Raw genomic sequence first — 54,513 nt, 5'->3', positions numbered from 1 at the left:
CATTAAGCAAATGAGGAATACATTCTGCCTGGATGGGAGAGGGCTTCTCATATCCCAGATCCGACAGTGCATTCAAAATAGGAGCGGACAGCCCCAGGTCAGCAAAAGAGGTTTCAAACTCTGCCATGTAAACGTGCCTCATAGTGAAATGGCGGCCAGTCTACACGTAACTTGTCGAGAAAATACTCAGTCATTTTCATTGAAAAGTGTGAACCGGCTCAAATTAGATTAAAAAAACGAACAAAAAAGCCCTCGCCCGTTAAGGCGTAGGAAACGCTGGTTCCCGGCTGATTACGTTCGTCAGCTATTGCTGGTCCGATCCTGATAGGTCGTCTTGCTCTTGGCCTAACAATGCCAATTCCAACAATGCATAGCGGTGCTCAACAAAGTTATGTACGTTGTTGGCGACCGTCAGCTTGAACAGCGCCATGGCGTTGTTCTTGTCCCCCAGACTTAGGTAGTGCTTACCTAAATAGAAGTCGGTTTCACTGAGATGCTCAGCGAGCGAAGTGTTATCCGTTGCTTCTGCCTTCAGGCGCTCCATAAGCACAGCTTCACTGATGTTGCCCAGGTAGAATTCGACAATATTCCATCCCCAAGGACCTCTTTCTGCACTGTCATAACGCTTCTTCAGAGCGGCCTTGGCAGCATTGGGATCTATCTCCCGCTCAGCCAAATACAGCCATAACGTACGGAAAGGATCGTTCGGATCGTCTCGATAAAACGCCAGCAGATCATGCTGCGCTAACAGGTAACGACCGCCATAATACAAGGCGATGCCCCGGTTCAAACGCGCATAATTGTAAGTTGGATCAAGCTCTAGTACAGAATCAAACGCTTCATAGGCAGCATCAAAATTGCCTGCCTGCGTTAAATAAATGCCGAGGTAGTTAAACACCTCCGGCATATCCGGACGGATTGATAGAGCTTGTGAAAAATCATTACGCGCTAACGCTCTCAGTCCGAGACTATCATACAGCACTCCGCGCTCATATAATAGCTGTGCGCGTTCGTCATCGGTTAACGCCCGACTGGCAAAAATTTGTTCCATGCGTGCCAAAATGACTTCCAGCTGTAAAGCAGACTGCACTGGAATTGCCAATACCGCGTTTTTACGCCAATCCGTGTTGCTGCATCCTGCCAGCATAAGTGCTGTCGCAACATAACACCAGCGTAAGAAAGGCTTCATTTCCCACTCCCGAAGACAAACATTGGATGAACATCCTGTCCCCGCACGCTCAATGTGAGGCTATCCGCGCCTCACAAATGCCCAACTCCCCGCCGTGGCAGGGAGTGGCAAAATAACAGCAAAACGGCTGTTATTCTTCCTCAGAAGGCGCTGTAGCAGCGGCATCCTGAGACTGAGCAGTTGCTTCCTTGATACTCAAACGTACACGGCCCTGACGGTCAACTTCCAGTACTTTAACCGGAACTTCCTGACCCATTTGCAGGTAGTCAGTGACTTTCTCAACGCGCTTGTCAGCAATTTGAGAAATGTGTACCAGACCTTCTTTGCCGCCGCCAATGGCAACGAACGCGCCGAAATCAACGATGCGCGTTACCTTACCCTGGTAGACACGACCGACTTCGATTTCTGCGGTGATCTCTTCGATACGACGAATAGCATGACGCACTTTCTCGCCGTCGGTGGCGGCGATTTTCACCGTACCGTCATCTTCGATCTCGATGGTAGTGCCGGTTTCTTCGGTCAGCGCACGGATCACAGAACCACCTTTACCGATAACGTCTTTGATCTTGTCGACGCTGATCTTGATGGTGTGGATACGCGGTGCAAACTGAGAAATATCACCACGCGGCGCGCCGATAGCCTGTTCCATCACACCCAGAATGTGCAGACGCGCACCCTTGGCCTGATTCAGTGCAACCTGCATGATTTCGCGGGTGATACCTTCAATTTTGATATCCATTTGCAGTGCGGTAACGCCTTCGCGGCTACCGGCCACTTTGAAGTCCATATCGCCCAGGTGATCTTCGTCACCCAGAATGTCGGACAGCACCACAAAGTTATCGCCTTCTTTAACCAGACCCATTGCGATACCCGCAACGGCGGCTTTGATCGGCACGCCAGCATCCATCAGCGCCAGAGAGGCACCGCAGACAGAAGCCATGGAAGAAGATCCGTTGGATTCTGTGATTTCAGATACCACACGCACCGTATACGGGAACTGAGCGGCAGTAGGCATCACAGCCAACACACCACGTTTCGCCAGACGACCGTGACCAATTTCACGACGCTTCGGCGAGCCAACCATACCGGTTTCACCCACAGAGTACGGAGGGAAGTTGTAGTGCAGCAGGAAGCGATCGGTGGTTTCACCGGTCAATCCATCAATATTCTGTGCATCACGCTCGGTGCCCAGCGTCGCCGTTACCAGCGCCTGAGTTTCACCGCGAGTGAACAGCGCAGAACCGTGGGTTCTCGGCAGCACGCCAGTACGCACATCCAGCGCACGGATCATGTCTTTTTCACGGCCGTCGATACGCGGTTCACCACGCAGTACGCGGCTGCGCACCACATTTTTCTCTATGCTGCCCAGAACGTCCTGAATCTCACCCGCATCCAGCGTGTCGTCCGCAGCCAACAATTGGGCTTCAACGTCAGCTTTGATGACGTTGATTTGTTCGTAACGTTCTTGCTTCTCGGTGATGCGATAAGCATCGCCCAAGCGCGCCTCAGACAGTGCCTGCACGCGTTCCAACAACGCAACGTTGACGGCCGGTGCCTGCCAATCCCAACGCGGTTTACCCGCTTCTTTCACCAGCTCATTGATGTTGTCGATAACCACCTGTTGCTGCTCGTGGCCAAACACCACCGCACCCAACATTTGATCTTCGCTCAGCAGATCCGCTTCGGATTCCACCATCAACACAGCACCTTCGGTACCGGCAACCACCAGATCCAGACGGCTCTGTTTCAGTTCATCAATGGTCGGGTTCAGTACAAACTGGTCGTTGATGTAACCAACGCGTGCGGCACCAATCGGCCCGTTAAACGGCAGACCGGACAGGCTCAACGCCGAAGACGCACCGATCATCGCTACGATATCTGGGTTGATCTGCGGATTTACAGAAACCACCGTTGCGATAACCTGCACTTCATTGACAAAGCCATCGGCAAACAGCGGACGGATCGGGCGGTCAATCAGACGCGAAATCAGGGTTTCGCCTTCGCTCGGACGGCCTTCACGACGGAAAAAACCGCCAGGGAAACGGCCCGCAGCATAAGTACGTTCTTGATAGTTAACGGTCAGTGGGAAAAAGTCCTGACCGGTTTTAGCCTTTTTCGCCCCGACAACGGTTACGAAAACAGCGGTGTCATCCATGCTGACCATAACGGCAGCAGTGGCCTGACGTGCCATCATGCCCGTTTCGAGCGTGACAGTATTCTGACCGTATTGAAACTTACGTACGATAGGATTTAGCAAAATAATATCCTTTACTCAGGGTTTATCATTCTCGGGTTTACCAGATGCCAGCCGATGTCGTTATGTTCGGCACAGCGTCTCCCCGTTGATTACAAACCATCTCACTACATCCTCGCGACTAATGACAACCCTCACGTCATGCGGGAACAAGTCCAAAAAGAGACATGAAGTTTCTCATTAGCCGCGCGAACCTCTGTAGCGAACGGCGACGACAAAGTCGGTAATACATTACTCTGTTTTGCAAGCACTTCCTAGAAGAAAGGGGCCCTATGAGGCCCCTTTCCACTGAAACTCGCCAGATTAGCGACGCAGACCCAGACGCTCGATCAGGGTAGCATAACGCGCTACATCTTTACGCTTCAGGTAGTCCAGCAGCTTACGGCGCTGAGAAACCATACGCAGAAGACCACGACGGCTGTGGTGATCCTTTTTGTGCTCGGAGAAGTGGCCTTGCAGATGGTTAATCTGCGCGGTCAACAGAGCAACCTGCACTTCGGTAGAACCACTGTCGTTAGTGCCACGACCGAAGTCTGCGACGATTTTTGCTTTAGCTTCAACGCTTAGAGACATTGTAATACTCCAAAACAGTATAGATAAAAAAACAGGTGCCGATCTCTAATTCAGCAACCTAAGTAACCTATTAAAAATAGGCCGCACCATTCTACTCTCAGCCATGGCCGATCGCAAGGCAGACACGGTAAGCCTTATTCCGAGAATTCGGCCACCAAACGCTTGGGTGCCACGCGTCCGGCATCATCGATAATCCCCATACCAATAAACGCACGGGCATCGCCTTCGGTGATACGAACCATCCCTTCAACAGGAGCGTTAGCCGCCGCAACAGCCTGCCCAAGTTTGAGATAACCTGCCACGGCTGGCGGCAGATTCACCTCAGGATAATTGCTGACGGGGCTGTCCATAGGCATCAGCAGCGGATCCAGCACCGCTTCAAGGGATTGCCCTTCCGTTTGCGCTTGCGCCAACAGGGCTTGCAATTGATCCAAGGTGACCATGCGCTCTGCCGGATAAGTGGCAACCTGCACGCGGCGCAGATAAGTCACATGGGCACCACAGCCGAGCATTTCACCGAGATCGTCGATGATGGTGCGAATGTAGGTGCCTTTGGAACAGTGAATTTCCAGTTCCAGCTCATCTGCATCGTGACGAATAAACAGCAGTTCGTACACGGTGATATCACGAGCTTCAAGTGGGACCGTGATCCCCTGGCGCGCATACTCGTACAATGGGCGGCCCTGGTGCTTCAGCGCGGAATACATCGATGGCACCTGCTGCGTGGTACCACGAAAGCGTTCCAGTGCCTCCGCCAACGCCTGCTCGGTAAAGGTCACCGCACGCGTTTCCACCACATTGCCATCGGCATCTGAGGTGTCAGTACGCTGGCCCAGACGAGCGATCACCCGGTAGCGTTTATCCGAATCCAGCAAATACTGGGAGAACTTGGTGGCTTCCCCCAGGCAGATCGGCAGCATTCCGGTCGCCAGCGGATCCAGTGCTCCGGTGTGTCCGGCCCGGTTGGCATTAAAAATGCGCTTTACCTTTTGCAGCACGTCGTTGGATGACGCACCTTGTGGTTTATCCAGCAATAACACGCCGTGGATATCACGGCCGCGACGACGAGGACGACTCATCAATCCTCCCGATCGTCGTCACCGTTGGCAGAACGCTTCTCGGCATCGCTGCGCAAGACGTTGGTCACCAGGTTGGACATCCGCATCCCTTCCACCAACGAGTTGTCGTAGGCGAAAGTCAATTCCGGCACCACGCGCAAACGCATGGCCTTACCTAGCAGCACACGAATAAAACCAGAAGCATCCTGCAATGCTTTGATGCCCGCTTTCACCTGCTCGGGTTCGTTATCGTTCAGAAACGTCACAAATACCTTGGCATACGCCAAATCACGTGACAGATCGACACCAGAAACCGTCGCCATGCCAATGCGCGGATCCTTCACTTCACGCTGAAGAATAATGGCGATCTCTTTCTGCATCTCTTGCGATACGCGCTGAGTGCGACTGAATTCTCTAGCCATAATCGAGTCCTCAAGGAAAAATCAGGGGGCACTAGGCCCCCTATAAGTCAATACGACGTGCAAACGTTGCGCGTCTCGCCATACCGTGACCGGTTAAGCGATAGTACGTTTGATCTCGATAATTTCGAACACTTCGATGTTATCGCCAACACGCACGTCGTTGTAGTTCTTCACGCCGATACCACATTCCATGCCGTTACGTACTTCGTTAACGTCATCTTTGAAGCGGCGCAGAGATTCCAACTCGCCTTCATAGATAACCACGTTGTCACGCAGCACACGGATAGGGTTGTGACGTTTCACGATACCTTCCGTCACCATACAGCCAGCGATCGCGCCAAACTTCGGTGATTTGAACACATCGCGAACTTCGGCCAAGCCGATGATCTCTTGCCTGTATTCCGGTGCCAGCATACCGCTCATCGCCTGCTTCACTTCGTCGATCAGATCATAGATAACGGAGTAGTAACGCAGATCCAGACTTTCTGCTTCGACAACGCGACGGGCAGACGCATCGGCACGAACGTTAAAGCCCAGAATGATAGCGTTGGATGCTGCGGCCAGCGTCGCGTCGGTTTCTGTGATCCCACCGACGCCGGAGCCAACAATCTTCACTTTCACTTCGTCGGTGGAGAGTTTCTGCAACGAATCGGCAATCGCTTCCACGGACCCCTGAACGTCGGCTTTCATCACGATGTTCAGTTCGGACACTTCGCCTTCGGTCATGTTGGCGAACATGTTTTCCAGTTTGGATTTCTGCTGACGCGCCAGTTTCACTTCGCGGAATTTACCTTGACGATAGAGCGCCACTTCACGGGCTTTCTTCTCGTCACGCACCACGGTGGCTTCATCACCAGCAGCCGGAACACCGGACATACCGAGGATTTCTACCGGAATGGACGGACCCGCTTCGGTAATTTCACGGCCCAGTTCATCACGCATGGCACGCACGCGGCCATATTCGAAACCGCACAGCACGATATCACCCTTGTTGAGGGTACCTTCACGCACCAGAACCGTAGCAACCGGGCCACGGCCTTTGTCCAAGAAGGATTCAATCACCACGCCGCTTGCCATGCCTTTGCGAACGGCCGTCAGTTCCAACACTTCTGCTTGCAGCAGAATGGCATTGAGCAAATCATCAATACCGGTACCGGCTTTGGATGACACAGGGACAAACTGGCAATCACCGCCCCACTCTTCAGGGATGATGCCGTATTGCGTCAGTTCATTTTTGACGCGATCCGGATCGGCTTCTGGCTTGTCAATTTTGTTGACCGCAACCACCACCGGCACCTTGGCCGCTTTGGCGTGTTGGACGGCTTCGATGGTCTGCGGCATCACACCGTCATCGGCAGCAACCACCAGCACCACGATATCCGTTGCCTGAGCACCACGTGCACGCATCGCGGTAAACGCGGCGTGGCCCGGGGTATCCAGGAAGGTGATCATGCCATTTTCAGTTTCAACGTGGTAGGCACCGATGTGCTGGGTGATCCCGCCCGCTTCGCCTGCAGCCACTTTGGTGGAGCGAATGTAGTCCAGCAGTGACGTTTTACCGTGGTCAACGTGACCCATGATGGTCACGACCGGTGCGCGCGACTCTGCCGCAACACCCATATCACGGTCGCTCATTACCGCTTCTTCAAGCTCGTTTTCGCGACGCAGGATAACCTTGTGGCCCATTTCTTCCGCCACTAACTGGGCCGTTTCCTGATCGATGACCTGGTTGATGGTCGCCATGGCACCCAGCTTCATCATGGTCTTAATGACCTGAGAGCCTTTCACCGCCATTTTGTTCGCCAATTCGGCAACCGTCACGGTTTCACCGATTATCACGTCGCGGTTAACTGCCTGAGCTGGCTTATTAAAGCTTTGCTGCAACGTGCTGGTCTTACGCTTGCCTTTACCACCACGGGTTGCGGCACGCGCTTCTTCACGGTCAGCTTTATTTTCAGACAGGCGGTTGCCTTTCTTCTGCTTGGGAGCTTTAGCTGTCCGGGTGCGGCTACGAGAATTACTTTCGACTTCGCGATCGTTTTCATCTTCAGCGACGCGGGCATGGTGCGACGTAGTGATGTGATAGTCAGTGCTATCCTCTTCTTCCCGCGGTGTCTCACTGGCCCATTTGGCGGCATTTTCTTCCGCCATACGGCGTGCTTCTTCTGCAACACGGCGCGCATCTTCTTCGACTTTGCTGCGAACAGCATCTTCAGATTTACGCTTCAGTTCAGCAGCCTCAGCTTCACGGCGGGCCTTATCTGTCGCAGGAACAGACTTTTTCGTACTATGATTATGTTGGTTGCTCACTTTTTCTTTTTCCGCTGTGTCACGCTTGGCTTTTTCAGCGGCCTCTCGCTTGGCTTGCTCTTCAGCTTCACGTTTCGCTTTTTCAGCCGCCTCACGCTGAGCTTTTGCTTCAGCTTCGCGTTGGGCCTGCTCTTCAGCTTCACGTTGAGCCAGTTCTTCCGCTTCCTGCCGTGCACGCTCTTCTTCTTCAGCCTGCTGACTGCTCAGCGGATCGCGCTGAACATACGTGCGTTTTTTGCGAACTTCAATCTGCACTGATTTACTTTTTCCGCCAGTGCTCGGAATATTCAAGGTACTGCGCGTTTTACGTTGTAGAGTCAACTTACCGGCCGCAGAACCGCGTTCGCGGTTCAAATGCGCCAGCAGCGTCTCCTTTTCCTGCTGAGACACGTTGTCCGATGCAGACTTAGTAATTCCCGCATCAGCAAACTGCTGTATCAGGCGGTCTACCGGAGTCTGAATCTCAACGGCCAGCGATTGTATGGTCACTTCTGTCATGCTGTTCCTTTCCTGCTACAGTGTCGTTATTCGTTTTCGTCGCCGAACCAGCAGATATTACGGGCGGCCATGATCAGCTCACCGGCCTTCTCATCGTTCAGCCCTTCAATATCTGTCAGATCGTCAACGCCCTGCTCAGCAAGATCTTCCAGCGTACATACTCCACGCGCGGCGAGAGTGAACGCCAACTCGCGCGGTAAACCCGGTAAACTGAGCAGATCTTCCGCCGGTTGGCCACTGCCACGGCTTTCTTCCTGCGCTAACGCCAACGTGGTCAATGCCGCTTTGGCACGTTCACGCAGTGCTTCGATGGTTTCCTCATCCAGACCATCGATCTCCTGAAGTTCCTTGATAGGCACATAGGCCAGTTCTTCAAGTGAGGAGAAACCTTCTTCAACCAGCACAGTAGCGAACTCTTCGTCGATATCCAGGTGCTTGGTAAATACGTCGATCGCCGCGTGTGCTTCCGCCTGATGCTTGGCTTGCAGGTCTTCAACGGTCATCACGTTCAGTTCCCAGCGGTCATCTGAACGGTGCTGTTTCAGCAGCTGAGAAGCCAGACGTACGTTCTGCCCGTTACGGCCGATCGCCTGTGCCAGATTGCTGGATTCCACCGCGATATCCATGGTGCAGGTATCTTCATCAACCACGATGGAAACAACATCTGCCGGTGCCATGGCGTTGATGACGAACTGTGCCGGATGATCGTCCCACAGAATGATATCAATGCGTTCGCCGCCCAGTTCGCTGGATACGGCCTGTACACGCGCACCGCGCATACCCACGCATGCACCCACCGGATCGATACGCTTGTCATTGGTTTTCACCGCGATTTTAGCGCGAGAACCCGGATCGCGAGCCGCCGCTTTGATCTCGATAACTTCTTCGCTAATTTCCGGTACTTCAATGCGGAACAGCTCCACCAGCATCTCAGGGCGTGAACGGCTGACAAACAGCTGTGCGCCACGCGCTTCCGGTCTTACTGAGTACAGCACGCCGCGAATGCGGTCGCCCGGACGGAAGTTTTCACGCGGCAGCATATCTTCACGGCCAATCACCGCTTCTGCGTTGTTGCCCAGATCCAACGAAATGTTGTCGCGGTTCACCTTTTTTACCACGCCCGTGACGATATCGCCTTCCTGCTCACGGAACTGATCGACCACCATGGCACGTTCAGCTTCACGTACTTTCTGCACGATAACCTGTTTAGCCGTTTGCGTGGTGATACGGTCAAACGTGACGGATTCAATCTGATCTTCAATGTAGCCGCCGAGGTCGATGCTCGGATCTTCAAATTGAGCCGCTTCCAACGTAATTTCACGCGTCGGTTGCGTCACTTCATTGACGGCAACCCAACGACGAAAGGTATCGAAATCGCCGGTTTTGCGATCGATGCAAACCCGAACGTCAATTTCCTGTTCGTATTTTTTCTTTGTTGCTGTCGCTAACGCAGTTTCCAGTGCTTCAAAAATTTTTTCGCGCGGAACGGCTTTTTCGTTGGAAACTGCTTCAACAACAGCCAGAATCTCTTTGTTCATCCTAGTTGCCTCATCCAAACTTTAAAAGTGGGGTACCAGGTTCGCCTTGTGGATGTTGCTCAGTGCGAACACTTCATCTTTGCCTTCCACTGTTACGGTAATCATCTCACCTTCAACGGATTTGATAATTCCCGCCCATTTACGACGGTTTTGTACCGCCATGCGCAGCACCAGGGTCACTTCTTCGCCGAGGAAACGCACGTAATGTTCTGCGATGAATAAAGGACGATCCAGGCCAGGTGATGACACTTCCAGGTTATAGGCAACCGTAATGGGATCTTCAACATCCAGCACCGCACTCACCTGGTGGCTGACATCAGCACAATCATCAACTGTGATGCCGTCTTCACTATCAATATAGATACGCAGCGTCGATTGGCGACCACGGATAAACTCAACGCCCACCAATTCGTAGCCTAATGCTTCAACGGGTGCCGAGATCATCTCTGTCAATTTCTGTTCTAATGTGAACAAGCGCACCCCCAAGACATAAAAAAAGGGCTAAAAGCCCAGTTATGTTGTTGCCAAATAACAAAAAACCCCGAAATATCGGGGCTTTATGCAACTGGACCCTATATACCGCAACAGTCTGCGGCATTACTTCTCGCAAGGATTTTTTCAAAAAACCGCTGTGGGTGTCATAACCGCCACTCACAGCTCATTTGAAAAAAAACTTAAGCGAAAGAAGTGATTTGGTTGCGGGGGCCGGATTTGAACCGACGACCTTCGGGTTATGAGCCCGACGAGCTACCAGGCTGCTCCACCCCGCGTCCGAAAACGTGGCAAATAGTACGCCGCCAAGCGTGAAAAAGCAAGCTATGAATCAGAGATGATGCGAGGACAAGATCTGAAATCTTTCTCTATTATATTGAAAAGAAAAGACAGTTGTCAACCCTTGAAAAACAGCCCGTCGAGCGCGCACAAAAACAGAGAGAAACGTCTTAATTCAGCGCAAAAACGCTGAAAAAAACAGCGTTTAAGTCGTATCCCTTTTTTAAGAAACTCAATTAGCAAAAAACGCTCCTTATTGTGATGAAACTCACCATTTAAAACAACAAATAGCTCACCTCATCAGCATTTAATCCTTACACGCCGCTCACCCGCTCACTTTGTAACCTACTGAGTGAAAATGTAAATTTACCGTAAAATTAGAGTATGGTAATAAGGAAACGAAATTTACAACTACCACTATTTTTAGGAAAGATGCTAATGACATCGCCTTTTTTAGTAACATCTTGTTATGCGCAGCACAGCAAAATTAACACCAAGTTTAATAAACGCATCATCGCACTCGTGGTAAGCACCGCTATCACCGCCCCCACGCTAGGCTGTGTCCCTTAATTGCTTGAGCTATAGTATCCATCTGTTTCTAAGACACTTTGGATTATGGCTCGCTACGATCTTTCTGATGAAGCATGGGCAATCATTGAGCCCTTGTTACCAACCGTTTTGACATCTCCGCAGGCAGGCCGGCCATGGGCAGAACATCGCAAAATCGTCAACGGCATGTTCTGGATACTGTGTTCAGGTGCCCCATGGCGTGATTTACCTGAACGTTACGGCCCATGGAAAACCGTTTATAACCGTTTCAATAGATGGTCAAAGTCTGGAATTATTAACATTATTTTTAATAGGTTACTTTCATTTCTTGATGCTCATGGACTTGTTGACTGGTCAGCCACTGCGCTGGATGGCAGCAATATCCGTGCGCTCAAATGTGCGGCTGGCGCTCAAAAAAAACATCCCGATATTACCAACGATAACAGCCTGGGTCGCTCACGAGGTGGTTATGGCACCAAAATCCACATGGCGACTGACGGAAGCGGCATCCTGCTAAATATCGTACTGAGTGCTGGGCAGGCTCACGAAAGCCTGTTCGCGTTACGACTCCTGGACGGCATTGGCGTGCAACGGCAGAACGGTAGAATGAAGCGTCGTGGTCATGCGGTACTGGCTGACAAAGCCTACTCTGGCAATGCACTCCGTAACAAGTTGAAAAGAAAAGGGATAAAACGGTTATTCCCCGAAAATCAAATGAAAAACTGGCTTCAGATGGACGCTCACAACTTTATCGTGATGCTTATCGCCGTCGCAGCGTTGTAGAAAGATGTTTTGGCCGTTTAAAGGAATATAGACGGATTGCCACACGTTATGAAAAAACGGCAAGAAACTATCTAGCAATGGTGAAACTGGGCTGCATCCGCTTGTTTTACGCCCGGTTACGTAATTAAGGGACACAGCCTAGGTGCAACGTTGCCTGGCGGTGCCACGGTCGCTGCGGGTAACGTATCTATTGGCGGCAACGGCAATGCGATGACGGTAACTCAGCAATCCAATACTGCCATTGTTAACTGGAACAGTTTTTCTGTCGGTCAGGGCCAATCCGTTAATTTTATCCAACCGAGCAGTTCCTCGGCGATCCTCAATCGGGTAACCGGCTCCACACGCTCCTCGATCGCGGGCACGGTAACAGGGAACGGGTAGGTTTATCTGATCAACCCGAACGGTATTGCGATCACCTCCTCCGGCTCAGTAAAAGTGGGCGGTGGATTTGTCGCCTCAACGCTGGACATCAAAGATGAGGATTTCCTTAAAGGAAAAAGCCAGTTTACCGGAAACGGAAACTCAGCAGAGGTGAGTAATGCCGGGATCATCAGCGTAGGGCGCGGCGGATATGCGGCCTTGATGGGTGGCAGCGTAAAAATGACGGGCTTATCAATGTATAGCCAAGCGACTTAATTTTGATTACACCATATGGACTGAGAACAAACTCTCTGTATCGCAACCCATCTCTCTTTTTTTGCTTTTTGCTTGTGCCCATTTATGCTCAATTGGGTTAAGATCTGGCGAATATGTAGGCAAATACTCCACCATATACCCTGCATCGATGATGACTTGTTGAATATTATGTTTTTTGTGAAAAGTGGCATTGTCCATCATGATTACACTGTTTTTAGGGAGTACTGGGATAAGGACTTGTGTGACCCAGGCATAGAAAACATCGCTGTTAATATTGATATCAAATAATCCGATAGCAAACAGCGTTGTGCCTAATAAAGCGCCGATAACATTTGTTCTTCCCCTAGCTCCCCAGTTCTTCAGGCCAAAACACCGTTGACCTTTTGGGGAATAGCCGTGAGTCCGTGGGGCATCGTGTGAAAAACCACTTTCATCAATAAAAACAATAGGTTTACCTTCTTTTTCATACTGTTGTTTTTTTTGTTGAAATCCCTGCCGGGCGTTTTCGTCGGCTTTCGGATGACGTAGAGTTTTTTTTATAGGTCAATCCCAGCTTTTTAAGCGCTTGCCAAATGGCCTTCTGACAAACGCCAAAACGCTCTGCACGTTCTTTTTGGTAAGCATCTGGATATTGTTCAACATCTTTTATCAACTCGGATTTATCGATCTTTCGCTGACGCGTGGTCGATGCTTTTGACTCTATTTGATTAATCCAACGCGATACAGAGGCAGGGCCAATCCGAAATTGCTTCGCTGTTTCTCGGATACTCAACCCTTCGTTTTTCCGTGTAGATATCACTTTACGTCTAAAATCAATTGAATAGCTCATTTAAATAATGTAATCAAAATTAAGTCGTTTAGCTATACCGGTAGGCAAAGTGGGCTTGGGAGCCGCCGAGAAAGCCACGTTCGATCTCTCTGGCGATGGTTTCCTTCAAGTTGCCGTACCAAGCACCTCCGGAGTGAAAGAGGCGTTAATTCAGAATAACGGGACCGTATCCGCTGACGGCGGAGCCGTTATCATGACGGCTGCAACCGCACGCAATGCCGTCCGCAACGCCATCAACCTCTCCGGCGTTGTTGAGGCCAACAGCGTGGGCGGCCAAAACGGCGCGATCACCATTGGCGGCGGCGAAGGTGGTACCGTTACCGTATCGGGTACCGTGACCGCCACTTCGGCGCAGGGCAATGGCGGTAAGGTGAACATTACCGGCGATTCGATTGCTCTGGCGGGCGCCACGGTGGATGTCTCCGGTAAAACGGGCGGTGGCACCGTTAACATTGGCGGTGAACGCCAAGGCAAAGGCAGTACACAGCGCGCCACGACCACCACGCTTTATGCCACCACCGTGGTAAAAGCGGATGCAACCACCGATGGCAACGGCGGTAATGTTGTTGTGTGGTCAGATAAGCATACCCACTTTGCGGGCAACATCAGCGCTCGCGGCGCAGGTGCTGGCAGCGGGGGCGAAGCGGAAGTCTCCGGCAAAGCGACACTGGCTTACACGGGCAAAACCGATCTGTCGGCAGACAGTGGTAAATACGGTAACCTGCTGCTCGATCCGCACAATAAGCGTGTTGCTTAATAGTGAAATAAGGGTGTTTCGGTGATTGAAGTAAATTTTACGCTGTTCTGAGATGGAAATTCCAAAGACCGGCGCTAAGGAGTAAGAAGGTATAGCTAAACGACTTAATTTTGATTACATTATTTAAATGAGCTATTCAATTGATTTTAGACGTAAAGTGATATCTACACGGAAAAACGAAGGGTTGAGTATCCGAGAAACAGCGAAGCAATTTCGGATTGGCCCTGCCTCTGTATCGCGTTGGATTAATCAAATAGAGTCAAAAGCATCGACCACGCGTCAGCGAAAGATCGATAAATCCGAGTTGATAAAAGATGTTGAACAATATCCAGATGCTTACCAAAAAGAACGTGCAGAGCGTTTTGGCGTTTGTCAGAAGGCCATTTGGCAAGCGCTTAAAAAGCTGGGATTGACCTATAGCCAACCGACTTAAAAATGATTACATCCTATGCCCTGATATGCGGCAAAGAAGCATAGCTGGCTGTTATCAAAATAATGTCGCTTGGCTATATAAAAAAAACTCTACGTCATCCGAAAGCCGACGAAAACGCCCGGCAGGGATTTCAACAAAAAAAACAACAGTATGAAAAAGAAGGTAAACCTATTGTTTTTATTGATGAAAGTGGTTTTTCACACGATACACCACGGACTCACGGCTATTCCCCAAAAGGTCAACGGTGTTTTGGCCTGAAGAACTGGGGAGCTAGGGGAAGAACAAATGTTATCGGCGCTTTATTAGGCACAACGCTGTTTGCTATCGGATTATTTGATATCAATATTAACAGCGATGTTTTCTATGCCTGGGTCACACAAGTCCTTATCCCAGTACTCCCTAAAAACAGTGTAATCATGATGGACAATGCCACTTTTCACAAAAAACATAATATTCAACAAGTCATCATCGATGCAGGGTATAGCCAAGCGACATTATTTTGATAACAGCCAGCTATGCTTCTTTGCCGCATATCAGGGCATAGGATGTAATCATTTTTAAGTCGGTTGGCTATATTGTGCGCAGTATGCTCAGCCTGAAAGTGGATGATTACCTGCTCAAACCGGTCAAACAGAGCATCATGACCGATGTGATCAAAAGGGTGCTGCATTACGATGAGCAGGATAATCAGGTAACACGTGAACTAAAACAAAAAGTGTTTGCCCTGATCGACGACGGCGATTATCCCGCCTGGCATGAGCTGGTGTTTCAGACCATCGACGGTGCCTACTGGGATAAGTCTGGCGATCGCCGTCAGACGGTCGTGGATTTTCTTGCGCTGCTTGACCAATACGTGACGGCGCAAGGCGACAAGTTCGCCGCTTCTCATTCTGCGGCGCTGAAAGGGGTGATGCGCGACGTTGCCAGCCGTGGGCTGACGGAAGGGCTTTACTACCGTATTTTGCGCGGTGTTTTTACGCTAAGCGAAGCCCTGTTTGAGCGGGCGTTTAAAAGCGTTGCACCGCAGGGGGATTTTATCGAACGCGCGCGCTATCACATCGAGAAGAATATTTTCAGTAACATCACCCTGGATGATATCGCCGAACGCGCTTTTGTCAGCGCCTGTTATCTGAGCCGTGCCTTTAAGAAGGCTACCGGCACCGGTTTTTCTACCTATGTGGCAAATAGAAAAATTAAAATTGCCAAATCTCTGCTGCAATTCAGTGAGTTAAAGGTCAATACCATTGCGCTGGAATTGGCGTATCAGGATGCGAATTATTTCTGCCGCATCTTCAAGAGAGAGACCAATATGTCACCTTCCGACTACCGCAAACTGATGGTGTTTAACCCGCAGGTGACCCCACCGGAAGCGGGTAGCAGCGTAGTGCTACCCGCGCGGTGATAACGCAAAATAGTCCAATCTGACAGCAAGAAAGTTCACCAGAGCCGATCGCCCCACCGCGTAAAATAGCGGGATACTCTCAGTGGGGCGAGGCGTGTGTGGACGAGTACCTGTTTACTTCCGAATCGGTGGCGGAAGGCCATCCGGACAAAATCGCCGATCAGATTTCCGACGCGATTTTGGATGCGGTGTTGCTACAAGATCCCTGGGGCCGCGTGGCGTTCGAATGCCTGGTGAAGACCGGCGTCGCCATTGTGGCTGGAGAGATCACCACTACCGCATCGATTGATGTGGAAAGCGTGGTGCGCCACGCCATCAAACAGATCGGTTATAACCACTCTTCGCTCGGCTACGACGGCAATACCTGCGGCGTGCTCAACCTGATCGGGCGGCAGTCGCCGGATATTGCCAGCGGCATTCAGGGGGCGGCGTTAACTGAGCTGGGCGCTGGCGATCATGGCATTACCTTTGGCTACGCCACGGATGAAACGCCGGAATTGATGCCTGCCACCCTGGTCTATGCACATCAATTGATGGCGCGTCAGGCCCAATTGCGTAAATCCGATCGCCTGCCCTTTTTACGTCCAGATGCTAAAAGTCAGGTGACGCTGCGCTACCGCGATCGTCAGGTGATTGCGGCGGACACCATCGTCATTTCCACACAGCACGCACCCGACGTCTCGCTTGAAACACTGCGCGAAGTGGTGATCGAAGAGATCGTCAAACCCGTACTTCCCACACGCTGGCTGACGCCACACACCCGCATTCTGGTCAATCCGGCCGGGGCGTTTGTCACGGGGGCTGGTGGATGACTGCGGACTGACCGGGCGCAAGATTATCGTTGATACCTATGGCGGCGCTGCGTGCCACGGTGGCGGTGCATTTTCGGGGAAAGACCCTTCCAAAGTCGATCGCTCAGCGGCCTATGCGGCACGCTACGTGGCCAAGAACATCGTAGCCGCCGGATTAGCGGCGCGCTGTGAAGTGCAGTTGGCCTGGGCTATCGGCGTCGCGCGTCCGGTAGCGGTGCGCATCAACACGTTTGGTACCGTGCGGGTGAGTAGCGCCCGGTTGCAGCAACTGGTGGACGCGCATTTCGATCTCAGCGTTTACGGCATGATTACGTCGCTTGATTTACTGGCGCCGCGTTATCGCCACACAGCATGTTACGGGCATTTCGGGCGATCCGATTTTCCCTGGGAATTCACCGATAAAGCCGCGTTGTTACAGAGCGCGGCTTCATTGATATAACGATAAACAGGAATCGCTTATGGGTAAGCAAAGTTTGGGTCTGATAGAAACCGTGGGGCTTGCCGCGGCCGTTGAGGCAGCGGATGCGGCGGTGAAATCTGCTAATGTCAATCTGGTTGGCTATGAGCTGACAAAAGGCGACGGCATGGTCACCGTGAAGCTGGAAGGGGAAGTGGGGGCCGTCAATGCCGCGATTGCAGCGGCCAAAGTGGGGCAGGTCTACGCCCATAAGGTGACTGCGCGCACCGCTGAAGGGATTGAAGCCATCACGCATTCAGCAGACACGGTTGGCGTTGCCAAACCGCAGCCACGGGCACCGGAAGTGGTTATCACGCCGCCTGCTGCACCTGAGCCAGAAGCGAAAGAAACCACGATTCCTGTGGTGATACTCGAGCCAAGCGATAATGGCGCGTCATGCGGGGATATAGCCAAGCGACATTATTTTGATAACAGCCAGCTATGCTTCTTTGCCGCATATCAGGGCATAGGATGTAATCATTTTTAAGTCGGTTGGCTATATATGGTGGAGTATTTGCCTACATATTCGCCAGATCTTAACCCAATTGAGCATAAATGGGCACAAGCAAAAAGCAAAAAAAGAGAGATGGGTTGCGATACAGAGAGTTTGTTCTCAGTCCATATGGTGTAATCAAAATTAAGTCGCTTGGCTATATCATCAATAAAGGGTCTACGATTCCGTAAAATTTGGGTCATGCAACCGAGGCGCTTGATACCCGCGATGGGTATGCTAAGCATGACCCGGCTGGTAATAATTCAGGCAACTCCCGCAATGGCAAGACATCTAAGAGCGTACGTAGCCAAAATGGGGAGATCGAGCTCGATATTCCGCGCGACCGCAACAGTATAGCCAACCGACTTAAAAATGATTACAGCCGATGCCCTGATATGTGGCAAAGAAGCATAGCTGGCTGTTATCAAAATAATGTCGCTTGGCTATACCTTCGAGCCGACACTGATCGGTAAGCACGAAAAGCAGCTTATAGCTAAGCGACATTATTTTGATAACAGCCAGCTATGCTTCTTTGCCACATATCAGGGCATCGGCTGTAATCATTTTTAAGTCGGTTGGCTATAACGGCTTCGATGACCGCATTATTTCTCTCTATTCCAGAGGGCTATCAACCCGTGATATTCAGGATCACTTTAAAGAAGTCTACGGGGTCGATGTTTCCGCTGACTTCATTTCTCAAGTGACCAATGCCGTGATGGATGACGTTAAGCGCTGGCAGCAACGGTCGCTGGATGCGTTTTATCCCATTGTTTACCTTGACTGTATTGTGGTCAAAAGCCAGGACGGCGGAGCCGTGACCAACAAGTCTGTTTACTTGGCTCTAGGCATCAACGGCCAGGGCGAAAAAGAGCTGCTGGGGCTATGGATAGCCAAAACCGAGGGGGCCAAGTTCTGGTTATCTGTAATGACAGAACTGAAAAATCGTGGGCTACAGGACATCTTCATCGCCTGCTGCGATGGCCTGAAGGGCTTTCCTGATGCCATTGAAGCTGTTTACCCGCATACGCGGGTACAGCTTTGCATCGTGCATCAGGTGCGGAACTCGCTGCGCTACGTCGGCTGGAAAGAGCGTAAAGCCGTTGCTGCTGACCTCCGCACTATAGCCAACCGACTTAAAAATGATTACATCCTATGCCCTGATATGCGGCAAAGAAGCATAGCTGGCTGTTATCAAAATAATGTCGCTTGGCTATATCTATAGTTCCGCAACGCTAGAGGGCGCTGAAGAGGCCCTGGATGCCTTCGCGGCCAAATGGGATGAGCAGTTCCCGACGATCAGCCCATCGTGGAGAAATAATTGGGAACGTCTCATCGTCATGTTTGATTTTCCGCAGGAGATTCGCAAGGTTATCTACACCACCAACGCGATAGAGTCGTTAAATGCTTCATTGCGCAAGATAACGAAAACGCGACGAATATTTCCAACGGATGATTCGGTGCTAAAATTATTCTATCTAGGTTGTGTCCCTTAATTACGTAACCGGGCGTAAAACAAGCGGATGCAGCCCAGTTTCACCATTGCTAGATAGTTTCTTGCCGTTTTTTCATAACGTGTGGCAATTCGTCTATATTCCTTTAAACGGCCAAAACATCTTTCTACAACGTTGCGACGGCGATAAGCATCACGATAAAGTTGTGAGCGTCCATCTGAAGCCAGTTTTTCATTTGATTTTCGGGGAATAACCGCTCTTATCCCTTTTCTTTTCAACTCGTTACGGAGTGCATTGCCAGAGTAGGCTTTGTCAGCCAGTACCGCATGACCACGACGCTTCATGCTACCGTTCTGCCGTTGCACGCCAATGCCGTCCAGGAGTCGTAACGCGAACAGGCTTTCGTGAGCCTGCCCAGCACTCAGTACGATATTTAGCGGGATGCCGCTTCCGTCAGTCGCCATGTGGATTTTGGTGCCATAACCACCTCGTGAGCGACCCAGGCTGTTATCGTTGGTAATATCGGGATGTTTTTTTGAGCGCCAGCCGCACATTTGAGCGCACGGATATTGCTGCCATCCAGCGCAGTGGCTGACCAGTCAACAAGTCCATGAGCATCAAAAAATGAAAGTAACTTATTAAAAATAATGTTAATAACTCCAGACTTTGACCATCTATTGAAACGGTTATAAACGGTTTTCCATGGGCCGTAACGTTCAGGTAAATCACGCCATGGGGCACCTGAACACAGTATCCAGAACATGCCGTTGACGATTTTGCGATGTTCTGCCCATGGCCGGCCTGCCTGCGGAGATGTCAAAACGGTTGGTAACAAGGGCTCAATGATTGCCCATGCTTCATCAGAAAGATCGTAGCGAGCCATAATCCAAAGTGTCTTAGAAACAGATGGATACTATAGCTCAAGCAATTAAGGGACACAGCCTAGCCTTGCATAATATCTCGGCTAAATGGACCCTACCAATCAGAGACTGGAAACCGGCTATGAGCCAATTCATGTTGATGTATGGAGATCGGATTTCCGGTTAAGCGATGGAGCCATTTACACGAAATTCTTTACAGACTCGGCTCGCATTATTAACGATAAACTATTTCACAGCTTCCACAGCTTTGATCAGGTCTTGGTATTTTGCGCCAAACTGATCGCGTACCGGTTGTGTCGCTTTGTAATAGTAATCGGTATCAATGTCGTAGAAATTCACGCCGCCAGCCTTCATTTTATCTAACGACTGATGGTTATAGGCATTCCACAATTCACGCTGTTCAAGTTGTGCTTCTTTCGCTAATTTAAGAATCAATTCCTGTTGATCTTTGGTGAGTTTATCCCATTTGGTTTTTGAATAGAGGAACAGTTCCGGAATAATAAAATGACGGCTCCAGGTAAAGTTTTTAGCGACCGGCATGTAGTTGTGCGCGACGAATGTGGGCGGATTGTTTTCCGTGCCATCGATAACGCAGGTTTGCATGCCGCTGAACACTTCACTGGTCCCCATAGCGATAGAGTTGGCACCCATGGCTTTCAGCGTAGCCAGTGCTACCGGGCTGCTCTGGACACGAATCTTCATGCCTTTGAGGTCTTCTGGTTTGGCGACCGGGGCTTTGGTGATCAGGTTACGTGTACCGGCATCCATCCAGCCAAGGAACACCAGCTTGGATTTGCTGTTATTGGGGCTTTGTTGAATAATTTAACCGTTTGATTTACATCTTCTTTAGGTAGAATGCATGTACAGAGACTGTATTTTGTTAGAACGACAAATCAAGTAGTTAGCACAATAAAAAGCATTACGGCTGGAAAACTTAGTTGTTGAAGTGTTATAATAATTATGTAAATCAGCATGTTAAATTATTCAACAAAGCCTGTTATTGGTAATCTTGTCACCAATTTCCTGACCAATTTTTCCGTCTAGCACTTTGTGCATATGATCTTCATCACGGAAAATATAGGGCAGGGTAAACACTTCGATTTCTGGCAAAATGGCGGCAACGGGGGTCATGGATACACGAATAATATCGATGGCACCCAATTGTGCCTGCTCAATCATTTGCTTCTCATCACCTAACACCCCGCCTGGAAAGGTTTTTATTTCCAGTTTTCCATCCGTGGCGGCTTTTAATTTCTCTCCCATTTTTTGTACGGCTACCACATTGGGATAGCCTTCGGGGTGAACATCGGATGCTTTGATTTGCAATGCACTGGCTGAATAACTCATAAACAGCGTGGCGGAGCTTAGGCAGATGCCTATCAGTGTTTTGGATAGCTTCATTCGGGTCTCCAGAAGTCTCGAAGATATATTCGTGGTGCGACTATTATTGCTCTATAAATAAAACCCGGTGCGTAATGAAGGGAATTAAAAAATTAAGTCAAAATAATTTCCCCTCATATTCAGGGGTAAACTAACCTATTATACCACTTTACGGAATGACTCGTATCACAAAAGATGTAGGTAACTGAATGAAACAATTGATGGTAATTGATTTCTAAATTGTCATTTTAATGTCTATGGAATTGTTTTTAGTGCTATTAATTATTGCTGATAAGGTTTTTCCTGTAAGACAACTTATCGTTCTCTAGGCTTTGTTGAATAAATCAGAATTAGCCGACAGGATGACTCCCTCTGCTACACCTGTTATCCTATCCTGACGCTGTGTGGCATACCCAACAACGTCATACGGTTCAGCGCTTTGACCATCGCTATGGCTTCACCTACTTGAGCCTCATAGTCACGCAGGCTCAGATGGCCACCCAGCAAAGTTTTTATGCGGAACATCGCTGTTTCTGCCACTGAACGCCGGTGATAACCCACTTTCTTTTTCCACATATCATTACTCCCGCTCAGACGCTGATTCGCCACCGCATGGTTACGTTCATGGTACTTGTCCGGCCAGTATTTGGCTCCGCTTCGCGGCGGGATAAGGGGCCTGATTTTCTTTCTTAGCAACGCATCGTGGCAGTAACGGGCGTCATAAGCACCGTCTGCTGACACTTCCCTGATTTTTCGGTGGGTTTGGTTAATCAGGCACGGCAGTGCCTGCGCATCTGTCGTTCCGCTGAGCGATAAGTCGGCACAGATAATCTCATGCGTCGCACTGTCTGCTGCCAGATGAAGCTTGCGCCACACTCTTCGTCTGTCAGCCCCATGCTGCCTGACTTTCCATTCACCTTCGCCAAAGACCTTCAGACCGGTACTGTCGATGACCAGATGCGAGATTTCACCACGCGTTGGCGTTTTTATGCTGATACTGACGGTTTTTGCCCGCCGACTGACCAGAGAGTAGTCCGGGCAGCGCAGTGGCAGGCTCATCAGTGTAAAAACCGAGTCGACAAAGCCCTGTAATGCCCGGAGCGACAGGTTAAACACGCGCTTTATCATCAAAACCGTGGTAACAGCCATATCGGTGTAGTAAAGCGGCCGACCACGACCTTCAGGCGAAGAACTGTCAGTCCATGCAGCGATGGCCGACTCATCAAGCCAGACCGTCAGGGAGCCGCGTTGTCTGAGTGCTTTGTTGTAGGTGGGCCAGTTGGTGATTTTAAACTTTTGCTTTGCCATGGGGAGCTGCTATCGGGAGCGATGATAGTGCTTTGATCCGGCGATCCCCTGAAAGTTCGATTTATTCAACAAAGCCCTTTTGGACAGGTCGCTCTGTCCCATCAATAAAGACGTCTTTAACTCCAGGAAAGGCGCGAAAAAATTCCTCAGCAGAGCGAATTTGACGAGCGGGCAAAACACATTCTCGCCCCAAGGTCATCTCTAAAACCGGCAATAATATTTTTACCCAGCGACATACCCGTGTTCTATCTAAACCAAAAAGAAGTCCTTGCAAATCATAGGTCGGATAACATTTTAAATACAATAAAATAAAAAGCAGTTTATCTAATGGGGTTGGGATAAATCCTTTCTGCCCTGCACCCATCTGCCGCTCGTGATCTTTTCGATTCTTTTTCCGATAAATCAAATAACAAGCTGAAAATTCAGCGGCTAAATTTTTCAATTCTTCGACTGATAATCCAATGATTGCTTTACATAAACGATTATCTCGTAACAACCGCTCTTTGTTGATCATTTCAAACCTTTATTCTCTAAGTTAAACCTCTTTTTATTCTCAATAGCCTGACAAAAAATGCAAGTCTCTATTCAGCAACTAGTTTATTGGAGACCAGAGTGGAGATTCACGTTTTACACCGTCAAGGCATGTCCATCCGCGCCATCGCGCGGCAGCTTTCATGCTCCCGCGAGACCGTTCGACGATATATCCGTAGTCCACTACCGGTGGCTGACATGCGTTACAAGCCGCGTATGCCTAGAACATGCAAGCTTGACCCGTTCAAGCCGTATGTTCTCGAGCGCGTTGCTGCTGCCAGACCACAGTGGATACCGGCCAGTGTGCTGCTGCGCGAGATAGGCCAACGGGGATATGATGGCGGCTATAGCATGCTTACCGCATTTCTACACCCCATGAAGCAGCCCGTTATAGCTAAGCGACATTATTTTGATAACAGCCAGCTATGCTTCTTTGCCACATATCAGGGCATCGGCTGTAATCATTTTTAAGTCGGTTGGCTATACTGAGGCGGTCACGCGCTTTGAGACCGAACCCGGCGTACAGATGCAGGTTGATTTCACCATCGTCAGGCAGGGCCATAACCCGTTGCTGGCCTTCGTCGCTACGCTGGGCTGGAGTCGGGCGACTTTCGTCAAGTTCTACAGCAACCAGGAGTCCGCAGCCTGGTGTGACGGCATTGAGTCTGCACTTAAGTTCTTTGGCGGAACTCCGCATCAGTTGCTGTTCGACAACGCCAAGGCCATCATTATTGAGCGTGATGTCTACGGGCCCGGCAAGCATCGCTGGAACCCACAGTTGACGCAACTGGCTGAGAAGTATGCCTTTACGCCTAAAGTTTGCCATCCCTACCGCGCCAAGACTAAGGGCAAGATCGAACGCTTCAACCATTACCTCAAGAACAGCTTTGTTGTGCCGCTTGCCGCCACGTTTCGCCAGGCTGGGCTGATACTGGACGTCCCCGCGGCTAATGCACGCATTGGTGAGTGGTTGATCACCGTTGCCAACACCCGTAAACATGGCACCACCGGTATTCCGCCTGAACAACGCATGCCGCGTGAGCGGGCTGCGTTGTTGCCATTGCCGAAGATAACACTGGCATTGCCTCCACCGGTACCGGCGAGTTGCTCGCGCCCCATACCCACAGAGAGTCTCCAGCACCCGTTGGCTACGTATCAGGCGCTACTGGAGGTAGAAGCATGAACCTCCAGCATGATCGTATCGCAGCGCTCTGCGAGCAGCTTAAGCTCGATAGATTACCGGCTGAGTGGCCCGCCGTTGCTCAGACGACGATCGACAGCAACGGCACTCATGCCGACTTCCTTGAAGCTGCTTTACAGCTTCAGCATGATGGGCTGAACGAACGGCGCCGGCAGACTATTTTGCGTTTATCAGGCCTACCGGTGATCAAGACGCTGGAGCAGTTTGATTTCGCCTTTGCGAGTGGCGTACCTCGCAGTCAGATCCAGGAGTTGGCCGGGCTGGCGTTTATCGAGCGTCAGGAGAACCTGGTCTTGCTGGGTCCGTCCGGGGTAGGTAAAACGCACCTGGCGACAGCACTCGGCTACAGAGCCGCGATGGCCGGAATGAGTATTCGGTTCGTCACAGCCGCAGATCTGATGCTACAGCTGCTCGCATCACATCGTCAGGGGGAGTTAAAAAGCTATCTTAATCGCGTTGTGGGTAAGCCTAAGTTGTTGATCATAGATGAGGTTGGCTACCTTCCCTTCGGTAAAATGGAAGCCAATCTGTTCTTCCAGGTTATCGCTAAACGGTATGAATCAGGCAGCGTGGTCCTGACCAGCAACCTGCCGTTTACCCAGTGGTCGGGGACATTCGGAGATGATGAAACTCTGACGGCGGCGATGCTGGATCGGCTGCTTCACCATGCGCATATCGCGCAAATCAGCGGTCAAAGCTATCGACTGAAAGATAAGCTGAAAAGCGGTCAGATCCAGAAGAAAACTAAAGCAGCTACGCTCGAGTAATTCAAAGGGGGTGGGTCAGTTTTACTTTGGCAGGGTGGGTCAGAATTCAATCGGTATTGACAGTTTGTTTCCGGTTGCGTGCACCAATGCCCAGGTTGCTACAACAAAAGCACCTGGCGGCTCAATTCCGGCCAGCCTTTTACTCAGGCACTGGAAGACCAGATCATTGCCGATTTGCAGGATACACAGATTCCGCGCCAGGGCTTGACGCTTTCCGGCGGCGATCCGCTCCATCCGCAAAACGTACCGGATGTGCTGCGTCTGGTGGAGCGCATTCATGCCGAATGCCCCGGAAAAGACATCTGGATGTGGACTGGCTACCTGCTCGCTGAGCTTACGCCCGAACAACAACAGGTTGTGTCACTGATCAACGTACTGGTGGACGGTAAATTTGTACAGGATCTCAAAGATCCTGCGTTAATCTGGCGCGGCAGCAGCAATCAGGTTGTCCATCGTCTGCGATAACAGACGCAGAGTTAACCGTGCAGTTCCGGCGCAAGCGGCGGACTGCCCCAGACGCGCAGCTCCTCGGCTTCGAGCACCGTCACACTGGCTTTCGGTTCGGGTGAAAAGGCGTGATTCATCAGTGCCCGCGCTACGGCTTTACCTTCTATCGCTCGCCATTTGGCCGGTAACAATTTGAACAACGGCGCTGACAAGTGCTCCAGCGGCCGCGGCGTTGTGCGCTCACCCAACAGCAGTGAAGGGCGTACCAGGGTCAAATGTCGCCAACCTTGCTGACGCAGCGCCGCTTCCATTTCACCTTTGATGCGTGAATAGAAAAACGGTGACGTGGCATTGGCTCTCATGGCGCTCACCGTGAGCAGGTGAGTTGCTCCCAGCGCCTTGGCATGCGCAGCACTGTCGACCACCAGCGTGTAATCCACAAAGCGAAACGCCTGTTTGCTGCCCGCCTGCTTGCGCGTGGTCCCCAGGCAGCAAAACACGATATCGACCGGCTCATGCAATTGCGCCAGCGCAACGCGCACATCTTCATGACAAGGATTGACCAGTTTGTCCTGTGTGGGCAGCGGCCTGCGCGTGGGCGCGTAGATAACCTCTACCCGGCTATTGGCTTGCAGCAGCTTCAGCAATTCCTGCCCAATCAATCCTGTCGCGCCTAGCAGCACTACTCGACTCATGGCTCCTCCTGTTGCCGGATGCATTCAGTTACTCGTCGTTTTCCTCATCGCGATGCCAATGGCGCTTGGTGCCAAAACCCAGCGTGTTGTCCGTCATCTTCAGGGTATCGATCCCCAGGCGCCAAACGGGTGAGGTGGCCCCTCGCGCGATGGGGAAACGCTGGGTGTAGCGTTCGCGGGCCGACACGGCATCTTCGCCCTGTAGCAGTAAGGCCTGACCGCTGAACTGCACCCCTTTGATCAGCATGACGGTTTTGGGTTGACCAGCAATCGTCCCGGCAATTGCCGGGTAGCGCAGCATCATTTCACCATGGCGCGTCGAGGTTTCTGTCATGATGTAGAAAGCGACCTCATTTTTGTCATAAGTATAGAAGCAGCTCGCACACCATAATTCCGAATATCTCCCTACGCATAGCGTCAACACATGCAGCTTTTTCATATAGCGGGAAATAATAGACAGCTCATTTCCTTTGCTCATCAGGCCTCTCCTGGTGCTATGACACGCATGACACACCCGCGCGCGTTAAAACAAAAATCAGAATATTACGCATTACCAATTCCACCGCTATATTCCCTGTGCTATGCGTGATTGCACGGTAAAACCTTATCTTAGTTCGATAAGTTACTCGTAACCTCTCATAATGCGTCATGGCGGTGAAAAATCAACCTGTTGTAATCATTACACCGTGCTGTAGTGCAAACAAGCAGCGTCACCGCTGCCGAAAGCGCAAGCCATGTCTTCAAGATAAAAAGCCGGTGTGAAATCGTGAATGACCTAGGCACGTTGCTGACGGCACACTTTACACGATGTGTTGGGGAGAGAGTTTGACGTTGATGGGGTTATACGGGGACGCCGTAGGCAAAGGGGCAATATCCGCCTTTTACCTGAGCACACAGAATGACAAGCCGTCCCTCCAGAAGCGCGGGACGGTACAGGCAATTATTTACCCGCTGACTCCATACCCACCAATCCGACTTTCAGATAGCCCGCTTTGCGCAAGGTATCCATAACACGCATCATGGTTTCGTAATCAACGGTTTTGTCGGCCTGGAAGAAAATGGTGGTCTCTTTGTTAGCACCCGTTTGCTCATCCAGCAGAGTCGTGAGCCCTGTCTCGCTCACGGCAATATCACCCACATACAGCTGCTTGTCCGCCTTCACCGTCAAATATACCGGCTTTTCCGGACGAGGTTGCGGCACTGCCGTGGACGCTGGCAAGTCGACACGAATATCGACGGTCGCCAGCGGCGCTGCCACCATGAAGATGATCAGCAGCACCAGCATCACGTCAATGAACGGCGTGACGTTGATGTCATGCATCTCGCTGTCACCGCTCGTATCATCGTGCAAATGCATCGCCATAACTTAACCCACCCGCAGTTTTTGATTAGCGGCGGTCAAACGGTTACCGTTACTCGCGGCCACATCTAAATCGCGGCTCACCAGCAAAAGCACCTGTGCCGCCACATCACCCATCAGCGCTTTATAGCTGCCGATACCGCGAGCAAACACGTTGTAAATCACTACTGCCGGGATGGCGGCAACCAGACCAATCGCGGTGGCCAACAGCGCCTCAGCGATCCCCGGCGCGACGACGGCCAGATTGGTGGTTTGCGTTTGCGCAATACCGATAAAGCTGTTCATGATGCCCCAGACCGTACCGAACAGCCCAACAAAGGGGGCTACCGCTCCGACCGTTGCCAGATAGCCGTTACCGCGCCCCATATGGCGACCGGCCGCCGCTACGCGACGCTCCAGACGGAAGGCGGTACGTTCTTTGATGCCATTATTGTCATCAGAACGTGCAGAAAGGGTTAACTCATTTTGCGCATCGGCCAGCAATATCGCCGCTGTGCTGTCGACTTTGAAGGCCTCAACGATATCTGCCGCATCATCTAAGGTGCGCGCCTGCTCCAACGCCGTGTATTCACGACGCAGGCGACGTTTGGCACCCACCAGCTCGACGCTTTTACCAAAAAAGATTGCCCAGGTGATCACGGAAGCCAGCAGCAAACCGATCATGACGGTTTTCACCACCACATCCGCGTGCTGATACATGCCCCAGACGGAAAGATCAGTTTTCATGATGTTGCCCGCACTGCCCTGCGGCAGAGCCAACGGCGATACAGGCGCCGCCGCAGCATCTGCAACGACGGGTTCTGCCGACAAAGGCGTCGATGCCGCAGCGGGGCTGGCGGTAGCCTTGTTCGCTGCGGGCGTATTAGTAACGGGCGTAGAGGCAGGTGCCGCGAACGCATTTCCACTTAGTCCTGCTGACGTGACCAGCCCCGCCGTTAAAACCACAGCCGTCAACATGCTACGGGAAAATGCGCTGAACGCGCCGCGATGTGTAAGCCAGGCTGGCAATGCCTGGAAAGTAATATGACCGACAGCCGTTTTCACGCTGTGCCTCCACCTATACCAATGAATAGTACAACACCAATGAGCAGTGTAACGAATCGACGGGAAATTATATCAAACTGAGCACGAATTGATAGTAGTTCTCATTATTATTTATGTGTTTTGAGCACAAAAACCATGATATAGCTAAACGACTTAATTTTGATTACATTATTTAAATGAGCTATTCAATTGATTTTAGACGTAAAGTGATATCTACACGGAAAAACGAAGGGTTGAGTATCCGAGAAACAGCGAAGCAATTTCGGATTGGCCCTGCCTCTGTATCGAGTTGGATTAATCAAATAGAGTCAAAAGCATCGACCACGCGTCAGCGAAAGATCGATAAATCCGAGTTGATAAAAGATGTTGAACAATATCCAGATGCTTACCAAAAAGAACGTGCAGAGCGTTTTGGCGTTTGTCAGAAGGCCATTTGGCAAGCGCTTAAAAAGCTGGGATTGACCTATAAAAAAAACTCTACGTCATCCGAAAGCCGACGAAAACGCCCGGCAGGGATTTCAACAAAAAAAACAACAGTATGAAAAAGAAGGTAAATCTATTGTTTTTATTGATGAAAGTGGTTTTTCACACGATGCCCCACGGACTCACGGCTATTCCCCAAAAGGTCAACGGTGTTTTGGCCTGAAGAACTGGGGAGCTAGGGGAAGAACAAATGTTATCGGCGCTTTATTAGGCACAACGCTGTTTGCTATCGGATTATTTGATATCAATATTAACAGCGATGTTTTCTATGCCTGGGTCACACAAGTCCTTATCCCAGTACTCCCTAAAAACAGTGTAATCATGATGGACAATGCCACTTTTCACAAAAAACATAATATTCAACAAGTCATCATCGATGCAGGGTATATGGTGGAGTATTTGCCTACATATTCGCCAGATCTTAACCCAATTGAGCATAAATGGGCACAAGCAAAAAGCAAAAAAAGAGAGATGGGTTGCGATACAGAGAGTTTGTTCTCAGTCCATATGGTGTAATCAAAATTAAGTCGCTTGGCTATATCAATAAGGGAAAACACTGATTTGGTATGACGTCTTCGACGGGTCTGCCAATTTGCCAGTGCTGAAACAACAAAAGTCGCATTCTGTGATCGACTTTGAGTTATTACACCATTGTTGCGTAGAGAACGGGCTTTGTTGAATAAATCGAACTTTCAGGGGATCGCCGGATCAAAGCACTATCATCGCTCCCGATAGCAGCTCCCCATGGCAAAGCAAAAGTTTAAAATCACCAACTGGCCCACCTACAACAAAGCACTCAGACAACGCGGCTCCCTGACGGTCTGGCTTGATGAGTCGGCCATCGCTGCATGGACTGACAGTGCTTCGCATGAAGGTCGTGGTCGGCCGCTTTACTACACCGATATGGCTGTTACCACGGTTTTGATGATAAAGCGCGTGTTTAACCTGTCGCTCCGGGCATTACAGGGCTTTGTCGACTCGGTTTTTACACTGATGAGCCTGCCACTGCGCTGCCCGGACTACTCTCTGGTCAGTCGGCGGGCAAAAACCGTCAGTATAGCTAAGCGACATTATTTTGATAACAGCCAGCTATGCTTCTTTGCCACATATCAGGGCATCGGCTGTAATCATTTTTAAGTCGGTTGGCTATATCAGCATAAAAACGCCAACGCGTGGTGAAATCTCGCATCTGGTCATCGACAGTACCGGTCTGAAGGTCTTTGGCGAAGGTGAATGGAAAGTCAGGCAGCATGGGGCTGACAGACGAAGAGTGTGGCGCAAGCTTCATCTGGCAGCAGACAGTGCGACGCATGAGATTATCTGTGCCGACTTATCGCTCAGCGGAACGACAGATGCGCAGGCACTGCCGGGCCTGATTAACCAAACCCACCGAAAAATCAGGGAAGTGTCAGCAGACGGTGCTTATGACGCCCGTTACTGCCACGATGCGTTGCTAAGAAAGAAAATCATGCCCCTTATCCCGCCGCGAAGCGGAGCCAAATACTGGCCGGACAAGTACCATGAACGTAACCATGCGGTGGCGAATCAGCGTCTGAGCGGGAGTAATGATATGTGGAAAAAGAAAGTGGGTTATCACCGGCGTTCAGTGGCAGAAACAGCGATGTTCCGCATAAAAACTTTGCTGGGTGGCCATCTGAGCCTGCGTGACTATGAGGCTCAAGTAGGTGAAGCCATAGCGATGGTCAAAGCGCTGAACCGTATGACGTTGTTGGGTATGCCACACAGCGTCAGGATAGGATAACAGGTGTAGCAGAGGGAGTCATCCTGTCGGCTAATTCTGATTTATTCAACAAAGCCGTCCAAAAGCCTAAGAATCTGCGTCGGCGAAAAAAATGTATTCGGGAAAGAAAAGACAGACCACTCGAAAAGGGCTTATTATGACTGACGAAACAAGGCAAATTGGATTTATCCCCATGAGCAAAAATGGGCGCCGTCACGATAAACGCTTACTCGATAAAGTCGATATAATTCGCCATATTCCTCCTGAGGTAACCATCTGGGCAGATACCGGTTTTCAAGGTATAGATAAACAGCATCCTAATACACAAATCCCAAAAAAAGGAACTCGAAAAAGACCTTTATCGCCTGAACAAAAACAAGAAAATAAAATAATCTCGGGCATCCGTATTACAGTTGAACACGCCATCGCGGGTATCAAGCGCCTCGGTTGCATGACCCAAATTTTACGGAATCGTAGACCCTTTATTGAGAGTCTGTAAAGAATTTTGTGTAAATGGCTCCATTGCTTAACCGGAGATTCGTTCTCCATACATCAACATGAATTGGCTCATAGCAGGTTTCCAGTCTCTGATTGGCAAGGTCCATTTAGCAGAGATATTATGCAAGGCTAGATAGAGTAATTTTATCACCGAGTCATCCGTTGGAAATATTCGTCGCGTTTTCGTTATCTTGCGCAATGAAGCATTTAACGACTCTATCGCGTTGGTGGTGTAGATAACCTTGCGGATCTCCGGCGGAAAGTCAAAAATGACGATGAGACGTTCCCAATTATTTCTCCACGACGGGCTGATCGTCGGGAACTGTTCATCCCATTTGGCCGCGAAGGCATCCAGGGCCTCTTCAGCGCCCTCTAGCGTTGCGGAACTATAGATGGTGCGCAGGTCAGCAGCAACGGCCTTACGCTCTTTCCAGCCGACGTAGCGCAGCGAGTTCCGCACCTGATGCACAATGCAGAGCTGTACCCGCGTATGCGGGTAAACAGCTTCAATGGCATCAGGAAAGCCTTTCAGGCCATCGCAGCAGGCGACGAAGATGTCCTTTAGCCCACGATTTTTCAGTTCTGTCATCACAGATAACCAGAACTTGGCCCCCTCAGTTTTGGCTATCCATAGCCCCAGCAGCTCTTTTTCGCCCTGGCCGTTGACGCCGAGGGCCAGATAAACAGACTTGTTGGCCACGGCTCCGCCGTCCTGGCTTTTGACAACAATACAGTCAAGGTAAACAATGGGATAAAGCGCATCCAGCGGCCGTTGCTGCCAGCGCTTAACTTCATCCATCACAGCATTGGTCACTTGAGAAATGAAGCCAGCGGAAACATCGACCCCGTAGACTTCTTTAAAGTGTGCCTGAATATCACGGGTTGATAACCCTCTGGAATAGAGAGAAATAATGCGGTCATCGAAGCCGTTAAGCTGTTTTTCGTGCTTACCGATCAGTGTCGGCTCGAAGGTACTGTTGCGGTCGCGCGGAATATCGAGCTCGATCTCCCCATTTTGGCTACGTACGCTCTTGGATGTCTTGCCATTGCGTGAGTTGCCTGAATGATTACCAGCCGGGTCATGCTTAGCATACCCAAGGTGCATCTCCATCTCAGCTTCAAGAACCCGTTCCGCCAGTCTTTTAGTCAGCACCTTGAGTAGGCCTGATTCACCCAGCAGATCCTGAGGGGAGTGACAATCTTGAAGCAGTTGGTCAATAAGTTCGTTGCTGATAGGCATTTTGTTATCCTTTGAAGGTTTTCCTCAAAATGCCATTTACACAGATTATTTTACAGTCTCTTTATTGATGATACCTTCTTACTCCTTAGCGCCGGTCTTTGGAATTTCCATCTCAGAACAGCGTAAAATTTACTTCAATCACCGAAACACCCTTATTTCACTATTAAGCAACACGCTTTATGTCTTGAACTCCGCGCTCTCCTGGCCGGAGCCGGTTGCCATTATCTGTATGGTGACCTTTACCTTTGTCGGTGCCGCCGTCAGTTACCGCGCCTGTTCGCATATTGCCGTGAGCATGGTGACCTTTCGCCTGCCTGAAAGCGGCAAGCGCCTATGCAGCTTTCTGACCAATATGCTGATGCTACTGATCAGCGGGTTTATCCTCTATTACAGCACGCAACTTTGCATCGAACTGTGGGAACAGCCCGTGGCTGAATTTCGGGTACTGACAGCCGGCGAGACCTATCTGCCGCTGCCGATCGGCTCTTTAATCACGCTGCTGTTTATTGTCGAAAGAATATGCTTTGGTCCACAGGATAAACGTCCTGTCGTGATGCTGGGCAGCGCTTAATTCGGAGGCATTACCATGGATGCATTTATTTTAGTTGCCGCGCTGGCGGTGCTTCTCGCCGTTGGCGTACCCGTCGCCTATGCCGTGGGGCTTAGCGCCATTGTCGGCGCATTCTGGATTGATCTGCCGCTTGAAGCGGTGATGATCCAGATAACCAATGGGGTGAACAAATTCTCCCTGTTAGCCATTCCGTTCTTTATTCTGGCCGGAGCCAGCATGCGCGGAAGGCGGTATCGCCCGTCGGTTGCAGACACCGCCTCCATCGGCTCAGTAATGATTCCTGAAATGGAGAAAAAAGGGTATCCGCGTGATTTTGCCGCCGCCGTGACCGCCAGCGGTTCGGTACAGGCTATCCTAACGCCGCCTAGCCATAACTCGGTCATCTACTCGCTGGCCACCGGCGGCACCGTATCCATCGTCTCGTTGTTTATCGCGGGTATCATGCCTGGGCTGCTGCTGAGCTTTACCATTATGGTGATGTGCGTCGGGTTTGCCCATAAACGCGGCTATCCCAAAGGTGAGCGGGTGCCTTTCAAGCAGGCGCTGAAAATCTTTGTTGATACGCTGTGGGGGCTGATGACCGTGGTCATCATCATGGGGGGGGATCCTCTCAGGGATCTTCACCGCCACCGAATCCGCGGCGATTGCCTGCGTATGGTCGTTCTTTGTCACCATGTTTATCTACAAAGATTATACCTGGGCAGAGCTGCCGAAGCTGATGTACCGCACCGTGAAAACCGTCACCATCGTGATGATCCTGATCGGTTTTGCTGCGGCCTTCGGCGCTATCATGACCTACATGCAGTTACCGAGTCGCATTACCGACTTCTTCACCTCTATCTCGGATAACAAATACGTCATTCTGATGTGGATCAACATCATGCTGCTGGTCGGCACGCTGATGGATATGGCCCCGCTGATCCTGATCCTGACGCCGGTACTGTTGCCTGTCGCCATTTCACTCGGGGTCGATCCGGTGCATTTCGGGATGATCATGTTGGTTAACTTAGGGATTGGTTTGATCACACCGCCGGTGGGTTCCGTGCTGTTTGTTGCCAGTGCCGTAAGTAAACAGAAAATAGAGCAGGTGGTAAAGGCGATGGTGCCGTTCTACTGTGGCCTGTTCTTCGTCTTGATGCTGGTCACCTACATTCCCGCCATTTCCCTGTGGCTGCCTAAATTTTTCTGCGTTCATACCGGGTATAGCCAAGCGACATTATTTTGATAACAGCCAGCTATGCTTCTTTGCCGCATATCAGGGCATAGGATGTAATCATTTTTAAGTCGGTTGGCTATAACTCGGTTTCAATGCCGCCAGCCCTTCTGGTAAGAGGGGCTGGCACTTCCCTACTTTCTCCAGCATGACATCATTTCTACCTCTTCAAAAACAGTGACTCTGACCATTTTTCTCCCAGATGAAAAAAACGCCATCCCCCTCGTCTTCACACCATGCTAACGTAACCGCTTCCATTCTCTTTGGTGAAACAGATATGAGCAGCAAGAAAACAGCAACGGCGCTAGTTTCAGCAGGACGCAGCAAAAGATACACACAGGGATCGGTCAACAGCGTTATCCAACGCGCCTCATCGCTGATTTTTGAGACGGTTGCCGACAAGAAACAGGCCACCCTCAACCGGACCAAAGGTGGCCTGTTTTACGGACGTCGCGGCACCCTGACACACTTCTCCTTGCAGGATGCGATGACGGAACTGGAAGGCGGCGCGGGCTGTGCGCTGTATCCATGCGGCGCAGCGGCGATCGCCAATGCGTTCCTCTCATTTGTTTCAGGCGGTGATCATGTACTGGTGACCGGTTCCGTCTACGAACCGACCCAGGCGTTCTGCGATAACGTGCTGAGCAAATTCAATGTTGCTACCAGCTACTTTGATCCACTTATCGGTGCCGGTATTGCCGACCTGATTCAGGAAAACACCAAAGTGATGTTCCTCGAATCACCCGGTTCCATCACCATGGAAGTACACGATGTGCCAGCCATCGTCAGCGCAGTGCGTCGCGTTAACCCCGACATCGTCATCATCATGGATAACACCTGGGCGGCGGGCATTCTGTTTAAAGCACTCGAGTTTGGGATCGATATCTCCGTGCAATCCGGCACCAAATATATCGTTGGCCACTCAGATGCCATGCTGGGTACCGCCGTTGCCAACGCACGCTGCTGGGATCAGTTGCGTGAGCACTCCTATCTGATGGGACAAATGGTCGATGCCGATACCGCGTACGTCGCCAGTCGTGGCCTGCGCACTCTCGGAATCCGCCTCAAGCAGCATCAGGAGAGCAGCCTGCGCATCGCCCACTGGCTCGCCCAACGGCCAGAAGTCGCCGTCGTCAACCATCCGGCACTGCCGAGCTGTAAAGGACATGAGTTTTATGTGCGTGATTTCACCGGATGTAACGGATTGTTTTCCTTTGTGCTAAAGCAAAAGCTGAGCAAGGAGCAGTTGTCCGATTATCTGGATAATTTTTCGCATTTCAGCATTGCCTATTCCTGGGGTGGTTTCGAATCCCTTATCCTGGCTAATCAGCCGGAGGATCTGGCTTCGATTCGTCCCGCGGGTGGCGTTGACTTCACCGGCACACTTATTCGGTTACATATCGGGCTTGAAGACTGCGATGATCTGATCGATGATTTGACGGCCGGATTCAACAGAATTCACAAAGTGTGACTGCGATATCCCTTGATATGGCTGCGGTGGTGTGTGTAAAGCGTGTATGATGAACGGAATAAGCAAGACAAAAAAACCGCTTTACACGAATAACAGAGCTTATGTCTGTCGCCGAAAGGCGTTCGTATTGGCGACACTAAGATCTTGGCCCTACGCTATTGCTTAGCGACACAGATTGATCCGTTCGACATTTGTGCGAGCAGAATTGTACTTTGGGCCCCTACACCTGGCAGGAAGTAATATGAGTGTGGTTCACGACATCATTCAGGCGCTGTGGCAACAAGATTTCAGTGCGTTGGCCGATCCCAATGTTATCTGGGTTATCTACGGCATTCTGTTTGCGACATTATTTCTGGAAAATGGCTTGCTACCGGCCTCGTTTCTGCCGGGAGACAGCCTGCTGCTGCTCACCGGGGCCATGATCGCCAAAGGCGTGATGAGCTTCGTGCCTACCATGTTTCTGCTTACCGTCGCAGCCAGTCTAGGCTGCTGGCTCAGCTACCTGCAAGGTCGCTGGCTGGGAGATACGCGTATCGTGAAAGGGTGGCTGCTGCAACTGCCTGCACATTATCATCAACGCGCCTACCATATGTTCCACCGTCACGGTCTCGTGGCGTTGCTGATTGGGCGTTTTCTGGCTTTTATCCGCACCCTATTGCCAACCATGGCAGGCATTTCTGGCCTCAACAGCCTGCGTTTTCAGCTGTTTAACTGGCTAAGCGGCTTTCTGTGGGTGTTTGGTATTGTCACACTGGGTTATGCCCTCAGCCATGTACCGCTGGTCAAACGCTATGAAGACCAGGTGATGACCGCCCTGATCATTCTCCCCATTGTTTTGCTGATCAGTGGATTAGTTGGCATGCTGGTGATGTTGTGGCACAGAAGGCGCTCCGCTGCCTAACACAGTACCTCTCCAGGCTCTTCTTCAACGGTACCCGCTACTCTCTGATTTTCTTGATGTTACGCGCAAGAAAAGCAGGTGCCGTTATATCTCCTCGCCGCTTTGCTGCTATTTTCGGCTAGACTTAACCGACATGTCCTGTCCATTACGAACAGGGTTGAAGGGATACCATTCATCACCGTATCCGGTGGCTGAAATCCAACCGAGCCCTTGCCGACCCCGGCAGGGAAGATTCTCGAATATAGCCAACCGACTTAAAAATGATTACATCCTATGCCCTGATATGCGGCAAAGAAGCATAGCTGGCTGTTATCAAAATAATGTCGCTTGGCTATAAAGGAGAATGACATGACAACGCAACCCATGATCAAACTGGCCGACGGCAACATTATGCCGCAGCTCGGCCTGGGCGTGTGGCAAGCGACACACGATCAAACGATGGCCGCAGTGAGCGATGCGCTACACAGCGGTTACCGGGCCATTGATACCGCCGCGATTTACAAAAACGAAGCAGGCGTCGGAGAGGCGCTACAGGCCAGCACGCTGCCCCGCGACCAGCAGTTTATCACCACCAAACTGTGGAATACCGATCAGTCCGATCCGCAAAAAGCGCTGGAAGAGAGCCTGCAAAAGCTGCGGCTGGATTTTGTCGATCTCTATCTGATCCACTGGCCAGTGCCGGATCAGGATACTTACGTTGATGCCTGGCGCGGCCTGCTGCGTTTACAGGAGCAGGGGCTGGTGAAAAGCATTGGCGTGAGCAATTTTCATCCACACCATTTACAACGCCTGAAAGCAGAAACCTGCGTATTCCCCGTCATCAATCAGGTTGAGCTACACCCCCTGTTCCAGCAACGCCAATTACACGCCTGGAATGCCACGCACCAGATTCAAACTGAGTCATGGAGTCCGCTGCACAAGGAGGAGAAGGAGTATTCGATCAGCCGCTGATCCGTCAGCTTGCGCTGAAATACGGCAAAACGCCTGCGCAAATCGTGATCCGCTGGCATCTGGATTCCGGTCTGGTGGTGATCCCCAAATCCGTTACCTCCACGCGCATCCGTGAAAATTTCGATGTGTTCGATTTCCGTCTCGACAAAGACGAACTGTGCGAAATCGCCAAGCTGGATGCGGGCAAACGACTGGGACCCGATCCGGATGTTCCACGCACCACGTTTCCGACTAAAGACTAATGTAGTTTCCGCCACTGCGTGTGGCGGAAATCCTTTTTTCCGCGGCTCTAACCTGCCTTCTAAAGATCGCTATAAAATAACAATCAGAATCCCCTCCAACATTAACAGACACCAAACGAGCGCCCCGCATCCGTTGATAAGGTATAGCCAAGCGACTTAATTTTGATTACACCATATGGACTGAGAACAAACTCTCTGTATCGCAACCCATCTCTCTTTTTTTGCTTTTTGCTTGTGCCCATTTATGCTCAATTGGGTTAAGATCTGGCGAATATGTAGGCAAATACTCCACCATATACCCTGCATCGATGATGACTTGTTGAATATTATGTTTTTTGTGAAAAGTGGCATTGTCCATCATGATTACACTGTTTTTAGGGAGTACTGGGATAAGGACTTGTGTGACCCAGGCATAGAAAACATCGCTGTTAATATTGATATCAAATAATCCGATAGCAAACAGCGTTGTGCCTAATAAAGCGCCGATAACATTTGTTCTTCCCCTAGCTCCCCAGTTCTTCAGGCCAAAACACCGTTGACCTTTTGGGGAATAGCCGTGAGTCCGTGGGGCATCGTGTGAAAAACCACTTTCATCAATAAAAACAATAGGTTTACCTTCTTTTTCATACTGTTGTTTTTTTTGTTGAAATCCCTGCCGGGCGTTTTCGTCGGCTTTCGGATGACGTAGAGTTTTTTTTATAGGTCAATCCCAGCTTTTTAAGCGCTTGCCAAATGGCCTTCTGACAAACGCCAAAACGCTCTGCACGTTCTTTTTGGTAAGCATCTGGATATTGTTCAACATCTTTTATCAACTCGGATTTATCGATCTTTCGCTGACGCGTGGTCGATGCTTTTGACTCTATTTGATTAATCCAACGCGATACAGAGGCAGGGCCAATCCGAAATTGCTTCGCTGTTTCTCGGATACTCAACCCTTCGTTTTTCCGTGTAGATATCACTTTACGTCTAAAATCAATTGAATAGCTCATTTAAATAATGTAATCAAAATTAAGTCGTTTAGCTATATCATCAATAAAGGGTCTACGATTCCGTAAAATTTGGGTCATGCAACCGAGGCGCTTGATACCCGCGATGGCGTGTTCAACTGTAATACGGATGCCCGAGATTATTTTATTTTCTTGTTTTTGTTCAGGCGATAAAGGTCTTTTTCGAGTTCCTTTTTTTGGGATTTGTGTATTAGGATGCTGTTTATCTATAGCCAAGCGACATTATTTTGATAACAGCCAGCTATGCTTCTTTGCCGCATATCAGGGCATAGGATGTAATCATTTTTAAGTCGGTTGGCTATATACCTTGAAAACCGGTATCTGCCCAGATGGTTACATCAGGAGGAATATGGCGAATTATATCGACTTTATCGAGTAAGCGTTTATCGTGACGGCGCCCATTTTTGCTCATGGGGATAAATCCAATTTGCCTTGTTTCGTCAGTCATAATAAGCCCTTTTCGAGTGGTCTGTCTTTTCTTTCCCGAATATATTTTTTTTCGCCGACGCAGATTCTTAGGCTTTTGGACAGGTCGCTCTGTCCCATCAATAAAGACGTCTTTAACCCCAGGAAAGGCGCGAAAAAATTCCTCAGCAGAGCGAATTTGACGAGCGGGCAAAACACATTCTCGCCCCAAGGTCATCTCTAAAACCGGCAATAATATTTTTACCCAGCGACATACCCGTGTTCTATCTAAACCAAAAAGAAGTCCTTGCAAATCATAGGTCGGATAACATTTTAAATACAATAAAATAAAAAGCAGTTTATCTAATGGGGTTGGGATAAATCCTTTCTGGAGACTGTAAAATAATCTGTGTAAATGGCATTTTGAGGAAAACCTTCAAAGGATAACAAAATGCCTATCAGCAACGAACTTATTGACCAACTGCTTCAAGATTGTCACTCCCCTCAGGATCTGCTGGGTGAATCAGGCCTACTCAAGGTGCTGACTAAAAGACTGGCGGAACGGGTTCTTGAAGCTGAGATGGAGATGCACCTTGGGTATGCTAAGCATGACCCGGCTGGTAATCATTCAGGCAACTCACGCAATGGCAAGACATCCAAGAGCGTACGTAGCCAAAATGGGGAGATCGAGCTCGATATTCCGCGCGACCGCAACAGTACCTTCGAGCCGACACTGATCGGTAAGCACGAAAAACAGCTTAACGGCTTCGATGACCGCATTATTTCTCTCTATTCCAGAGGGTTATCAACCCGTGATATTCAGGCACACTTTAAAGAAGTCTACGGGGTCGATGTTTCCGCTGGCTTCATTTCTCAAGTGACCAATGCTGTGATGGATGAAGTTAAGCGCTGGCAGCAACGGCCGCTGGATGCGCTTTATCCCATTGTTTACCTTGACTGTATTGTTGTCAAAAGCCAGGACGGCGGAGCCGTGGCCAACAAGTCTGTTTATCTGGCCCTCGGCGTCAACGGCCAGGGCGAAAAAGAGCTGCTGGGGCTATGGATAGCCAAAACTGAGGGGGCCAAGTTCTGGTTATCTGTGATGACAGAACTGAAAAATCGTGGGCTAAAGGACATCTTCGTCGCCTGCTGCGATGGCCTGAAAGGCTTTCCTGATGCCATTGAAGCTGTTTACCCGCATACGCGGGTACAGCTCTGCATTGTGCATCAGGTGCGGAACTCGCTGCGCTACGTCGGCTGGAAAGAGCGTAAGGCCGTTGCTGCTGACCTGCGCACCATCTATAGTTCCGCAACGCTAGAGGGCGCTGAAGAGGCCCTGGATGCCTTCGCGGCCAAATGGGATGAACAGTTCCCGACGATCAGCCCGTCGTGGAGAAATAATTGGGAACGTCTCATCGTCATTTTTGACTTTCCGCCGGAGATCCGCAAGGTTATCTACACCACCAACGCGATAGAGTCGTTAAATGCTTCATTGCGCAAGATAACGAAAACGCGACGAATATTTCCAACGGATGACTCGGTGATAAAATTACTCTATCTAGCCTTGCATAATATCTCTGCTAAATGGACCTTGCCAATCAGAGACTGGAAACCTGCTATGAGCCAATTCATGTTGATGTATGGAGAACGAATCTCCGGTTAAGCAATGGAGCCATTTACACAAAATTCTTTACAGACTCCCTTTCTGCCCTGCACCCATCTGCCGCTCGTGATCTTTTCGATTCTTTTTCCGATAAATCAAATAACAAGCTGAAAATTCAGCGGCTAAATTTTTCAATTCTTCGACTGATAATCCAATGATTGCTTTACATAAACGATTATCTCGTAACAACCGCTCTTTGTTGATCATTTCAAACCTTTATTCTCTAAGTTAAACCTCTTTTTATTCTCAATAGCCTGACAAAAAATGCAAGTCTCTATTCAGCAACTAGTTTAATGTCATACGTTAACAAAGCCGTCATTTGCTAAACAATAGACGTAAAAAAACCGGGTTGCCCCGGTTTTTTTAACCCACCGCTGATGATTACTCAGCAGCAGCGGTTTCTTCTGCTTGTGCAACTGAACGATCAACCAGCTCGATGTAAGCCATCGGCGCGTTGTCGCCTGCACGGAAGCCACACTTCAGAATGCGAGTGTAACCACCGGTACGGCTCGCGAAACGCGGGCCCAGTTCATTAAACAGTTTTCCCACGATCTCGTTATCACGAGTACGGGCGAATGCCAGACGACGATTAGCAACGCTGTCGGTCTTGGCAAGAGTAATCAGCGGTTCAACAACACGGCGCAGCTCTTTTGCTTTTGGCAGGGTCGTCTTGATGATCTCATGACGAACCAAAGAGCCAGCCATGTTACGGAACATAGCCTGACGATGGCTGCTGTTACGGTTCAGTTGACGACCACTCTTACGATGGCGCATGACCTTATCCTTCTCAGTAAAACCTTAACCTGTGACCGGGTTATTCATCAGCAATGCTTGCCGGCGGCCAGTTTTCCAGGCGCATGCCCAGAGAAAGACCACGTGAGGCGAGCACATCTTTAATCTCGGTAAGAGATTTTTTACCCAGGTTAGGCGTTTTCAGCAATTCAACCTCGGTACGCTGTACCAGATCACCGATGTAGTGGATAGCTTCTGCCTTGAGGCAGTTAGCAGAGCGGACAGTCAATTCCAGATCGTCAACAGGGCGCAGCAGGATCGGATCGAATTCTGGTTTATCTTCTTTCACTTCAGGCTGACGTACATCACGTAAATCAACAAAAGCTTCCAGTTGTTCAGCCAGAATGGTTGCCGCACGGCGCATCGCCTCTTCAGGATCGATCGTGCCATTGGTTTCCATTTCGATGACCAGCTTGTCCAGGTCGGTACGTTGTTCAACACGAGCTGCTTCAACATTGTAGGCAATACGCTCTACCGGGCTGTAGCAAGCATCGACCAACAAACGGCCAATCGGGCGCTCATCTTCATCCGTATGAATACGGGCAGAAGCCGGCACATAACCACGACCACGTTGAACTTTGATACGCATGCTGATAGCTGCGTTTTCATCGGTCAGATGGCAGATCACGTGCTGCGGCTTGACGATTTCGACATCACCATCATGGGTGATGTCTGCTGCAGTCACAGGGCCAATGCCAGATTTATTCAGGGAAAGGATAACTTCATCTTTGCCCTGAACTTTCACCGCCAGCCCTTTCAGGTTGAGCAGGATTTCCAGGATATCTTCCTGTACGCCTTCTTTGGTGCTGTACTCGTGCAGTACACCATCAATATCAACCTCTGTCACCGCGCAACCTGGCATGGATGAAAGCAGAATACGGCGCAGTGCGTTGCCAAGCGTATGGCCGAAACCACGCTCTAACGGCTCAAGGGTGACCTTGGCGTGCGTCGAACTTACTTGCTCGATATCGACCAGGCGCGGTTTTAGAAACTCTGTCACAGAACCCTGCATTGTGTCCTCTCTTTGGTACTAAGCTTTACTTGGAGTAAAGCTCGACGATCAGGTGTTCATTAATGTCCGCAGACAGATCGGTACGTTCAGGAATACGTTTGAACACACCTTCCATCTTGGCAGCATCAACTTCCAGCCAAGTCGGCTTTTCACGCTGTTCAGCCAGCTCCAATGCTGCTTTCACGCGAGATTGCTTTTTAGCTTTCTCACGGATGCTGACGACATCATTCGGTGATACCTGATAAGAAGCGATGCTGACAACGCGACCGTTTACCATAACAGCTTTGTGGCTTACCAACTGACGCGCTTCCGCACGAGTGGCGCCGAAGCCCATACGATAAACCACGTTATCCAGACGCCCTTCAAGCAGTTGCAGCAGGTTTGCACCTGTGTTGCCTTTCAGACGAGCAGCTTCTTTATAGTAGTTACGGAATTGACGCTCCAGAACACCGTAGATACGGCGAACTTTTTGTTTCTCACGCAACTGCACGCCGTAATCAGACAGACGCGGTTTACGCGCACCGTGCTGACCATCGATCTTACACTTGGAATCGATCGCGCGAACACCGGACTTAAGGAACAGGTCGGTGCCTTCACGACGGCTCAGCTTGAGCTTAGGACCCAAATATCTAGCCATTTTCTTTCTCCAACTATCCTAAAAGCGGCGTTATACGCGACGCTTTTTCGGCGGACGACAACCGTTATGGGGGATCGGAGTCACATCAGTAATATTAGTGATGCGGAAACCAGCCGCGTTCAGAGCGCGGATAGTAGACTCACGGCCCGGACCAGGTCCTTTAACCATAACTTCCAAGTTCTTGATACCGCATTCTTTCACGGCTTCAGCGCAACGTTCAGCAGCAACCTGAGCAGCGAACGGCGTAGATTTACGAGAACCACGGAAACCGGAACCACCGGCTGTTGCCCAACCCAGCGCGTTACCCTGACGATCGGTAATGGTCACGATGGTGTTGTTAAAAGAAGCATGGATATGAGCCACACCGTCAGAAACTTGTTTTCTTACACGCTTACGTGCACGAATAGGTGCTTTTGCCATTATTCAATCACCCCGATTATTTCTTGATCGGTTTACGCGGACCCTTACGGGTACGGGCGTTGGTCTTAGTACGCTGACCGCGCACTGGCAGACCACGACGATGACGCAAACCGCGATAGCAACCAAGGTCCATCAGACGCTTGATGCTCATGCTGATTTCACGGCGCAGATCACCTTCGACAACGAATTTGGCAACTTCTACACGCAGCGTTTCGATTTGCTCTTCAGACAGCTCACTGATCTTAACATCTTCAGCAATACCCGCCGCAGCACAAATGGCCTTGGAACGAGTCTTACCGACGCCATAGATCGAGGTTAACGCGATCACGGCATGTTTCTGATCAGGAATGTTAATGCCTGCTATACGGGCCACTATGCACTCCTATTATTCAATATGTACGCTCCATGCTGAAAAGCCCGTTTTCAGGATACTCAAATGGAAACGCACAGACATACAAAAGATTGGCTGGCTAATCTAGCCAGCTCAATCCAACTTTGCAAGAAAAATATGCGAGATAATCAGCCTTGGCGCTGTTTATGCTTCGGCTCGGCGCTGCAAATCACACGAACGACACCGTTACGCTTAACGATTTTGCAGTTACGACATAATTTCTTGACGGAAGCACGAACTTTCATTTTTACTCTCCGTAACTTCTCAAGCAATCCAATTAGCGGTTATAGCCTTTCAGATTTGCTTTCTTCAATGCAGACTCATACTGACTCGACATCATCAGAGTTTGCACTTGAGCCATAAAGTCCATGATGACCACGACGACGATCAACAGGGATGTACCCCCAAAATAGAAGGGGACCTTCATCGCATCACGCATGAACTCCGGGATCAGGCAGATAAAGGTAATGTACATTGCGCCGACCAGAGTCAGGAGGGTCATCACCTTATCGATGTATTTCGCCGTTTGCTCTCCCGGACGAATTCCTGGCACGAATGCACCGGACTTCTTCAGGTTATCTGCTGTTTCGCGCGGGTTGAAAACCAACGCCGTGTAGAAGAAACAGAAGAAGATGATTGCAGTCGCATAGAGTAGCACATAAAGCGGTTGTCCGGGCTGCAAATACATCGAAATAGTTGTCAGCCAGTTCCAACCGGTACCGCCCCCAAACCACGATGCAATCGTCGCAGGGAACAGGATGATGCTGGAGGCGAAAATTGCCGGGATAACCCCTGCCATATTCACTTTCAGCGGTAAGTGCGTACTCTGTGCTGCATAAACCCGACGACCTTGCTGACGCTTGGCGTAGTTAACGACGATACGACGCTGACCACGTTCAATGAAAACAACGAAGAAGGTTACTGCAAACACTAAAACTGCAACCAACAGCAGCACGAGGAAGTTCAGGTCGCCTTGCCGAGCTTGCTCGATAGTGTGGGCAATTGCCGGCGGTAAGCCCGCAACGATACCCGCAAAGATCAAGATAGAGATACCGTTACCGATACCGCGCTCAGTAATCTGTTCGCCCAGCCACATCAGGAACATGGTCCCGGTCACCAGACTTACAACAGCCGTAAAGTAAAATGCAAAGCCCAGATTAATCACCAGTCCCTGCATTCCTGGCATATTCGGTAAACCGGTAGCAATACCGATTGACTGGAATATGGCCAGTACCAACGTACCGTAACGGGTGTACTGGCTAATCTTGCGACGGCCAGCCTCCCCTTCTTTCTTGATTTCCGCCAACGTGGGGTGAACCACTGTCAGCAACTGGATAATAATAGAGGCCGAAATGTACGGCATAATACCCAGCGCGAAGATAGAAGCACGGCTGAGAGCACCACCAGAGAACATGTTAAACATTTCAATGATGGTGCCACGCTGTTGTTCGAGCAATTTGGCAAGCACAGTGGCATCAATACCAGGGATCGGAATAAAAGAGCCGATACGGAAAACGATGAGCGCGCCGATTACAAACAGCAGTCTGCGTTTCAGCTCGCCAACGCCACCCTTAGCACTTTGAAAATCTAATCCTGGTTGCTTAGCCATCTGCTACTTATTCCTCAATGTTACCGCCAGCAGCTTCGATAGCAGCACGCGCGCCTTTGGTCACACGCAGACCACGAATCGTTACCGGGCGGGAAACTTCACCAGACAGGATCACTTTCGCGAACTCGATCTGAACGCCAATAACGTTAGCAGCCTTCAGCATGTTCAGGTCAACGACGTCGCCATCAACGCGAGCCAGATCGGACAGACGGATTTCCGCTGTGATCATCGCTTTGCGAGAGGTAAAGCCGAATTTCGGCAGACGACGATACAACGGCATCTGACCACCTTCGAACCCACGACGTACGCCACCACCAGAACGAGACTTCTGACCTTTGTGACCACGACCGCCGGTTTTACCGAGGGCAGAACCGATACCACGACCCAAACGCTTCGGCGCGTGCTTCGCGCCTTCGGCCGGAGACAGAGTATTCAAACGCATCTGTTACTCCTCCACTTTAACCATGTAGTAAACCGCGTTGACCATACCGCGTACAGCAGGCGTATCTTCACGCTCAACGGTATGACCAATACGACGCAGACCCAGGCCAAGCAGTGTTGCCTTATGTTTCGGCAGACGACCGATTGCACTACGGGTTTGAGTAATCTTAATAGTCTTAGCCATGGTCAATTATCCCAGAATGTCGTCAACGGATTTGCCACGCTTGGCAGCAACCATTTCCGGGGAATTCATATTACCCAAGCCATCGATAGTTGCACGAACCACGTTAATCGGGTTGGTGGAACCATAGGCTTTAGCCAATACGTTATGAACCCCAGCAACTTCCAGAACGGCGCGCATTGCACCGCCGGCAATGATACCGGTACCTTCGGAAGCCGGCTGCATGAATACGCGAGACCCAGTGTGAGCACCTTTAACCGGGTGCTGCAGGGTGCCGCCATTCAGCGCGACATTCAACATGTTGCGACGGGCTTTTTCCATCGCTTTCTGGATTGCTGCCGGAACTTCACGCGCTTTCCCGTAACCAAAACCAACGCGGCCGTTGCCATCACCCACTACAGTCAGTGCGGTGAAGCTGAAAATACGACCACCTTTAACGGTTTTAGATACGCGATTTACCGCGATCAGCTTTTCCTGCAGTTCGCCAGCTTGTTTTTCGATGTGTGCCATCTTACACCTCTACCTTAGAACTGAAGGCCAGCTTCACGAGCAGCATCTGCCAGTGCCTGGACGCGACCATGATATTGGAACCCGGAACGGTCAAAGGACACATCTTTAATGCCTTTTTCCAATGCGCGCTCAGCGACTGCTTTACCTACAGCAGCAGCGGCATCTTTGTTGCCGGTGTACTTCAGTTGTTCTGCGATAGCTTTTTCTACAGTAGAAGCGGCTACCAGGATTTCAGAACCGTTCGGTGCGATAACCTGCGCATAAATATGGCGAGGGGTACGATGTACCACCAGGCGAGTCGCTCCCAATTCCTGGAGTTTGCGACGTGCGCGGGTTGCACGACGGATACGAGCTGATTTCTTATCCATAGTGTTACCTTACTTCTTCTTAGCCTCTTTGATACGCACGACTTCGTCGGCGTAACGGACACCCTTGCCTTTATAAGGCTCAGGACGACGGTAAGCGCGCAGATCAGCTGCAACCTGACCGATAACCTGCTTATCAGCACCTTTCAGTACGATTTCAGTTTGAGTCGGGCATTCAGCTGTGATACCAGCCGGCAGCGCGTGGTCAATCGGGTGTGAGTACCCCAGAGACAAATTCACGACATTGCCTTTAACTGCGGCACGGTAACCTACGCCAACCAGTTGAAGCTTCTTGGTGAAGCCTTCGGTAACACCGATAACGACTGCGTTCAGCAGTGCACGCGCGGTGCCTGCCTGTGCCCAACAGTCTGAAAAACCTTCGCGCGGAGCGAAATTCAGAGCGTTGTCAGCCACAGTAACTTCAACAGCGTCGTTGATGGTGCAAGTCAGCTCGCCGTTTTTACCCTTGATCGAAATAACCTGACCGTTGAGTTTTACCTCTACGCCGGCAGGAATAACGACGGGTGCTTTAGCAACACGAGACATTCTTTCCTCCGATTAAGCTACGTAGCAGATAATCTCGCCACCAAGACCAGCTTGGCGCGCTGCACGATCGGTCATAACACCTTTAGAGGTAGAAACAACCGCGATTCCTAAACCAGCCATAACTTTAGGCAGCTCATCTTTTTTCTTATAGATGCGCAGACTTGGGCGGCTGATACGCTGAATGCTTTCTACCACTGCCTTGCCCTGGAAGTATTTCAGAGAAATTTCCAGTTCAGGCTTGGTATCGCCTTCGATTTTGTAATCTTGAATATAACCTTCTTCCTTAAGCACTTTGGCAATTGCCACTTTCAGCTTGGAGGAAGGCATGGTGATCGCAACTTTGTTCGCGGCCTGACCGTTGCGTATACGGGTCAGCATGTCCGCGATCGGATCTTGCATGCTCATCTGTCTTTACTCCCGTGATTCAATTGGTGACAATTACCAGCTAGCCTTTTTCAGACCCGGAATTTCACCGCGCATGGCGGCTTCACGGACCTTGATACGGCTCAACCCGAACTTCCGCAGGAAAGCGTGCGGACGACCTGTCTGGCGGCAGCGGTTACGCTGACGGGACGGGCTGGAATCACGCGGCAGAGTCTGCAGCTTGAGAACAGCATCCCAACGATCTTCGTCGGATGAGTTAACATTGGAGATGATAGCTTTTAATTCAATGCGTTTAGCAAAGAATTTGTTAGCCAATTTCACGCGTTTGACTTCGCGTGCTTTCATGGATTGCTTAGCCATTAGTAACCCTACCTTACTTGCGGAACGGGAAGTTAAAGGCGGCCAGAAGCGCGCGGCCTTCATCATCGGATTTCGCAGTGGTGGTAATGGTAATGTCCAAACCACGAACGCGATCGACTTTGTCATAGTCGATTTCCGGGAAGATGATCTGCTCACGCACGCCCATGCTGTAGTTGCCACGGCCATCGAAGGACTTGGCAGACAGACCGCGGAAGTCACGAATACGCGGTACAGCAATGGAAATCAGGCGCTCAAGGAACTCCCACATGCGTTCGCCACGCAGAGTTACTTTACAGCCGATCGGATAGCCCTGGCGGATTTTGAAGCCTGCAACAGATTTGCGTGCTTTGGTAATCAACGGCTTTTGACCGGAGATAGCTGCCAGATCTGCTGCGGCGTTATCCAGCAGCTTCTTGTCAGCAATCGCTTCACCAACACCCATATTCAGGGTGATCTTCTCGACCCGAGGGACTTGCATGACAGAATTGTAGCTAAACTGAGTCATCAGTTTGCTAACCACTTCGTCTTTGTAGTAATCATGCAGTTTCGCCATCGTACTACTCCAAATTACTTGATAGTTTCGCTAGTAGATTTAAAGAAACGGACTTTTTTGCCGTCTTCGAATCTAAAGCCTACACGGTCAGCCTTGCCAGTTGCCGCATTGAACAGTGCAACGTTGGAAAGCTGGATTGCAGCTTCTTTTTCAACGATGCCACCCGGTTGGTTCAGGGCCGGAACCGGTTTCTGATGTTTCTTAACCAGGTTGATACCTTCAACAACGATCTTGCTGGAAGACAGAACATTTTTAACTTTACCGCGCTTACCTTTATCTTTTCCGGTCAGCACGATAACTTCGTCATCACGACGGATTTTCGCTGCCATGGTTCGCTCCTTAGAGTACTTCTGGTGCCAGAGAAATAATTTTCATGAACTTTTCAGAACGAAGTTCACGAGTTACCGGCCCAAAAATACGCGTACCGATAGGCTGCTCACTGTTATTGTTCAGAATAACGCATGCATTGCCATCGAAGCGAATGACAGAACCGTCCGGGCGACGAACACCCTTCTTGGTGCGCACCACTACCGCCTTCAGAACATCGCCTTTTTTCACCTTACCGCGAGGAATTGCTTCCTTGATGGTAATTTTGATGATATCGCCGACGCCTGCGTAGCGACGGTGCGAGCCACCTAGAACCTTGATACACATTACGCGACGTGCACCGGAGTTATCGGCCACGTTCAGCATAGTCTGTTCTTGGATCATTTTAGTGCTCCGCTAATGTCAACTACTACTTTTCAAACCCTTACGGGTCGTTTTTCGAACCCTTACGGGTCATTAATAGCCCAGAATCGAGGGCGCAGTATTATAACACCGCTCTTCGACCAAGGGTAGAAAAAATAAACGGCCCTTTGCAGAGCCGTTTATCGTTTTCAAGAAGAGCAATACTGTATTACAGAATCGCTTTCTCTACAACGCGAACCAACGTCCAAGACTTAGTTTTGGACAGCGGACGGCATTCGCGGATTTCAACCACGTCACCGATACCGCATTCGTTGTTCTCATCATGTACGTGCAGTTTGGTCGTACGTTTGATGAATTTCCTATACAGAGGGTGTTTCACAAAACGTTCGATTGCAACAACCATGGATTTCTCCATTTTGTCGCTCACAACACGACCTTGCAGAGTACGGATATTATCGCTCATTACGCACCCGCCTTCTGAGTCAGTAAAGTCTTAACACGTGCAATATTGCGACGCACTTGTTTTACCAGGTGAGTCTGTTGCAACTGACCACTGGCCGCTTGCATACGCAAGTTAAATTGCTCGCGCAGCAGTTCGAGCAGCTCGGTGTTCAGCTCTTCAACGCTCTTTTCACGCAGCTCATTTGCTTTCATTACATCACCGTCTTAGTTACAAAGGTGGTTTTGATCGGCAGTTTCGCTGCTGCCAGTTGGAATGCCTCACGGGCTAATTCTTCCGGCACACCGTCCATTTCGTACAGGACTTTACCTGGCTGAATCAAGGCAACCCAATATTCCACGTTACCTTTACCTTTACCCATACGTACTTCAAGCGGTTTCTCGGTAATTGGTTTGTCCGGGAATACTCGGATCCAAATTTTACCTTGACGCTTAACAGCACGGGTCATGGCACGACGTGCAGCTTCGATTTGGCGAGCGGTCAGGCGACCACGACCAACAGCTTTCAGACCGAAAGTACCGAAGCTGACATCCGTACCGGCAGCCAGACCGCGGTTACGGCCTTTGTGCATCTTACGGAATTTTGTACGCTTTGGTTGTAACATCAGCGACTCTCCTTACTTGCGGCCTTTACGCTGCTGCTTTTTAGGTTGAGCAGCCGGTTTTTCCGGTTGTTCAACGGCAGCCATACCACCCAGGATCTCACCTTTGAAGATCCACACTTTCACACCGATCACACCGTAAGTGGTGTGTGCTTCGGACGTGTTGTAGTCGATATCCGCACGCAGCGTGTGCAACGGAACGCGACCTTCGCGGTACCATTCGGTACGTGCGATTTCAGCACCGCCCAGGCGGCCACTGACTTCAACTTTAATGCCCTTGGCACCCAGACGCATGGCGTTCTGAACGGCACGCTTCATCGCACGACGGAACATCACACGACGTTCCAGCTGAGAAGTGATGCTGTCAGCAACCAGTTTCGCGTCCAGTTCCGGTTTGCGAACTTCTGCGATGTTTATCTGTGTAGGCACGCCAGCGATATCCGCTACGACTTTGCGCAGTTTTTCAACATCTTCACCTTTTTTACCGATAACGATGCCCGGACGAGCGGTGTGAATGGTCACACGGATGCTCTTGGCCGGACGTTCGATAACGATACGAGAGACGGAGGCTTTCTCCAGTTCTTTCGTCAGGTATTTACGAACTTTAAAATCGCTGTCCAGGTTGTCAGCGAATTCTTTGGTATTCGCATACCAGGTAGAGTTCCAAGGTTTGACAATACCCAGGCGAATACCATTAGGATGTACTTTCTGACCCATTGCTAGTCTCCAGAGTCTCAGCGATCGGACACAACCACAGAAATGTGGCTGGTACGCTTCAGGATGCGATCCGCACGACTTTTAGCACGCGGCATAATGCGCTTCATGCTCGGGCCTTCGTCTACGAAGATTTTCGCAACTTTCAGATCATCAATGTCAGCGCCATCGTTGTGCTCTGCGTTGGCAATGGCAGACTTCAGTACTTTTTTAACCAGACCAGCAGCTTTCTTGTTGGTGTAGGTCAGAATTTCCAGAGCTTGCGACACTTTCTTACCGCGAATCAGGTCAGCCACCAGGCGAACCTTTTGAGCAGAAGAACGAGCATGAAGATGTTTAGCGATAGTTTCCATCTCTTCCTCCTACCTTATTTTTTCTTGGCTTTTTTATCAGCCGCGTGGCCGCGATAAGTACGAGTCAGCGCGAATTCACCCAGTTTGTGACCGACCATTTCATCGGAAACAAACACCGGAACGTGCTGACGACCATTATGGACAGCGATGGTCAAACCGATCATAGTTGGAAAGATCGTTGAACGACGGGACCAAGTGCGCAGAGGCTTCTTGTCACCGCTTTCCACCGCTTTCTCTACCTTCTTCAGCAAGTGCAGGTGAATAAAAGGACCTTTCTTGAGAGAACGTGGCATGGTTTATCCTCTAATATTATTTAGTACGGCGACGTACGATGAATTTATCAGTACGCTTGTTGCTGCGAGTCTTCTTACCTTTGGTCTGAATGCCCCACGGTGAAACCGGGTGCTTACCAAAGTTACGACCTTCACCACCACCGTGCGGGTGGTCGACTGGGTTCATTGCCGTACCGCGAACGGTAGGACGAACACCACGCCAGCGTGCAGCACCAGCTTTACCCAGAACGCGCAGCATATGCTCCGAGTTACCTACTTCGCCCAGCGTCGCGCGGCAGTCAGATTCGACTTTACGCATTTCGCCAGAACGCAGACGCAGGGTCACATACGCGCCGTCACGTGCAACGATTTGCACGTAAGTACCAGCAGAACGCGCCAACTGACCGCCTTTACCCGGTTTCATTTCCACGTTATGAACGGTGGAACCAACCGGAATATTGCGCATCGGCAACGTGTTGCCAGCTTTGATAGCAGCATCAACGCCAGACTGGATCTGATCACCGGCTTTCAGGCCTTTCGGCGCCAGGATATAACGGCGTTCACCGTCTTTGTACAGAACCAGAGCGATGTTGGCGGAACGGTTTGGATCATATTCCAAACGTTCTACAACAGCAGGGATACCATCTTTGTTGCGTTTGAAGTCAACAATACGGTATTGCTGTTTGTGGCCACCACCGATATGACGGGTAGTGATGCGGCCATTGTTGTTACGGCCACCGGATTTGCTGTTTTTTTCCAGCAACGGGGCATAAGGTTTGCCCTTGTGCAGCTCAGGGTTAACCACTTTAACAACGTGGCGACGACCCGGAGATGTCGGTTTACATTTAACAATTGCCATTGTTCTTTACTCCTCCGACTTACTCTGCGCCGCCGATGAAGTCCAGATTCTGGCCTTCTTTCAGGGTGACGTAAGCTTTTTTCCAGTCGCTACGACGACCGATACGCTGTCCATGACGCTTCGTTTTCCCTTTAACCAGCAGGGTACGAACTTCATTGACTTCGACTTCAAACAGTTTCTGCACAGCAGCTTTGATTTCTGCTTTGGTCGCGTCTTTAGCAACTTTGAGCACGATGGTGTTGTGTTTTTCCATCGCAGTAGACGCTTTTTCAGAAACGTGAGGTGCAGTCAGCACCTTAAGCAGACGTTCTTCACGGATCATGCCAGCATCTCCTCAACTTGCTTAACAGCGTCAGCCGTCATTACGACTTTGTCGAAGGCGATCAGGCTAACCGGATCGATACCTGCTACATCGCGTACGTCAACCTTGTACAGGTTGCGTGCAGCCAGGAACAGATTCTCATCCAGTTCACCGGTGATGATCAGCACGTCGTCCAGCGCCAGGTTTTTCAGTTTCTGTGCCAGCAGCTTGGTTTTCGGTGCTTCAACAGAGAACTGCTCGACAACGATCAAACGATCCTGACGTACCAGCTCGGACAGAATGCTTTTCAGCGCGCCGCGGTACATCTTTTTGTTTACTTTTTGACTGTGGTCCTGAGGCTTGGCAGCAAAGGTCACACCACCGGAACGCCAGATCGGGCTCTTGATAGAACCTGAACGCGCACGGCCAGTACCTTTCTGACGCCACGGTTTTTTACCGGAACCAGTTACTTCAGCACGGGTCTTCTGAGCACGAGTCCCTTGACGTGCACCAGCTGCATAAGCAACAACAACCTGGTGTACCAGCGCTTCGTTGAAATCACGACCGAAGGTAGTTTCGGAAACAGTCAGCGCGCTTTGCGCGTCTTTCAATACTAATTCCATTGCTATCCCCTTACGCCTTCACAGCCGGTTTAACGATCAGGTCGCTACCGGTTGCACCCGGGACAGCACCTTTCACCAGCAGCAGGTTGCGCTCAGCGTCAACGCGTACTACGTCCAGACTCTGAACGGTGACACGCTCGTTGCCCAGCTGACCAGCCATTTTCTTGCCTTTGAACACTTTGCCCGGAGTCTGGTTCTGACCGATAGAACCCGGAACGCGGTGA

Annotated in this window: 69 protein-coding genes, 1 tRNA gene and 11 pseudogenes (2 of these 81 running past the window's edge); 27 read left to right on the top strand and 54 right to left on the bottom strand. The window is 50.4% G+C overall.

The features are described from left to right. From ACQGXV_RS14375 to ACQGXV_RS14330, 10 genes are all read right to left on the bottom strand, one after another. Positions 1-127: the 5' end (the start) of a DEAD/DEAH family ATP-dependent RNA helicase gene (locus ACQGXV_RS14375; protein WP_440866723.1), read on the bottom strand. 1,769 nt of this gene lie to the left of the window's left edge; 127 of the gene's 1,896 nt are visible here — the first part of the coding sequence; the start codon lies at positions 125-127; its stop codon lies beyond the left edge, outside the window. Positions 128-304: 177 nt separating this feature from the next. Beyond that, on the bottom strand, positions 305-1,189 hold the full coding sequence (gene nlpI / locus ACQGXV_RS14370; protein ID WP_440866722.1) for a lipoprotein NlpI: 885 nt from the start codon (positions 1,187-1,189) through the stop codon (positions 305-307). A 130-nt stretch (positions 1,190-1,319) separates the two neighbouring features. Beyond that, complete coding sequence (pnp, locus tag ACQGXV_RS14365) at positions 1,320-3,446, bottom strand: polyribonucleotide nucleotidyltransferase (RefSeq protein ID WP_440866721.1); 2,127 nt, start codon at positions 3,444-3,446, stop codon at positions 1,320-1,322. A 300-nt stretch (positions 3,447-3,746) separates the two neighbouring features. Beyond that, the gene (gene rpsO / locus ACQGXV_RS14360; RefSeq protein WP_222159529.1) at positions 3,747-4,016 is read right to left on the bottom strand and encodes a 30S ribosomal protein S15; all 270 of its coding nucleotides are present in this window, start codon (positions 4,014-4,016) and stop codon (positions 3,747-3,749) included. 134 nt (positions 4,017-4,150) lie between these two features. Continuing rightward, positions 4,151-5,095 (bottom strand): tRNA pseudouridine(55) synthase TruB, encoded by a 945-nt coding sequence (gene truB / locus ACQGXV_RS14355; protein WP_440866720.1) that lies wholly within the window; start codon positions 5,093-5,095, stop codon positions 4,151-4,153. Next, positions 5,095-5,496 carry a 30S ribosome-binding factor RbfA gene (gene rbfA / locus ACQGXV_RS14350; RefSeq protein ID WP_440866719.1) on the bottom strand — a complete coding sequence of 134 codons (402 nt, stop codon included), beginning with the start codon at positions 5,494-5,496 and terminating at the stop codon, positions 5,095-5,097. Before rbfA ends, truB begins: the two co-directional genes overlap by 1 nt. A 93-nt stretch (positions 5,497-5,589) precedes the next feature. After that, positions 5,590-8,304 carry a translation initiation factor IF-2 gene (infB, locus tag ACQGXV_RS14345; RefSeq protein WP_440866718.1) on the bottom strand — a complete coding sequence of 905 codons (2,715 nt, stop codon included), beginning with the start codon at positions 8,302-8,304 and terminating at the stop codon, positions 5,590-5,592. A 26-nt stretch (positions 8,305-8,330) separates the two neighbouring features. Beyond that, entirely contained in the window at positions 8,331-9,842 is a 1,512-nt protein-coding gene (gene nusA / locus ACQGXV_RS14340; protein ID WP_440866717.1) for a transcription termination factor NusA, read from the bottom strand. 21 nt (positions 9,843-9,863) lie between these two features. Then, positions 9,864-10,316, bottom strand: a complete 453-nt coding sequence (gene rimP / locus ACQGXV_RS14335; protein ID WP_440866716.1) for a ribosome maturation factor RimP — start codon at positions 10,314-10,316, stop codon at positions 9,864-9,866. 219 nt (positions 10,317-10,535) lie between these two features. After that, positions 10,536-10,612, bottom strand: a tRNA-Met gene (locus ACQGXV_RS14330). Between the two features lie 616 nt (positions 10,613-11,228). Here ACQGXV_RS14330 and ACQGXV_RS14325 point away from each other — a divergent pair. Then, a protein-coding gene (locus ACQGXV_RS14325) for an IS5 family transposase (RefSeq protein WP_440866715.1) occupies positions 11,229-12,073 on the top strand; the annotation gives its coding sequence in 2 pieces (ribosomal slippage) (positions 11,229-11,856 and positions 11,856-12,073; 846 coding nt in all). Positions 12,074-12,155: 82 nt separating this feature from the next. Next, positions 12,156-12,581: pseudogene (locus ACQGXV_RS14320) on the top strand (two-partner secretion domain-containing protein). A gap of 6 nt (positions 12,582-12,587) precedes the next feature. Here ACQGXV_RS14320 and ACQGXV_RS14315 read toward each other — a convergent pair. Continuing rightward, positions 12,588-13,121 (bottom strand): IS630 family transposase, encoded by a 534-nt coding sequence (locus ACQGXV_RS14315; RefSeq protein WP_440862665.1) that lies wholly within the window; start codon positions 13,119-13,121, stop codon positions 12,588-12,590. Further along, entirely contained in the window at positions 13,045-13,410 is a 366-nt protein-coding gene (locus tag ACQGXV_RS14310) for an IS630 transposase-related protein (protein ID WP_440862584.1), read from the bottom strand. The genes ACQGXV_RS14315 and ACQGXV_RS14310 overlap by 77 nt, the downstream gene beginning before the upstream one ends. Before the next feature lie 55 nt (positions 13,411-13,465). Here ACQGXV_RS14310 and ACQGXV_RS14305 point away from each other — a divergent pair, with 55 nt between their 5' ends. The 9 genes and pseudogenes from ACQGXV_RS14305 to ACQGXV_RS14265 form a co-directional block, all read left to right on the top strand. Then, positions 13,466-14,167: a hypothetical protein gene (locus ACQGXV_RS14305; protein ID WP_440866714.1), complete on the top strand. Its 702-nt coding sequence runs from the start codon at positions 13,466-13,468 to the stop codon at positions 14,165-14,167. Positions 14,168-14,294: 127 nt separating this feature from the next. Beyond that, on the top strand, positions 14,295-14,600 hold the full coding sequence (locus ACQGXV_RS14300) for an IS630 transposase-related protein (RefSeq protein ID WP_440866713.1): 306 nt from the start codon (positions 14,295-14,297) through the stop codon (positions 14,598-14,600). Positions 14,601-14,625: 25 nt separating this feature from the next. Continuing rightward, positions 14,626-14,754 carry a hypothetical protein gene (locus ACQGXV_RS14295; protein WP_440866712.1) on the top strand — a complete coding sequence of 43 codons (129 nt, stop codon included), beginning with the start codon at positions 14,626-14,628 and terminating at the stop codon, positions 14,752-14,754. 16 nt (positions 14,755-14,770) lie between these two features. After that, positions 14,771-15,103 (top strand): transposase, encoded by a 333-nt coding sequence (locus tag ACQGXV_RS14290; protein ID WP_440867427.1) that lies wholly within the window; start codon positions 14,771-14,773, stop codon positions 15,101-15,103. Positions 15,104-15,186: 83 nt separating this feature from the next. Further along, entirely contained in the window at positions 15,187-16,002 is an 816-nt protein-coding gene (locus ACQGXV_RS14285; protein ID WP_440866711.1) for a helix-turn-helix transcriptional regulator, read from the top strand. A gap of 98 nt (positions 16,003-16,100) precedes the next feature. Continuing rightward, positions 16,101-17,253, top strand: a pseudogene (gene metK, locus ACQGXV_RS14280) (methionine adenosyltransferase). 19 nt (positions 17,254-17,272) lie between these two features. Next, positions 17,273-17,758, top strand: a complete 486-nt coding sequence (locus ACQGXV_RS14275; protein ID WP_440865595.1) for a BMC domain-containing protein — start codon at positions 17,273-17,275, stop codon at positions 17,756-17,758. A gap of 15 nt (positions 17,759-17,773) precedes the next feature. Beyond that, the gene (locus ACQGXV_RS14270) at positions 17,774-17,902 is read left to right on the top strand and encodes a transposase (RefSeq protein WP_440862618.1); all 129 of its coding nucleotides are present in this window, start codon (positions 17,774-17,776) and stop codon (positions 17,900-17,902) included. 92 nt (positions 17,903-17,994) lie between these two features. Beyond that, positions 17,995-19,257, top strand: a pseudogene (locus ACQGXV_RS14265) (IS256 family transposase); the annotation flags it as partial. Here ACQGXV_RS14265 and ACQGXV_RS14260 read toward each other — a convergent pair. Next, positions 19,254-20,098 (bottom strand): IS5 family transposase gene (locus ACQGXV_RS14260; RefSeq protein WP_440866710.1). Its coding sequence is split into 2 segments (ribosomal slippage): positions 19,254-19,753 and positions 19,753-20,098, totalling 846 coding nucleotides; the frame shifts between segments, so codons are not numbered across the junction. The pseudogene ACQGXV_RS14265 and the gene ACQGXV_RS14260 sit on opposite strands and share 4 nt — an antisense overlap. Positions 20,099-20,121: 23 nt before the next feature. Here ACQGXV_RS14260 and ACQGXV_RS14255 point away from each other — a divergent pair. Beyond that, on the top strand, positions 20,122-20,262 hold the full coding sequence (locus ACQGXV_RS14255; protein ID WP_440867868.1) for a hypothetical protein: 141 nt from the start codon (positions 20,122-20,124) through the stop codon (positions 20,260-20,262). A gap of 59 nt (positions 20,263-20,321) precedes the next feature. On the opposite strand, the pseudogene dctP (ACQGXV_RS14250) reads toward ACQGXV_RS14255, so the two are convergent. The 4 genes and pseudogenes from dctP (ACQGXV_RS14250) to ACQGXV_RS14235 all read right to left on the bottom strand — a co-directional run. Next, a pseudogene (gene dctP / locus ACQGXV_RS14250) lies at positions 20,322-20,891 on the bottom strand (TRAP transporter substrate-binding protein DctP); the annotation flags it as partial. Between the two features lie 201 nt (positions 20,892-21,092). Further along, positions 21,093-21,497, bottom strand: a pseudogene (gene dctP / locus ACQGXV_RS14245) (TRAP transporter substrate-binding protein DctP); the annotation flags it as partial. A 363-nt stretch (positions 21,498-21,860) separates the two neighbouring features. After that, positions 21,861-22,784: an IS5 family transposase gene (locus ACQGXV_RS14240; RefSeq protein WP_440862725.1), complete on the bottom strand. Its 924-nt coding sequence runs from the start codon at positions 22,782-22,784 to the stop codon at positions 21,861-21,863. Between the two features lie 61 nt (positions 22,785-22,845). After that, positions 22,846-23,298, bottom strand: coding sequence for a helix-turn-helix domain-containing protein (locus tag ACQGXV_RS14235; protein ID WP_440866709.1), 453 nt, complete (start codon positions 23,296-23,298; stop codon positions 22,846-22,848). Positions 23,299-23,426: 128 nt separating this feature from the next. Between ACQGXV_RS14235 and istA the strand changes: the two are divergent. From istA to nrdG, 3 genes and pseudogenes are all read left to right on the top strand, one after another. Continuing rightward, positions 23,427-24,498 (top strand): annotated as a pseudogene (gene istA, locus ACQGXV_RS14230) (IS21 family transposase). After that, positions 24,495-25,283, top strand: coding sequence for an IS21-like element helper ATPase IstB (gene istB / locus ACQGXV_RS14225; RefSeq protein ID WP_440865726.1), 789 nt, complete (start codon positions 24,495-24,497; stop codon positions 25,281-25,283). The pseudogene istA and the gene istB overlap by 4 nt, the downstream one beginning before the upstream one ends. Before the next feature lie 63 nt (positions 25,284-25,346). Beyond that, positions 25,347-25,748 (top strand): annotated as a pseudogene (nrdG, locus tag ACQGXV_RS14220) (anaerobic ribonucleoside-triphosphate reductase-activating protein); the annotation flags it as partial. Between the two features lie 11 nt (positions 25,749-25,759). Here nrdG and ACQGXV_RS14215 read toward each other — a convergent pair. The 4 genes from ACQGXV_RS14215 to exbB all read right to left on the bottom strand — a co-directional run bounded on the left by ACQGXV_RS14215 (position 25,760) and on the right by exbB (position 28,829). Next, positions 25,760-26,425, bottom strand: coding sequence for an NAD(P)H-binding protein (locus tag ACQGXV_RS14215; protein WP_440866708.1), 666 nt, complete (start codon positions 26,423-26,425; stop codon positions 25,760-25,762). Positions 26,426-26,453: 28 nt separating this feature from the next. Further along, positions 26,454-26,903 (bottom strand): YhbP family protein, encoded by a 450-nt coding sequence (locus ACQGXV_RS14210; RefSeq protein WP_440866707.1) that lies wholly within the window; start codon positions 26,901-26,903, stop codon positions 26,454-26,456. Positions 26,904-27,365: 462 nt separating this feature from the next. After that, entirely contained in the window at positions 27,366-27,788 is a 423-nt protein-coding gene (gene exbD / locus ACQGXV_RS14205) for a TonB system transport protein ExbD (RefSeq protein ID WP_222159263.1), read from the bottom strand. A gap of 3 nt (positions 27,789-27,791) precedes the next feature. After that, positions 27,792-28,829: a tol-pal system-associated acyl-CoA thioesterase gene (gene exbB / locus ACQGXV_RS14200; RefSeq protein WP_440866706.1), complete on the bottom strand. Its 1,038-nt coding sequence runs from the start codon at positions 28,827-28,829 to the stop codon at positions 27,792-27,794. A gap of 176 nt (positions 28,830-29,005) precedes the next feature. On the opposite strand from exbB, the gene ACQGXV_RS14195 reads away from it, so the two are divergent. The 4 genes and pseudogenes from ACQGXV_RS14195 to ACQGXV_RS14180 all read left to right on the top strand — a co-directional run bounded on the left by ACQGXV_RS14195 (position 29,006) and on the right by ACQGXV_RS14180 (position 31,552). Next, positions 29,006-29,371, top strand: a complete 366-nt coding sequence (locus tag ACQGXV_RS14195; protein WP_440866705.1) for an IS630 transposase-related protein — start codon at positions 29,006-29,008, stop codon at positions 29,369-29,371. Then, positions 29,295-29,828, top strand: coding sequence for an IS630 family transposase (locus ACQGXV_RS14190; protein WP_440867426.1), 534 nt, complete (start codon positions 29,295-29,297; stop codon positions 29,826-29,828). The genes ACQGXV_RS14195 and ACQGXV_RS14190 overlap by 77 nt, the downstream gene beginning before the upstream one ends. Positions 29,829-30,056: 228 nt before the next feature. Next, positions 30,057-31,074 (top strand): annotated as a pseudogene (locus ACQGXV_RS14185) (IS5 family transposase); the annotation flags it as partial. 91 nt (positions 31,075-31,165) lie between these two features. After that, a complete protein-coding gene (locus ACQGXV_RS14180; protein ID WP_440866704.1) occupies positions 31,166-31,552 on the top strand; it encodes a transposase family protein in 387 nt (128 codons plus the stop codon). A 27-nt stretch (positions 31,553-31,579) separates the two neighbouring features. Here ACQGXV_RS14180 and ACQGXV_RS14175 read toward each other — a convergent pair whose 3' ends face one another. Beyond that, a complete protein-coding gene (locus ACQGXV_RS14175) occupies positions 31,580-32,791 on the bottom strand; it encodes an IS256 family transposase (protein ID WP_440862551.1) in 1,212 nt (403 codons plus the stop codon). Positions 32,792-32,969: 178 nt separating this feature from the next. Between ACQGXV_RS14175 and ACQGXV_RS14170 the strand changes: the two are divergent. The 7 genes and pseudogenes from ACQGXV_RS14170 to dkgA form a co-directional block, all read left to right on the top strand. Then, positions 32,970-33,362, top strand: a pseudogene (locus tag ACQGXV_RS14170) (TRAP transporter small permease); the annotation flags it as partial. A 15-nt stretch (positions 33,363-33,377) separates the two neighbouring features. After that, a pseudogene (locus ACQGXV_RS14165) lies at positions 33,378-33,905 on the top strand (TRAP transporter large permease subunit); the annotation flags it as partial. Positions 33,906-33,966: 61 nt separating this feature from the next. Next, a complete protein-coding gene (locus ACQGXV_RS14160) occupies positions 33,967-34,587 on the top strand; it encodes a TRAP transporter large permease subunit (protein WP_440867425.1) in 621 nt (206 codons plus the stop codon). A 265-nt stretch (positions 34,588-34,852) separates the two neighbouring features. Continuing rightward, positions 34,853-36,046, top strand: a complete 1,194-nt coding sequence (metC, locus tag ACQGXV_RS14155; protein ID WP_440866703.1) for a cystathionine beta-lyase — start codon at positions 34,853-34,855, stop codon at positions 36,044-36,046. Between the two features lie 241 nt (positions 36,047-36,287). Then, the gene (locus tag ACQGXV_RS14150; protein WP_440866702.1) at positions 36,288-36,947 is read left to right on the top strand and encodes a DedA family protein; all 660 of its coding nucleotides are present in this window, start codon (positions 36,288-36,290) and stop codon (positions 36,945-36,947) included. A gap of 157 nt (positions 36,948-37,104) precedes the next feature. Continuing rightward, a complete protein-coding gene (locus tag ACQGXV_RS14145) occupies positions 37,105-37,284 on the top strand; it encodes a hypothetical protein (protein WP_440866701.1) in 180 nt (59 codons plus the stop codon). 11 nt (positions 37,285-37,295) lie between these two features. Then, a pseudogene (gene dkgA / locus ACQGXV_RS14140) lies at positions 37,296-38,140 on the top strand (2,5-didehydrogluconate reductase DkgA). A 166-nt stretch (positions 38,141-38,306) separates the two neighbouring features. Here the strand turns inward: dkgA and ACQGXV_RS14135 are convergent. From ACQGXV_RS14135 to ACQGXV_RS14120, 4 genes are all read right to left on the bottom strand, one after another. Beyond that, a complete protein-coding gene (locus ACQGXV_RS14135; RefSeq protein WP_440862665.1) occupies positions 38,307-38,840 on the bottom strand; it encodes an IS630 family transposase in 534 nt (177 codons plus the stop codon). After that, a complete protein-coding gene (locus tag ACQGXV_RS14130; RefSeq protein ID WP_440862584.1) occupies positions 38,764-39,129 on the bottom strand; it encodes an IS630 transposase-related protein in 366 nt (121 codons plus the stop codon). Before ACQGXV_RS14130 ends, ACQGXV_RS14135 begins: the two co-directional genes overlap by 77 nt. Then, a complete protein-coding gene (locus ACQGXV_RS14125) occupies positions 39,130-39,363 on the bottom strand; it encodes a transposase family protein (protein WP_440866700.1) in 234 nt (77 codons plus the stop codon). An 82-nt stretch (positions 39,364-39,445) separates the two neighbouring features. Then, complete coding sequence (locus tag ACQGXV_RS14120; RefSeq protein ID WP_440867424.1) at positions 39,446-39,910, bottom strand: transposase family protein; 465 nt, start codon at positions 39,908-39,910, stop codon at positions 39,446-39,448. Positions 39,911-40,003: 93 nt separating this feature from the next. Here ACQGXV_RS14120 and ACQGXV_RS14115 point away from each other — a divergent pair, with 93 nt between their 5' ends. Next, positions 40,004-41,215: an IS256 family transposase gene (locus tag ACQGXV_RS14115; RefSeq protein ID WP_440862551.1), complete on the top strand. Its 1,212-nt coding sequence runs from the start codon at positions 40,004-40,006 to the stop codon at positions 41,213-41,215. Positions 41,216-41,242: 27 nt separating this feature from the next. Here the strand turns inward: ACQGXV_RS14115 and ACQGXV_RS14110 are convergent, their stop codons facing one another. From ACQGXV_RS14110 to rplC, 28 genes are all read right to left on the bottom strand, one after another. Continuing rightward, positions 41,243-41,422, bottom strand: coding sequence for a hypothetical protein (locus ACQGXV_RS14110; RefSeq protein WP_440862896.1), 180 nt, complete (start codon positions 41,420-41,422; stop codon positions 41,243-41,245). A gap of 174 nt (positions 41,423-41,596) precedes the next feature. Next, a complete protein-coding gene (gene rplQ / locus ACQGXV_RS14105) occupies positions 41,597-41,989 on the bottom strand; it encodes a 50S ribosomal protein L17 (RefSeq protein ID WP_440866699.1) in 393 nt (130 codons plus the stop codon). A 40-nt stretch (positions 41,990-42,029) separates the two neighbouring features. Beyond that, positions 42,030-43,019: a DNA-directed RNA polymerase subunit alpha gene (locus ACQGXV_RS14100; RefSeq protein WP_440866698.1), complete on the bottom strand. Its 990-nt coding sequence runs from the start codon at positions 43,017-43,019 to the stop codon at positions 42,030-42,032. Positions 43,020-43,044: 25 nt separating this feature from the next. Then, positions 43,045-43,656, bottom strand: a complete 612-nt coding sequence (gene rpsD, locus ACQGXV_RS14095) for a 30S ribosomal protein S4 (protein WP_440866697.1) — start codon at positions 43,654-43,656, stop codon at positions 43,045-43,047. A 30-nt stretch (positions 43,657-43,686) separates the two neighbouring features. Further along, positions 43,687-44,076 (bottom strand): 30S ribosomal protein S11, encoded by a 390-nt coding sequence (rpsK, locus tag ACQGXV_RS14090; RefSeq protein WP_439232651.1) that lies wholly within the window; start codon positions 44,074-44,076, stop codon positions 43,687-43,689. A 16-nt stretch (positions 44,077-44,092) separates the two neighbouring features. Further along, positions 44,093-44,449, bottom strand: coding sequence for a 30S ribosomal protein S13 (gene rpsM / locus ACQGXV_RS14085; RefSeq protein ID WP_222158725.1), 357 nt, complete (start codon positions 44,447-44,449; stop codon positions 44,093-44,095). Between the two features lie 146 nt (positions 44,450-44,595). After that, on the bottom strand, positions 44,596-44,712 hold the full coding sequence (rpmJ, locus tag ACQGXV_RS14080; protein ID WP_002227352.1) for a 50S ribosomal protein L36: 117 nt from the start codon (positions 44,710-44,712) through the stop codon (positions 44,596-44,598). A gap of 32 nt (positions 44,713-44,744) precedes the next feature. Further along, positions 44,745-46,076 carry a preprotein translocase subunit SecY gene (gene secY, locus ACQGXV_RS14075; protein ID WP_440866696.1) on the bottom strand — a complete coding sequence of 444 codons (1,332 nt, stop codon included), beginning with the start codon at positions 46,074-46,076 and terminating at the stop codon, positions 44,745-44,747. A 7-nt stretch (positions 46,077-46,083) separates the two neighbouring features. Next, complete coding sequence (gene rplO, locus ACQGXV_RS14070) at positions 46,084-46,518, bottom strand: 50S ribosomal protein L15 (protein ID WP_440866695.1); 435 nt, start codon at positions 46,516-46,518, stop codon at positions 46,084-46,086. A 3-nt stretch (positions 46,519-46,521) separates the two neighbouring features. Continuing rightward, positions 46,522-46,701: a 50S ribosomal protein L30 gene (gene rpmD / locus ACQGXV_RS14065; RefSeq protein ID WP_038016616.1), complete on the bottom strand. Its 180-nt coding sequence runs from the start codon at positions 46,699-46,701 to the stop codon at positions 46,522-46,524. Between the two features lie 6 nt (positions 46,702-46,707). Further along, entirely contained in the window at positions 46,708-47,208 is a 501-nt protein-coding gene (rpsE, locus tag ACQGXV_RS14060; RefSeq protein ID WP_440866694.1) for a 30S ribosomal protein S5, read from the bottom strand. Positions 47,209-47,222: 14 nt separating this feature from the next. After that, complete coding sequence (gene rplR / locus ACQGXV_RS14055; RefSeq protein ID WP_080884204.1) at positions 47,223-47,576, bottom strand: 50S ribosomal protein L18; 354 nt, start codon at positions 47,574-47,576, stop codon at positions 47,223-47,225. A 9-nt stretch (positions 47,577-47,585) separates the two neighbouring features. Next, a complete protein-coding gene (gene rplF, locus ACQGXV_RS14050; RefSeq protein WP_440866693.1) occupies positions 47,586-48,119 on the bottom strand; it encodes a 50S ribosomal protein L6 in 534 nt (177 codons plus the stop codon). 12 nt (positions 48,120-48,131) lie between these two features. After that, a complete protein-coding gene (gene rpsH / locus ACQGXV_RS14045; RefSeq protein WP_222158730.1) occupies positions 48,132-48,524 on the bottom strand; it encodes a 30S ribosomal protein S8 in 393 nt (130 codons plus the stop codon). Between the two features lie 33 nt (positions 48,525-48,557). Beyond that, positions 48,558-48,863, bottom strand: a complete 306-nt coding sequence (gene rpsN, locus ACQGXV_RS14040) for a 30S ribosomal protein S14 (protein WP_222158731.1) — start codon at positions 48,861-48,863, stop codon at positions 48,558-48,560. A gap of 13 nt (positions 48,864-48,876) precedes the next feature. Beyond that, complete coding sequence (gene rplE, locus ACQGXV_RS14035; protein ID WP_222158732.1) at positions 48,877-49,416, bottom strand: 50S ribosomal protein L5; 540 nt, start codon at positions 49,414-49,416, stop codon at positions 48,877-48,879. A gap of 14 nt (positions 49,417-49,430) precedes the next feature. After that, the gene (rplX, locus tag ACQGXV_RS14030) at positions 49,431-49,745 is read right to left on the bottom strand and encodes a 50S ribosomal protein L24 (RefSeq protein WP_222158733.1); all 315 of its coding nucleotides are present in this window, start codon (positions 49,743-49,745) and stop codon (positions 49,431-49,433) included. A gap of 10 nt (positions 49,746-49,755) precedes the next feature. Next, positions 49,756-50,127, bottom strand: coding sequence for a 50S ribosomal protein L14 (gene rplN, locus ACQGXV_RS14025; RefSeq protein ID WP_023479426.1), 372 nt, complete (start codon positions 50,125-50,127; stop codon positions 49,756-49,758). A 187-nt stretch (positions 50,128-50,314) separates the two neighbouring features. Then, positions 50,315-50,569, bottom strand: coding sequence for a 30S ribosomal protein S17 (gene rpsQ / locus ACQGXV_RS14020; protein ID WP_440866692.1), 255 nt, complete (start codon positions 50,567-50,569; stop codon positions 50,315-50,317). Next, positions 50,569-50,760 carry a 50S ribosomal protein L29 gene (rpmC, locus tag ACQGXV_RS14015; RefSeq protein WP_024107517.1) on the bottom strand — a complete coding sequence of 64 codons (192 nt, stop codon included), beginning with the start codon at positions 50,758-50,760 and terminating at the stop codon, positions 50,569-50,571. The genes rpsQ and rpmC overlap by 1 nt, the downstream gene beginning before the upstream one ends. Then, entirely contained in the window at positions 50,760-51,170 is a 411-nt protein-coding gene (rplP, locus tag ACQGXV_RS14010; protein ID WP_009111208.1) for a 50S ribosomal protein L16, read from the bottom strand. Before rplP ends, rpmC begins: the two co-directional genes overlap by 1 nt. Positions 51,171-51,182: 12 nt before the next feature. After that, positions 51,183-51,884: a 30S ribosomal protein S3 gene (rpsC, locus tag ACQGXV_RS14005; RefSeq protein WP_440866691.1), complete on the bottom strand. Its 702-nt coding sequence runs from the start codon at positions 51,882-51,884 to the stop codon at positions 51,183-51,185. A 17-nt stretch (positions 51,885-51,901) separates the two neighbouring features. Then, the gene (gene rplV, locus ACQGXV_RS14000; protein ID WP_440866690.1) at positions 51,902-52,234 is read right to left on the bottom strand and encodes a 50S ribosomal protein L22; all 333 of its coding nucleotides are present in this window, start codon (positions 52,232-52,234) and stop codon (positions 51,902-51,904) included. A gap of 14 nt (positions 52,235-52,248) precedes the next feature. Next, positions 52,249-52,527 (bottom strand): 30S ribosomal protein S19, encoded by a 279-nt coding sequence (gene rpsS / locus ACQGXV_RS13995; protein ID WP_440866689.1) that lies wholly within the window; start codon positions 52,525-52,527, stop codon positions 52,249-52,251. Positions 52,528-52,543: 16 nt separating this feature from the next. After that, a complete protein-coding gene (rplB, locus tag ACQGXV_RS13990) occupies positions 52,544-53,365 on the bottom strand; it encodes a 50S ribosomal protein L2 (RefSeq protein ID WP_222158735.1) in 822 nt (273 codons plus the stop codon). A 19-nt stretch (positions 53,366-53,384) separates the two neighbouring features. Then, positions 53,385-53,687 (bottom strand): 50S ribosomal protein L23, encoded by a 303-nt coding sequence (gene rplW / locus ACQGXV_RS13985; protein WP_195316357.1) that lies wholly within the window; start codon positions 53,685-53,687, stop codon positions 53,385-53,387. Next, positions 53,684-54,289, bottom strand: a complete 606-nt coding sequence (gene rplD / locus ACQGXV_RS13980; protein ID WP_440866688.1) for a 50S ribosomal protein L4 — start codon at positions 54,287-54,289, stop codon at positions 53,684-53,686. Before rplD ends, rplW begins: the two co-directional genes overlap by 4 nt. 10 nt (positions 54,290-54,299) lie before the next feature. Further along, positions 54,300-54,513, bottom strand: the 3' end of a protein-coding gene (gene rplC / locus ACQGXV_RS13975) for a 50S ribosomal protein L3 (RefSeq protein ID WP_440866687.1). The gene runs 416 nt beyond the window's last position; 214 of the gene's 630 nt are visible here — the last part of the coding sequence; its start codon lies off the right edge, out of view; the stop codon is at positions 54,300-54,302.

It is taken from the genome of Symbiopectobacterium purcellii, assembly GCF_052050035.1.
Taxonomy (GTDB): Bacteria; Pseudomonadota; Gammaproteobacteria; order Enterobacterales; family Enterobacteriaceae; genus Symbiopectobacterium; species Symbiopectobacterium purcellii_A.
The sequence above is the reverse complement of the archived record's forward strand: the minus strand, read 5'-3'. Positions and strand labels throughout refer to the sequence as shown.

Excerpts from the sequence above, each read along its gene's own strand:
- nlpI (WP_440866722.1), bottom strand. The coding sequence starts at position 1,189 with ATGAAGCCTTTCTTACGCTGGTGTTATGTTGCGACAGCACTTATGCTG.
- rpsO (WP_222159529.1), bottom strand. The coding sequence starts at position 4,016 with ATGTCTCTAAGCGTTGAAGCTAAAGCAAAAATCGTCGCAGACTTCGGT.
- truB (WP_440866720.1), bottom strand. The coding sequence starts at position 5,095 with ATGAGTCGTCCTCGTCGTCGCGGCCGTGATATCCACGGCGTGTTATTG.
- rbfA (WP_440866719.1), bottom strand. The coding sequence starts at position 5,496 with ATGGCTAGAGAATTCAGTCGCACTCAGCGCGTATCGCAAGAGATGCAG.
- infB (WP_440866718.1), bottom strand. The coding sequence starts at position 8,304 with ATGACAGAAGTGACCATACAATCGCTGGCCGTTGAGATTCAGACTCCG.
- nusA (WP_440866717.1), bottom strand. The coding sequence starts at position 9,842 with ATGAACAAAGAGATTCTGGCTGTTGTTGAAGCAGTTTCCAACGAAAAA.
- ACQGXV_RS14310 (WP_440862584.1), bottom strand. The coding sequence starts at position 13,410 with ATGAGCTATTCAATTGATTTTAGACGTAAAGTGATATCTACACGGAAA.
- ACQGXV_RS14300 (WP_440866713.1), top strand. The coding sequence starts at position 14,295 with ATGAGCTATTCAATTGATTTTAGACGTAAAGTGATATCTACACGGAAA.
- ACQGXV_RS14295 (WP_440866712.1), top strand. The coding sequence starts at position 14,626 with ATGCGGCAAAGAAGCATAGCTGGCTGTTATCAAAATAATGTCGCTTGG.
- ACQGXV_RS14285 (WP_440866711.1), top strand. The coding sequence starts at position 15,187 with ATGCTCAGCCTGAAAGTGGATGATTACCTGCTCAAACCGGTCAAACAG.
- ACQGXV_RS14275 (WP_440865595.1), top strand. The coding sequence starts at position 17,273 with ATGGGTAAGCAAAGTTTGGGTCTGATAGAAACCGTGGGGCTTGCCGCG.
- ACQGXV_RS14270 (WP_440862618.1), top strand. The coding sequence starts at position 17,774 with ATGGTGGAGTATTTGCCTACATATTCGCCAGATCTTAACCCAATTGAG.
- ACQGXV_RS14255 (WP_440867868.1), top strand. The coding sequence starts at position 20,122 with ATGGATACTATAGCTCAAGCAATTAAGGGACACAGCCTAGCCTTGCAT.
- ACQGXV_RS14240 (WP_440862725.1), bottom strand. The coding sequence starts at position 22,784 with ATGGCAAAGCAAAAGTTTAAAATCACCAACTGGCCCACCTACAACAAA.
- ACQGXV_RS14235 (WP_440866709.1), bottom strand. The coding sequence starts at position 23,298 with ATGATCAACAAAGAGCGGTTGTTACGAGATAATCGTTTATGTAAAGCA.
- istB (WP_440865726.1), top strand. The coding sequence starts at position 24,495 with ATGAACCTCCAGCATGATCGTATCGCAGCGCTCTGCGAGCAGCTTAAG.
- ACQGXV_RS14215 (WP_440866708.1), bottom strand. The coding sequence starts at position 26,425 with ATGAGTCGAGTAGTGCTGCTAGGCGCGACAGGATTGATTGGGCAGGAA.
- ACQGXV_RS14210 (WP_440866707.1), bottom strand. The coding sequence starts at position 26,903 with ATGAGCAAAGGAAATGAGCTGTCTATTATTTCCCGCTATATGAAAAAG.
- exbD (WP_222159263.1), bottom strand. The coding sequence starts at position 27,788 with ATGGCGATGCATTTGCACGATGATACGAGCGGTGACAGCGAGATGCAT.
- ACQGXV_RS14195 (WP_440866705.1), top strand. The coding sequence starts at position 29,006 with ATGAGCTATTCAATTGATTTTAGACGTAAAGTGATATCTACACGGAAA.
- ACQGXV_RS14180 (WP_440866704.1), top strand. The coding sequence starts at position 31,166 with ATGTATTCGGGAAAGAAAAGACAGACCACTCGAAAAGGGCTTATTATG.
- ACQGXV_RS14175 (WP_440862551.1), bottom strand. The coding sequence starts at position 32,791 with ATGCCTATCAGCAACGAACTTATTGACCAACTGCTTCAAGATTGTCAC.
- metC (WP_440866703.1), top strand. The coding sequence starts at position 34,853 with ATGAGCAGCAAGAAAACAGCAACGGCGCTAGTTTCAGCAGGACGCAGC.
- ACQGXV_RS14150 (WP_440866702.1), top strand. The coding sequence starts at position 36,288 with ATGAGTGTGGTTCACGACATCATTCAGGCGCTGTGGCAACAAGATTTC.
- ACQGXV_RS14130 (WP_440862584.1), bottom strand. The coding sequence starts at position 39,129 with ATGAGCTATTCAATTGATTTTAGACGTAAAGTGATATCTACACGGAAA.
- ACQGXV_RS14115 (WP_440862551.1), top strand. The coding sequence starts at position 40,004 with ATGCCTATCAGCAACGAACTTATTGACCAACTGCTTCAAGATTGTCAC.
- ACQGXV_RS14110 (WP_440862896.1), bottom strand. The coding sequence starts at position 41,422 with ATGATCAACAAAGAGCGGTTGTTACGAGATAATCGTTTATGTAAAGCA.
- rplQ (WP_440866699.1), bottom strand. The coding sequence starts at position 41,989 with ATGCGCCATCGTAAGAGTGGTCGTCAACTGAACCGTAACAGCAGCCAT.
- ACQGXV_RS14100 (WP_440866698.1), bottom strand. The coding sequence starts at position 43,019 with ATGCAGGGTTCTGTGACAGAGTTTCTAAAACCGCGCCTGGTCGATATC.
- rpsD (WP_440866697.1), bottom strand. The coding sequence starts at position 43,656 with ATGGCTAGATATTTGGGTCCTAAGCTCAAGCTGAGCCGTCGTGAAGGC.
- rpsK (WP_439232651.1), bottom strand. The coding sequence starts at position 44,076 with ATGGCAAAAGCACCTATTCGTGCACGTAAGCGTGTAAGAAAACAAGTT.
- rpmJ (WP_002227352.1), bottom strand. The coding sequence starts at position 44,712 with ATGAAAGTTCGTGCTTCCGTCAAGAAATTATGTCGTAACTGCAAAATC.
- secY (WP_440866696.1), bottom strand. The coding sequence starts at position 46,076 with ATGGCTAAGCAACCAGGATTAGATTTTCAAAGTGCTAAGGGTGGCGTT.
- rplO (WP_440866695.1), bottom strand. The coding sequence starts at position 46,518 with ATGCGTTTGAATACTCTGTCTCCGGCCGAAGGCGCGAAGCACGCGCCG.
- rpmD (WP_038016616.1), bottom strand. The coding sequence starts at position 46,701 with ATGGCTAAGACTATTAAGATTACTCAAACCCGTAGTGCAATCGGTCGT.
- rpsE (WP_440866694.1), bottom strand. The coding sequence starts at position 47,208 with ATGGCACACATCGAAAAACAAGCTGGCGAACTGCAGGAAAAGCTGATC.
- rplR (WP_080884204.1), bottom strand. The coding sequence starts at position 47,576 with ATGGATAAGAAATCAGCTCGTATCCGTCGTGCAACCCGCGCACGTCGC.
- rplF (WP_440866693.1), bottom strand. The coding sequence starts at position 48,119 with ATGTCTCGTGTTGCTAAAGCACCCGTCGTTATTCCTGCCGGCGTAGAG.
- rpsH (WP_222158730.1), bottom strand. The coding sequence starts at position 48,524 with ATGAGCATGCAAGATCCGATCGCGGACATGCTGACCCGTATACGCAAC.
- rpsN (WP_222158731.1), bottom strand. The coding sequence starts at position 48,863 with ATGGCTAAGCAATCCATGAAAGCACGCGAAGTCAAACGCGTGAAATTG.
- rplE (WP_222158732.1), bottom strand. The coding sequence starts at position 49,416 with ATGGCGAAACTGCATGATTACTACAAAGACGAAGTGGTTAGCAAACTG.
- rplX (WP_222158733.1), bottom strand. The coding sequence starts at position 49,745 with ATGGCAGCGAAAATCCGTCGTGATGACGAAGTTATCGTGCTGACCGGA.
- rplN (WP_023479426.1), bottom strand. The coding sequence starts at position 50,127 with ATGATCCAAGAACAGACTATGCTGAACGTGGCCGATAACTCCGGTGCA.
- rpsQ (WP_440866692.1), bottom strand. The coding sequence starts at position 50,569 with ATGAGCGATAATATCCGTACTCTGCAAGGTCGTGTTGTGAGCGACAAA.
- rpmC (WP_024107517.1), bottom strand. The coding sequence starts at position 50,760 with ATGAAAGCAAATGAGCTGCGTGAAAAGAGCGTTGAAGAGCTGAACACC.
- rplP (WP_009111208.1), bottom strand. The coding sequence starts at position 51,170 with ATGTTACAACCAAAGCGTACAAAATTCCGTAAGATGCACAAAGGCCGT.
- rpsC (WP_440866691.1), bottom strand. The coding sequence starts at position 51,884 with ATGGGTCAGAAAGTACATCCTAATGGTATTCGCCTGGGTATTGTCAAA.
- rplV (WP_440866690.1), bottom strand. The coding sequence starts at position 52,234 with ATGGAAACTATCGCTAAACATCTTCATGCTCGTTCTTCTGCTCAAAAG.
- rpsS (WP_440866689.1), bottom strand. The coding sequence starts at position 52,527 with ATGCCACGTTCTCTCAAGAAAGGTCCTTTTATTCACCTGCACTTGCTG.
- rplB (WP_222158735.1), bottom strand. The coding sequence starts at position 53,365 with ATGGCAATTGTTAAATGTAAACCGACATCTCCGGGTCGTCGCCACGTT.
- rplW (WP_195316357.1), bottom strand. The coding sequence starts at position 53,687 with ATGATCCGTGAAGAACGTCTGCTTAAGGTGCTGACTGCACCTCACGTT.
- rplD (WP_440866688.1), bottom strand. The coding sequence starts at position 54,289 with ATGGAATTAGTATTGAAAGACGCGCAAAGCGCGCTGACTGTTTCCGAA.